The 57,671-nt window shown below is 56.9% G+C and carries 47 protein-coding genes (1 of these 47 running past the window's edge); 29 read left to right on the plus strand and 18 right to left on the minus strand.

Annotated elements, in window-relative coordinates; translation table 11 throughout:
- On the plus strand, positions 1–1,844 hold a 1,844-nt coding region (locus LIO64_RS06970), incomplete at its 5' end, for a tetratricopeptide repeat protein (RefSeq protein ID WP_290548721.1).
- On the opposite strand, the gene LIO64_RS06975 is transcribed toward LIO64_RS06970, so the two are convergent.
- Entirely contained in the window at positions 1,841–2,350 is a 510-nt protein-coding gene (locus LIO64_RS06975; RefSeq protein ID WP_290548722.1) for a hypothetical protein, read from the minus strand. The two genes, LIO64_RS06970 and LIO64_RS06975, sit on opposite strands and share 4 nt — an antisense overlap.
- Before the next feature lie 65 nt (positions 2,351–2,415).
- Positions 2,416–3,210: a metallophosphoesterase gene (locus tag LIO64_RS06980; RefSeq protein ID WP_290548723.1), complete on the minus strand. Its 795-nt coding sequence runs from the start codon at positions 3,208–3,210 to the stop codon at positions 2,416–2,418.
- A 219-nt stretch (positions 3,211–3,429) separates the two neighbouring features.
- On the opposite strand from LIO64_RS06980, the gene LIO64_RS06985 reads away from it, so the two are divergent.
- Positions 3,430–4,122, plus strand: a complete 693-nt coding sequence (locus LIO64_RS06985) for a hypothetical protein (protein ID WP_022398299.1) — start codon at positions 3,430–3,432, stop codon at positions 4,120–4,122.
- Between the two features lie 45 nt (positions 4,123–4,167).
- Positions 4,168–5,175 carry a GGGtGRT protein gene (locus LIO64_RS06990; protein ID WP_290528872.1) on the plus strand — a complete coding sequence of 336 codons (1,008 nt, stop codon included), beginning with the start codon at positions 4,168–4,170 and terminating at the stop codon, positions 5,173–5,175.
- A 124-nt stretch (positions 5,176–5,299) separates the two neighbouring features.
- Here LIO64_RS06990 and LIO64_RS06995 read toward each other — a convergent pair whose 3' ends face one another.
- Positions 5,300–5,887: a hypothetical protein gene (locus LIO64_RS06995; RefSeq protein ID WP_290548724.1), complete on the minus strand. Its 588-nt coding sequence runs from the start codon at positions 5,885–5,887 to the stop codon at positions 5,300–5,302.
- A gap of 227 nt (positions 5,888–6,114) precedes the next feature.
- Between LIO64_RS06995 and LIO64_RS07000 the strand changes: the two genes are divergently transcribed.
- From LIO64_RS07000 to LIO64_RS07020, 5 genes are all read left to right on the plus strand, one after another.
- Positions 6,115–7,248, plus strand: coding sequence for a DNA adenine methylase (locus tag LIO64_RS07000; RefSeq protein WP_290548725.1), 1,134 nt, complete (start codon positions 6,115–6,117; stop codon positions 7,246–7,248).
- 20 nt (positions 7,249–7,268) lie between these two features.
- Positions 7,269–8,156 (plus strand): tyrosine recombinase, encoded by an 888-nt coding sequence (locus LIO64_RS07005; protein WP_290548726.1) that lies wholly within the window; start codon positions 7,269–7,271, stop codon positions 8,154–8,156.
- Positions 8,157–8,782: 626 nt separating this feature from the next.
- On the plus strand, positions 8,783–9,355 hold the full coding sequence (locus LIO64_RS07010) for a DNA-3-methyladenine glycosylase I (RefSeq protein ID WP_290548727.1): 573 nt from the start codon (positions 8,783–8,785) through the stop codon (positions 9,353–9,355).
- Positions 9,356–9,651: 296 nt separating this feature from the next.
- On the plus strand, positions 9,652–10,941 hold the full coding sequence (locus LIO64_RS07015) for a hypothetical protein (protein WP_290548728.1): 1,290 nt from the start codon (positions 9,652–9,654) through the stop codon (positions 10,939–10,941).
- A 102-nt stretch (positions 10,942–11,043) separates the two neighbouring features.
- Positions 11,044–12,204: an iron-containing alcohol dehydrogenase gene (locus tag LIO64_RS07020; RefSeq protein ID WP_290548729.1), complete on the plus strand. Its 1,161-nt coding sequence runs from the start codon at positions 11,044–11,046 to the stop codon at positions 12,202–12,204.
- Between the two features lie 330 nt (positions 12,205–12,534).
- Here the strand turns inward: LIO64_RS07020 and crcB are convergent, their stop codons facing one another.
- Together crcB and LIO64_RS07030 are read right to left on the minus strand one after the other, a co-directional pair.
- The gene (crcB, locus tag LIO64_RS07025) at positions 12,535–12,903 is read right to left on the minus strand and encodes a fluoride efflux transporter CrcB (RefSeq protein WP_345779572.1); all 369 of its coding nucleotides are present in this window, start codon (positions 12,901–12,903) and stop codon (positions 12,535–12,537) included.
- Positions 12,903–13,076 (minus strand): hypothetical protein, encoded by a 174-nt coding sequence (locus LIO64_RS07030; protein WP_290548731.1) that lies wholly within the window; start codon positions 13,074–13,076, stop codon positions 12,903–12,905. The genes crcB and LIO64_RS07030 overlap by 1 nt, the downstream gene beginning before the upstream one ends.
- 188 nt (positions 13,077–13,264) lie before the next feature.
- Between LIO64_RS07030 and LIO64_RS07035 the strand changes: the two genes are divergently transcribed.
- Positions 13,265–14,227 (plus strand): PfkB family carbohydrate kinase, encoded by a 963-nt coding sequence (locus tag LIO64_RS07035; RefSeq protein WP_290548732.1) that lies wholly within the window; start codon positions 13,265–13,267, stop codon positions 14,225–14,227.
- A 211-nt stretch (positions 14,228–14,438) separates the two neighbouring features.
- On the opposite strand, the gene LIO64_RS07040 is transcribed toward LIO64_RS07035, so the two are convergent.
- On the minus strand, positions 14,439–15,755 hold the full coding sequence (locus tag LIO64_RS07040; RefSeq protein WP_290548733.1) for a bifunctional UDP-3-O-[3-hydroxymyristoyl] N-acetylglucosamine deacetylase/3-hydroxyacyl-ACP dehydratase: 1,317 nt from the start codon (positions 15,753–15,755) through the stop codon (positions 14,439–14,441).
- 155 nt (positions 15,756–15,910) lie between these two features.
- On the opposite strand from LIO64_RS07040, the gene LIO64_RS07045 reads away from it, so the two are divergent.
- Both LIO64_RS07045 and LIO64_RS07050 read left to right on the plus strand, forming a co-directional pair.
- Complete coding sequence (locus tag LIO64_RS07045) at positions 15,911–16,813, plus strand: sugar phosphate nucleotidyltransferase (RefSeq protein WP_290548734.1); 903 nt, start codon at positions 15,911–15,913, stop codon at positions 16,811–16,813.
- 5 nt (positions 16,814–16,818) lie between these two features.
- Entirely contained in the window at positions 16,819–17,568 is a 750-nt protein-coding gene (locus LIO64_RS07050) for a phosphodiester glycosidase family protein (RefSeq protein ID WP_290548735.1), read from the plus strand.
- Here LIO64_RS07050 and lnt read toward each other — a convergent pair.
- Positions 17,535–19,424, minus strand: coding sequence for an apolipoprotein N-acyltransferase (lnt, locus tag LIO64_RS07055; RefSeq protein ID WP_290548736.1), 1,890 nt, complete (start codon positions 19,422–19,424; stop codon positions 17,535–17,537). The two genes, LIO64_RS07050 and lnt, sit on opposite strands and share 34 nt — an antisense overlap.
- 135 nt (positions 19,425–19,559) lie before the next feature.
- On the opposite strand from lnt, the gene LIO64_RS07060 reads away from it, so the two are divergent.
- From LIO64_RS07060 to LIO64_RS07080, 5 genes are all read left to right on the plus strand, one after another.
- Positions 19,560–19,793: a ferredoxin gene (locus tag LIO64_RS07060; RefSeq protein WP_290548737.1), complete on the plus strand. Its 234-nt coding sequence runs from the start codon at positions 19,560–19,562 to the stop codon at positions 19,791–19,793.
- Between the two features lie 73 nt (positions 19,794–19,866).
- Positions 19,867–20,310: a DciA family protein gene (locus LIO64_RS07065; RefSeq protein WP_290548738.1), complete on the plus strand. Its 444-nt coding sequence runs from the start codon at positions 19,867–19,869 to the stop codon at positions 20,308–20,310.
- Positions 20,311–20,645: 335 nt separating this feature from the next.
- Entirely contained in the window at positions 20,646–21,422 is a 777-nt protein-coding gene (locus tag LIO64_RS07070) for a PEP-CTERM sorting domain-containing protein (RefSeq protein WP_290548739.1), read from the plus strand.
- Positions 21,423–21,527: 105 nt separating this feature from the next.
- Complete coding sequence (locus LIO64_RS07075) at positions 21,528–23,465, plus strand: family 20 glycosylhydrolase (RefSeq protein WP_290548740.1); 1,938 nt, start codon at positions 21,528–21,530, stop codon at positions 23,463–23,465.
- A 19-nt stretch (positions 23,466–23,484) separates the two neighbouring features.
- The gene (locus LIO64_RS07080; RefSeq protein ID WP_290548741.1) at positions 23,485–25,533 is read left to right on the plus strand and encodes a sulfatase-like hydrolase/transferase; all 2,049 of its coding nucleotides are present in this window, start codon (positions 23,485–23,487) and stop codon (positions 25,531–25,533) included.
- 58 nt (positions 25,534–25,591) lie between these two features.
- Here LIO64_RS07080 and LIO64_RS07085 read toward each other — a convergent pair whose 3' ends face one another.
- The 3 genes from LIO64_RS07085 to LIO64_RS07095 all read right to left on the minus strand — a co-directional run bounded on the left by LIO64_RS07085 (position 25,592) and on the right by LIO64_RS07095 (position 28,204).
- Positions 25,592–26,542, minus strand: coding sequence for an acyltransferase family protein (locus LIO64_RS07085; RefSeq protein WP_290548742.1), 951 nt, complete (start codon positions 26,540–26,542; stop codon positions 25,592–25,594).
- 592 nt (positions 26,543–27,134) lie between these two features.
- On the minus strand, positions 27,135–27,566 hold the full coding sequence (locus LIO64_RS07090; RefSeq protein WP_290548743.1) for a hypothetical protein: 432 nt from the start codon (positions 27,564–27,566) through the stop codon (positions 27,135–27,137).
- Positions 27,567–27,682: 116 nt separating this feature from the next.
- On the minus strand, positions 27,683–28,204 hold the full coding sequence (locus LIO64_RS07095) for a phosphoribosyltransferase family protein (protein WP_290548744.1): 522 nt from the start codon (positions 28,202–28,204) through the stop codon (positions 27,683–27,685).
- A 12-nt stretch (positions 28,205–28,216) separates the two neighbouring features.
- Between LIO64_RS07095 and LIO64_RS07100 the strand changes: the two genes are divergently transcribed.
- Positions 28,217–28,867 carry a hypothetical protein gene (locus tag LIO64_RS07100; protein ID WP_290548745.1) on the plus strand — a complete coding sequence of 217 codons (651 nt, stop codon included), beginning with the start codon at positions 28,217–28,219 and terminating at the stop codon, positions 28,865–28,867.
- Here the strand turns inward: LIO64_RS07100 and LIO64_RS07105 are convergent.
- Entirely contained in the window at positions 28,824–29,411 is a 588-nt protein-coding gene (locus LIO64_RS07105; protein WP_290548746.1) for a hypothetical protein, read from the minus strand. The genes LIO64_RS07100 and LIO64_RS07105 overlap by 44 nt on opposite strands.
- Positions 29,412–29,551: 140 nt before the next feature.
- On the opposite strand from LIO64_RS07105, the gene polA reads away from it, so the two are divergent.
- Together polA and LIO64_RS07115 are read left to right on the plus strand one after the other, a co-directional pair.
- The gene (gene polA / locus LIO64_RS07110; RefSeq protein ID WP_290548747.1) at positions 29,552–32,386 is read left to right on the plus strand and encodes a DNA polymerase I; all 2,835 of its coding nucleotides are present in this window, start codon (positions 29,552–29,554) and stop codon (positions 32,384–32,386) included.
- Between the two features lie 95 nt (positions 32,387–32,481).
- A complete protein-coding gene (locus LIO64_RS07115; protein WP_290548748.1) occupies positions 32,482–34,524 on the plus strand; it encodes an alpha-galactosidase in 2,043 nt (680 codons plus the stop codon).
- A gap of 169 nt (positions 34,525–34,693) precedes the next feature.
- Here the strand turns inward: LIO64_RS07115 and LIO64_RS07120 are convergent, their stop codons facing one another.
- From LIO64_RS07120 to pepT, 4 genes are all read right to left on the minus strand, one after another.
- Positions 34,694–35,806, minus strand: a complete 1,113-nt coding sequence (locus LIO64_RS07120) for an HlyD family efflux transporter periplasmic adaptor subunit (RefSeq protein WP_290548749.1) — start codon at positions 35,804–35,806, stop codon at positions 34,694–34,696.
- Positions 35,807–35,836: 30 nt separating this feature from the next.
- Entirely contained in the window at positions 35,837–36,292 is a 456-nt protein-coding gene (locus LIO64_RS07125; protein WP_290548750.1) for a YbjN domain-containing protein, read from the minus strand.
- 225 nt (positions 36,293–36,517) lie between these two features.
- Positions 36,518–37,942: an adenylosuccinate lyase gene (gene purB, locus LIO64_RS07130; protein ID WP_290548751.1), complete on the minus strand. Its 1,425-nt coding sequence runs from the start codon at positions 37,940–37,942 to the stop codon at positions 36,518–36,520.
- Positions 37,943–38,424: 482 nt separating this feature from the next.
- Positions 38,425–39,693: a peptidase T gene (gene pepT / locus LIO64_RS07135; RefSeq protein WP_290548752.1), complete on the minus strand. Its 1,269-nt coding sequence runs from the start codon at positions 39,691–39,693 to the stop codon at positions 38,425–38,427.
- 116 nt (positions 39,694–39,809) lie between these two features.
- Between pepT and LIO64_RS07140 the strand changes: the two genes are divergently transcribed.
- The 8 genes from LIO64_RS07140 to LIO64_RS07175 all read left to right on the plus strand — a co-directional run bounded on the left by LIO64_RS07140 (position 39,810) and on the right by LIO64_RS07175 (position 53,367).
- Positions 39,810–42,560 (plus strand): tetratricopeptide repeat protein, encoded by a 2,751-nt coding sequence (locus LIO64_RS07140; protein WP_290548753.1) that lies wholly within the window; start codon positions 39,810–39,812, stop codon positions 42,558–42,560.
- Positions 42,561–42,591: 31 nt separating this feature from the next.
- The gene (locus tag LIO64_RS07145) at positions 42,592–43,425 is read left to right on the plus strand and encodes an NAD(P)-dependent oxidoreductase (protein ID WP_290548754.1); all 834 of its coding nucleotides are present in this window, start codon (positions 42,592–42,594) and stop codon (positions 43,423–43,425) included.
- A gap of 12 nt (positions 43,426–43,437) precedes the next feature.
- Positions 43,438–45,000, plus strand: coding sequence for a hypothetical protein (locus LIO64_RS07150; RefSeq protein WP_290548755.1), 1,563 nt, complete (start codon positions 43,438–43,440; stop codon positions 44,998–45,000).
- Positions 45,001–45,376: 376 nt separating this feature from the next.
- Positions 45,377–46,165: a PEP-CTERM sorting domain-containing protein gene (locus LIO64_RS07155; RefSeq protein WP_290548756.1), complete on the plus strand. Its 789-nt coding sequence runs from the start codon at positions 45,377–45,379 to the stop codon at positions 46,163–46,165.
- A gap of 93 nt (positions 46,166–46,258) precedes the next feature.
- Complete coding sequence (locus LIO64_RS07160; RefSeq protein WP_290548757.1) at positions 46,259–49,630, plus strand: autotransporter-associated beta strand repeat-containing protein; 3,372 nt, start codon at positions 46,259–46,261, stop codon at positions 49,628–49,630.
- Between the two features lie 23 nt (positions 49,631–49,653).
- On the plus strand, positions 49,654–51,096 hold the full coding sequence (locus LIO64_RS07165) for a glycosyl hydrolase family 18 protein (RefSeq protein ID WP_290548758.1): 1,443 nt from the start codon (positions 49,654–49,656) through the stop codon (positions 51,094–51,096).
- 154 nt (positions 51,097–51,250) lie between these two features.
- Entirely contained in the window at positions 51,251–52,168 is a 918-nt protein-coding gene (locus LIO64_RS07170) for a dihydrodipicolinate synthase family protein (RefSeq protein WP_290548759.1), read from the plus strand.
- Positions 52,169–52,185: 17 nt separating this feature from the next.
- Positions 52,186–53,367 carry an AGE family epimerase/isomerase gene (locus LIO64_RS07175; protein WP_290548760.1) on the plus strand — a complete coding sequence of 394 codons (1,182 nt, stop codon included), beginning with the start codon at positions 52,186–52,188 and terminating at the stop codon, positions 53,365–53,367.
- 561 nt (positions 53,368–53,928) lie between these two features.
- On the opposite strand, the gene LIO64_RS07180 is transcribed toward LIO64_RS07175, so the two are convergent.
- Positions 53,929–54,540, minus strand: a complete 612-nt coding sequence (locus LIO64_RS07180; protein ID WP_290548761.1) for an aminotransferase class IV — start codon at positions 54,538–54,540, stop codon at positions 53,929–53,931.
- On the minus strand, positions 54,521–55,537 hold the full coding sequence (locus LIO64_RS07185) for an aminodeoxychorismate synthase component I (protein WP_290548762.1): 1,017 nt from the start codon (positions 55,535–55,537) through the stop codon (positions 54,521–54,523). The genes LIO64_RS07180 and LIO64_RS07185 overlap by 20 nt, the downstream gene beginning before the upstream one ends.
- A 30-nt stretch (positions 55,538–55,567) precedes the next feature.
- On the opposite strand from LIO64_RS07185, the gene LIO64_RS07190 reads away from it, so the two are divergent.
- Together LIO64_RS07190 and LIO64_RS07195 are read left to right on the plus strand one after the other, a co-directional pair.
- Positions 55,568–56,188: an aminodeoxychorismate/anthranilate synthase component II gene (locus tag LIO64_RS07190; protein WP_290548763.1), complete on the plus strand. Its 621-nt coding sequence runs from the start codon at positions 55,568–55,570 to the stop codon at positions 56,186–56,188.
- Positions 56,189–56,299: 111 nt separating this feature from the next.
- Entirely contained in the window at positions 56,300–57,436 is a 1,137-nt protein-coding gene (locus tag LIO64_RS07195; RefSeq protein ID WP_290548764.1) for an NADH:flavin oxidoreductase, read from the plus strand.
- On the opposite strand, the gene LIO64_RS07200 is transcribed toward LIO64_RS07195, so the two are convergent.
- Positions 57,433–57,671, minus strand: partial view of a hypothetical protein gene (locus tag LIO64_RS07200; RefSeq protein ID WP_290548765.1) — the final stretch only. 694 nt of this gene lie beyond the right edge of the window; the window shows 239 of its 933 coding nt (coding positions 695–933); its start codon lies beyond the right edge, outside the window — the gene reads right to left on this strand; it ends in the stop codon at positions 57,433–57,435. The two genes, LIO64_RS07195 and LIO64_RS07200, sit on opposite strands and share 4 nt — an antisense overlap.

Genomic DNA, 57,671 nt, shown 5'->3' on the forward strand with positions numbered 1-57,671 from the left:
TTGCCTATTATAATAGGGGCATTGTTTTGGAGGATTTAGGGAGAAAAGAAGAAGCTCTGCTCAACTACGACAAGGCTTTAGAAATCAATCCGAATATGGAGGGATATCATGGAAACAGAGGGAATATTTTGCAAGAATTGGGACGTTTCGAAGAAGCTCTGGACAGCTACGACAAAGTCTTGAAGCTCAATCCGAAATCTGACGCTGCCTATTACAATAGGGGCATTGTTTTGGAGGATTTAGGGAGAAAAGAAGAAGCGCTAGCGAGTTATAATAAAGCTTTGAAAATCAATTCAAATATGGAGAGAGCTTATTACAACCAAGGAAATATTCTCTACAGGTTAGGACGTTTCGAAGAAGCCTTGAGCAGCTATGACAAAGCTGTGACGATCAATCCGAAATTTGACACTGCCTATTACAATCGAGGAATTGTTTTGGATAATTTAGGAAAGAAGAAAGAATCATTAGAAAGTTACAATAAAACATTAGAACTCAATCCAAATAAAGAAGAAGCTTATTATAACCGGGGGATCGTTCTCAAAGAACTGGGACGTTTGAAAGAAGCTTTAATCAATTACGACAAGGCTCTAGAAATCAATCTGGATAATGATGTATTTTGGAACAATAAAGGAGCTTTATTAGATGAGGTTGGAAAAAAAGAAGAAGCATTATATCATTATATTCAATCTATTAAAAAGAACGCTAATAATGAAACAGCAAAACGAAATCTAAGGAGGTTAGTAGGCAGTCAAGAATTTGGAGATAGTTTGACAGAGAATTATCAAGTAGATTTATGCAATATAGACGATGATTTCAATACTTTGTTGAGCAGGGAAAAATTAAAAGACTGCTCAGGGAAGGATTTACAATGTATTCGTCGTCTGTGGGTGGAACAATACCGGTTATTGCACCTGCTGAGTGCTGATCTTGAGCAGGTGGGACATTATACTTCCTCTACCGTCTTTGAAACGTTGTTGCAAGAACAGGAGGGAACGAAGGGAAAAGCAAATCCATTGTTACTATGCAGTTTGGCGGCAGCCAATGACCCTACGGAGGGAACGGTGTTTCAAACTTTGCTGGGAGAAAGCTGCATGTCTTTCCAAAAAATCCGTAGTAATCTTGCCGTACTGCAAACCTCCTTTTCCTCCACTATTGATTCCTTGAACCAGTTCCGTCTTTATGGGAAGAATAACGGAGAGGAGGGGACCGGGCTTTGCCTTGTGTTCAGCCAGTCTTTTTTTGCCGGGCCCGGAGAAACATCCATGATTGCCGTGAAAAGGGATCAAGAACAATCCTCCAAAGAAGAGGCAGTAGTATGCCGCAAGTTGCCGCTTTATTGGGTGCTGTATTATGATCGCGATTCCGGCCAAGTCTACTATACTCCCGCATGTACCGAACACAGTCTGAATAAAGATTTTGAGATGGGGGAAACTTCTCTGAAAGAAGATGATAGAAAAAAAGTTCAGGACATTGGAAGATCGTTGAAGAGGATTCAGGATATTTTTAAGGCGATTGATAAGAAATATCAGCAGACTGCCTTGGAAATGCTTATTTACCTGAGGCATCTGGTGAAGGATGCCGCCTTCAAGGATGAAAAGGAATTAAGGATTTTATCATTACATTCTTACAATGATCCTTCACTCAAGGTATTGCTGGGGAAAAACTGTCTGTCTGTCGATTACTTGCCAGTTATTCATGGTGGAGAAGAATATCTGGAGAAAGTCATTGCCGGACCCAAATTGAGGGAATTTGCCAATCTGGTGGATGTGGCCAGATTCAAGCTTCACCATTTGGGAGGAAAGAAGGAGGTAGAGTTTTGCCAGTCACAGGCTCCCTTGAATTAACTGTTCTTCTCAACAGTCAATGTCCGTGGGTGCTGGGGCACGGTGAAGCACCAGCCGAAGAGGCGCACAAAGCGGTAGTAAAACCCCTTGCGGCTGGCGTGCTGGGTGGTCATGAGGTCGTAGAAGGCCAGGTCAATCTGGCTTCTGGTGATGGGCGCGCCGTTCATTTTGGCGTGCAGCATGGCGTCGTGGAACAGGGAAGGGAGGAGCATGTCCGGAGGGGTGGTTCCCCAGGTGACGCCGTCCCAGCCGTAGCCGGGAGAGATGGTGAATGTACGGCCTTCCGCTTTCAGGCGGATGGCGGGGTCATACACGCTGACGGCGGTCCAGTGGCCAAAGTCCGCCTTTTTTCTTCCGCTGGTCCAGCTGATGGCGTTTTTAGTGACGTAAAAGGGTTTGTCTTCGTAGAGGGTTCCTTCATACCATCCGGCCACGGCTTCCGGGGCCTTGACGGGAGCGGAGCAGGATTCCAGCGCCACGGCCATGCACGCCGTTGTGAATAACATGAAAATATAATGTGAATAAAAGGGAAAGGGCATAGGTTGACAGGGAGTGTTCCAAACGGTTATTCTTATTGGATTTCCAGCACGATGATTTCCGGAGGGCAGCAGAAGCGCAGGGGAAGAACGCTGCATCCCAGCCCCCGGGTGATGAGGAACGGCGTTCCGTTGAGTTGGGACCAGGGATAGGTGAATTTGGCCTTTTCCCGGGAGATGTTCGCCAGGGGACGGCCTCCGGGCAGGCAGATCTGGCCGCCGTGGGTATGGGCGCTGATGACGGCGTCCACCGTGCCGGGAGCCAGCAGGGGAAAGATATCCGGCACATGGGAGAGCAGGATGTGGGGAATTTCCGGGGAGAAGCGCAGCGGCAGTTCCTCCGGCCTGATCCTGAGGTGGTAGTCATCCCGCACGGAAGAGAGCTGAAGATCCCGGCCGCCGGGAAGGTGCAGCAGCAGGGAATCGTTCCACATGGGCAGGATGCCCAGCTCGGAAAACATGTTCCGCCACAAATCCCAGCCGTAGTACTGGTCATGGTTGCCCTGGACGGCGAAGATTCCCAGCGGCGCTTTCAGCATCCCGAAGTAGTTTCTGGCTTCCTCCGTGCTCATGCTGCTTTCCCGGGTGTGGCCGTTGGCGTAATCCCCCAGCAGGAAGATCATGTCCGGCCGCGCTTCCATGATTTTTTGCATGTACCTGAGCGCCTGGTCGCCGCCGTTCGGGCGCAGATGGAAGTCTCCGGCAATCACAATCCGGATGGGAGGGCCGCCCTTTTCCTTCCATTGGGGCACTTCCATGGCGGTTGTGACGGTTTCCACACGCCTGGGTTCCACCTGCCACGCCCACATGAATAAGGAAAAGCCGATCATCACTATTGAGACAGAGATGATTGCAAGTTTGTTGAGAAGGGGATGACGCAGGAGTGACTTCATAGGGAGGGCAGGGCTCCGGATTGATGATGAGGCCTTTCAGCCCGGTTTTCAATCATTCGTGTTTGCCAATTGGAATTTTACTGGTATGATCCGTCCCGCTCAAGGTGGGGCTGTCTGATGACTGCGGGCCCATCTTAATATTAACATCCTAATACCATGCAGTTTACACACGAAATCGAACAAATGTGTTGCGTCAAGAAAGGCTGCAACCATGGTCCGGCCCCCATTCCGCAGGAAGGCAACTGGACTCAATCCAAGGAAATCACGGACATTTCCGGCCTGACGCACGGCGTGGGCTGGTGCGCTCCGCAGCAGGGCACCTGCAAGCTGACGCTGAACGTCAAGAACGGCATCGTTGAAGAAGCCCTGGTGGAAACCAGCGGCTGCTCCGGCATGACCCACTCCGCCGCCATGGCCGCGGAAATCCTGCCCGGCAAGACCGTTCTGGAAGCGATGAACACGGACCTCGTGTGCGACGCCATCAATACCGCCATGCGCGAACTGTTCCTTCAGATCGTGTACGGCCGCACCCAGAGCGCCTTTTCCGAAGGCGGCCTGCCCATCGGCGCCGGTCTTGAAGACCTCGGCAAGGGCCTCCGCTCCCAGATCGGCACCCTGTACGGCACCCGTGCCAAGGGCCCCCGCTACCTGGAAATGGCTGAAGGCTACATCACCAAGCTGGCCCTGGACGAAGACGGCGAAATCATCGGCTACGAATTCGTGCGCATGGGCCCGATGATGGAAATGATCAAGAAAGGCGTGGACGCCAATGAAGCCGTTGCCAAGTGCACGGGCAACTACGGTCGTTTCGACGAGGCCGCCAAGTACATCGATCCCCGTCACGAATGAGATTGAGTTAAAAGAAGAATATCAACTTCAAGCACTATTACCATTATGCCTCTTTTCGAATCATACGACCGCCGCATCAAGCAGATCAATGAAGCCCTGGCCAAATACGGCATCGGCTCCATTGAAGAAGCGGAACAACTCTGCCTTTCCAAGGGAATCAACGTTCGCGAAATCGTGAACGGCATCCAGCCCATCGCGTTTGAAAACGCCGGCTGGGCCTATGTGGTGGGCGCCGCCATCGCCATCAAGAAGGGCTGCACGAAGGCTGCCGACGCTGCTGAAGCCATCGGTGAAGGCCTCCAGTCCTTCTGCATCCCCGGTTCCGTTGCGGACGACCGCAAGGTGGGCCTGGGCCACGGCAACCTGGCCGCCATGCTTCTGCGTGACGAAACGGAATGCTTCTGCTTCCTGGCCGGGCACGAATCCTTTGCCGCCGCTGAAGGCGCCATCGGCATTGCCAAGTCCGCCAACCGCGTCCGCAAGCAGGACCTCCGCGTATGCCTGAACGGACTCGGCAAGGACGCCGCGTACATCATCTCCCGCATCAACGGCTTCACGTACGTGCAGACCAAGTTCGACTACGCCACGGGCAAGCTGAACATCATCCAGGAGAAGGCTTTCTCCAAGGGGCCGAAGGCCGCCGTGCGCGTGTACGGCTGTGACGACGTGCGCGAAGGCGTGGCCGTCATGTGGAATGAAGGCGTGGACGTATCCATCACCGGGAACTCCACCAACCCCACCCGCTTCCAGCACCCGGTGGCCGGCACCTACAAGAAGGAATGCAACGAGAAGGGCAAGAAGTACTTCTCCGTGGCTTCCGGCGGTGGTACGGGCCGTACCCTGCACCCGGACAACATGGCCGCCGGTCCCGCCTCCTACGGCATGACCGATACCATGGGCCGCATGCACTCCGACGCCCAGTTCGCCGGTTCCTCCTCCGTGCCCGCCCACGTGGAAATGATGGGCCTCATCGGCATGGGCAACAACCCGATGGTCGGCGCTTCCGTAGCGGTGGCCGTGGCTGTTGAAGAAGCCGCCAAGAAGAACGCCTGAGCGCGCTGTTAAAAATTCACAGAGCCGCTTCCCTGGATATGGGGAGGCGGCTCTTTTTATGGTTTTGCGGGGGAGGGAGGGGTAACAGCGGAATGGCGCCGTCACCGGACCACCATGCCGGATATCAGCTCCCGATGCGGAACCGTCCGTCCCGGTCCGTGCGGGGAGGCAGACCGCGTGAAGGCGCGGATCTGGAAACGACCGTCGGCCTGGCTGCGGCTGGCCGGACCACACGGATTTCCGTGCGCCCGGCGGGAGGGGAAGCAGCCGTTTTTCCCGGTTCTACCACACGGACAGGTGCAGGAGGTGGAACTGTTCCGGCAACCAGCTTCTGGTGTTCATGGGCCTTGTAGGCGCGTTGCAGCGTAAAATCCCTCTGTTCTCCGGGTTTCAGGGAATAATCCGCCTTGTTGGATTCTCCGGCTTTTTGTGCCAGGGGTTCCACGCGCTGCTGCAGCTGTGCGGCGGCATCCAGCTTTCCGGCCACCCATTCCGGATTCCATTCCGGCGTGGAACTTTTCAGGGATTGGAACAACTCCGCAGCTTTTTTGCCGCTTTCCAGGGCTGCCTTGTAATCGCCTTCCTTCTCCAGACGCGCGGCACGCGTCAGGGAAAGGTTGGCTTCGTAAAATGTGTCCTCGGGATCGCCAAGGGCCGTTGTGGCCGTCAGGATCATGCAGAGCAGGGTACAGGGTAGAAGATGCCTTTTCATGATTGTTGGAACGATAACATGATTTTTCCTTTTGGAAAGGCCTTTCTTCCGGCATGTCCCATGCGGAGCAAGGGAGAAGGCTGAATAGTAAGTCCGGATGTTTATTTCCCGTCTCCGGAACCCAGGCGGTATTTTCTTTGAGAAAAGGGGCTATGATCTTCCATTTCTATGCCCGGCACAACTTGACGGAAAGGCCGGAGTGCCGTATGCTGATCCGACCCTGTTATATGACCCGGAACGCGCCATCATCCACTCCCTCGGCAGAGATGGAGGAAGATCCCAGATACCTCACGGAACAGATTGTGACCTATCTGGGCAACAAGCGTTCCCTGCTGCATTTCCTGGGTACGGGGCTGGAACATGTGAAAAGCCGCCTGGGCAGGAATAAGCTGAAGGCTGGCGATCTTTTTTCCGGCAGCGGCGTGGTTGCCCGTTTTTTGAAGAAGCATTCGGAGGAATTGATTGTCAACGATCTGGAGGAATATAGCGGAATCGTTAACACTTGCTACCTAAGCAATCCGGAGGAAGTGGAGAATCTGGAGCTGGACAGGCATTACAGGCGCCTGCTGCGGTACATGGAGACGCACGAATCCCCTGGATTCATCACGGAATTGTACGCTCCTAAAAATCCGGACAACATTACCCCTGATGACCGTGTGTTTTATACGCGCCGCAATGCCCTGTACCTGGATACGGCCCGGCAGACCATCAATCTGCTTCCGGAAGAGGTAAGGCCGTATTTCATCGCCCCCCTCCTGGCGGAGGCTTCCGTCCATGCGAACACGTCCGGCGTATTCAAGGGATTTTACAAGGACAGGCAGGGAGTCGGCAAATTCGGCGGTACGGGCGGCAACGCCCTTTCCCGCATCCTGGGGGATATTTCACTTCCGTTTCCCGTGTTTTCCAGATTCGGCTGCCGGTATTCCATCCACTGCCGCGACGCCAATGAGCTGGCCGCGGAACTGCCGGAAATGGACGTAGTGTACCTGGACCCCCCTTATAACCAGCATCCGTACGGTTCCAACTATTTCATGCTGAACCTGCTGTCTTCCTATGAAAAGCCGGAGGAAATCAGCCGGGTGTCCGGCATCCCCACAGATTGGAAACGCTCCGCATACAATAGGCGCCAGCACGCACCCGCGGCCCTGTTCCGTCTGCTGGAAGATTGCCCGGCCAAATTCATTTTGCTTTCCTACAGCTCGGAGGGCTTCATCAGCTATGAGGAGATGACGGATTTCCTTGGGCGTCTGGGACGTATTGTCACGCTGGAAACGCCGTACGCCACCTTCCGCGGCAGCCGGAATTTGAAAAACCGCCCGCAGAACGTGACGGAATTCCTGTTCCTGGTGGAGCGTTCTTAACGGGAAGGAGGAATACGACCATGCAAGCCCATTTGGAACGCTTTATCCGTTTTCTGGCCGCAGAGAAGGGCTTGAGCGCCGCCTACCAGCTTTCCGTGCGGCAGACGCTGGAGGAATTTGCCCGGTTCCTGGGAGCGGAAGAAGCTGATCTTGCCCGGGTGGACATCGGAACGCTTACAGAATTTCTCCGTCATTTGCAGGCCCGCGGCATGGCCCGCAGTTCCATGCGGGTGGAAATGGTGCATCTGCGCATTTTCTTCCGCTGGCTGGCCGGAATGGGGATGCTGGAGAAAGACCCTTCCACCTTTCTGGAAATGCCCCGGCAGGGTCTGTCTCTTCCTCATGTGCTGGATCAGAATACCGTTTCAAGATTACTTGAAAGCGTTGACATTCAAAATATTCCACTCGGTTGCAGAGATAGGGCCCTTCTGGAAATGATTTACGCCTGCGGCATGCGAGTGAGTGAAATAATCAGTTGCAAATTAGAGAGTTTTGATGCAGATGAAGCTTTCGTCCGCGTCCTGGGGAAGGGGGACAAAACGCGTCTGGTACCCGTAGGACGGTCGGCTTTGGATGCTTTGAAGGCATATTTGGAAAAAGGAAGGCCCAGGCTGGTGAAACCAGGGACGAAGAGCCATATTTTCCTGACGGTGCGCGGACGGCCGCTGACCAGGGAACGGGTGCGCCAGATTCTTCAGGAACGCGCCAGGGCTGCGGGAATAGAGCAGCATGTTTTTCCGCATATTCTGCGGCATTCCTTCGCCACACATCTCCTGGAAAATGGCGCGGATCTGCGCATCATTCAGGAGATGCTGGGCCATGCCGATATTTCCACCACTCAGATTTACACGCATCTGGAACAGCAGCGGCTGAACGCTATCCATCATCGGTTTCATCCCAGAGGATAGATGTAAAGGCATCTCAACCATTCCCGGCGGGAGAATGTTTCCCATATAGTGCATTATGTGGAAGGGTTGTGAGGAAGAACGTGATGTAATCTATCTCCCTTAAAACCAATATCCAGCAGTCCTATCTCCCTAGTTCTATATTTTGCATTACATATATTATGCGAAGTATTAAAGATGGGTAAATCCCAGCCTGTTTTCTTTCAGGGACAAGCCAGCTTTCGGAATCCTCCCTTTTCTTTTGCCTGTCCCCTTCTTTGAGATATTCCGATGCTTCAAAAAAGGAAGTTCCACTCTCATGGAGAACAACAGGAACCCCAGATAAGATCTTGCTGCGATCGATTGGAAAATCACCTCATCCGCCGGCCATGATAAAAAGAGTGTAGTTTTCTCTGAGGCCTCGTGTGTTTCCGGAAAAGATGCGCAGAGGCCGACGGCACTCCCCTGGACCGTTTTTACTTCTTCCCCCTCCTTTTGTGATTCCGTTCCGGCTCTGAACACTTCTACGGTTCCTTCTTCTTGTTAATATCTAGAAATGCCCGGACTCCTTATGAATACTTGACCTATATCCATCCCATTAAGTATGGTGGCTGCTTCAGGAAAACAGACGGACTTGAAAGGATTGCTTCATGTGTGAAAAAATAAGATGCTCTTGGGCTGGTGATCTCCCCATATACGTTGATTATCATGACAATGAGTGGGGGCGGCCCGTTCATGACGACAACAAGCTGTTTGAAATGCTGATTTTAGAGGGGATGCAGGCCGGGCTTAACTGGATTACCGTGCTCAAGAAGAGAGAGGCGTTCCGGGAATCCTTTGACGGATTTGACCCGGGCAAGGTGGCTCTTTACGGTGAGGCAAAAGTACAGGAACTGCTGGCAAACGAAGGAATCATCAGAAACCGCCTCAAAGTGAATGCCGCTGTGATGAATGCCAAGGCATTTCTGGAAGTACAGGAAAAACACGGAAGCTTTGATCAATTCATATGGGCTTATGTGGATCATACTCCAATTAGAAACCACTGGGAGAAGATAGAGCAGATACCGGCCACCACACCGCTTTCGGATCAGATCAGCAAGGATTTGAAAAAGATGGGATTTAAATTTGTTGGCTCGACGATCATCTATGCATTCATGCAAGCTACAGGCATGGTGAATGACCATGTGAAAAATTGCTTTGTTTATCAGCAGGTGAAGGCGTAGCTTCATTCGCCATTTCTGGTAGAAGACGTTCTTCCTCTTCCGTGCTTTTAATAATTCCTTCCCTTCAATTTTATCATCACGAGCATATCCGCCCGGTTAACCGGGAAAACGCATCCCTGCACTGTCATTTTCCCTAAGTTGCGGGGGCTGGCTTGGTAAACATCGCCAGGCCATTTTCCCGGAAGCGGCAATAATGGAAATATTTCTATTCTTTCCTTAAAAATTCCATTTAAACATCCCTTCTCTGCGCTTCTCTCTTGCCAGACCGTCATTCATCCGTCATAATAAAAAAAGCAATGAATACTTTCATCTCTCTCTGTCTTATGGGCGGCCTCAGCCTGGGGACCCTCTGCTATGCCCAGCACATGGACAACGATGCCAAGAAGAAGGTGATCAAGGATTTGGATAACCTTCTCGCCCTGAACAGGTCTGCGGAAACCAAAGTGATCAATGCCGCCATCAGCAAGCTGAATTCCGCCGGCAAGGATCCCAGTGCCGCCTACGACCTGCTGATCCAGTCCAAGAAGTTCCTGATGGAAGCGGAAAAGGAGAAGGACAAGAGCCAGGGCAAAAGCGCCAAGATTGCGTCCAATTCCCTGAAAGACTGGATGGACCGCGAGGCCAAGAAGTATCAGGATAAGAACGCCCGCAAAGGCTTGATGCTTCAGTACCAGTGGGGAGTGCTGGTTCTCAAGGCCCGCCTCAAGGAAAACATGCTGAAGGCCACGTCAAGCGCCACCGACGGAGTGGAAGAGGAGACTCTGGACGTGACGGAGTTCCAAAAGCCTGCCATGGATTTGCTGAACGCCTATCTGTCCGCCTGTGCCGACCCCGATTTCGTTGATCCCTCTTCCACTTCTTCCAAGAACAATAACGGAGGAGTCGGAAAAGCCGGAGCCCGCATTGCGGAACAGTCCGTTCTGAATACGGAAGTCGGGGAAGCCCTGGGCATTGGAAGCATGTCCTCCAAGGCCTTTCCGGATTCCATGAAGAACCGCGATGAGATTTTTGATAAGCTCTTCTTTGCGGGATACCGGAAGACGCGCAACCTTCCCGCTCTCAGGCAGGCATGGAGCAAGAGAATCTCCATGGAAGTGGCTTTGGGCAAGGTCAGCCATGCCATTTCCACCGGCAAGAAGTCTGGCATGCAGGGCCGCATCGCCAATGCTTCCGAAAACGAATTCGACGAACAGGATTCCTCCATTCTGGACCGGCTGCGCTGGCGCTGCGAACTGGACTGCTTTGATCTGGGGGACCAGGCGAACGCCACACGGAACATGATGACGCTGATCCGGACGACGGTGGATCCCGTGCGCCGGGAACAGGGCATCCGGACACTCCGGGACAAGCTGGTTCAGAGCATGAAGAGCATGCTCACCTCCTCGGAAGACGGAACCATGGCGGACAGCCCGTCTTCCTCTTCCGCCGCACCCCGCCCCGTCGTCCGCCCTCCCAGGAAAAAGACTCCTTCCACCACGATCACGACCAGCCGTGAAATGGACGATCCCGGAGCCATTGGCACGGATGCGCCTAAGCCGCCCAAGCCGGATCCCACCCGGAGTGACGATTTTTTTGAAGACGCATAACGTTCTTTCACCAAAGGCTGTTGCCTGAACGGCGGCTCCGGCGCAATATGAATGCACAGAGCATTCTTGACGTCCGGAGCCGTCCGTTTATACAGTAGGGGCATGTATCAGCCATTTCAGTTTTTCATGCCGGCCCAGATTTTTTTCGGTGCGGGATCTTTGGACAATCTGGGTTCCGCCCCCCTGCCCGGCGCCAAGGCGTTGATCGTCATCGGCGGCACGTCCGTCAGGCGTCTCGGGTATCTGGACCGCGTACAGGCCCTGTTGAAGAAACAGGGCGTGGACAGCGTTGTTTTTGACAAGGTGCAGCCCAATCCCGTGGTGGAGCATGTGATGGAAGCCGCCGCACTTGCGAAGGAAACGGGCTGTGATTTCGTCATCGGCCTGGGCGGAGGCAGCAGCATGGATTCTGCCAAAAGCGTCGCCGTGATGGCGGCCAACCCGGGCACTTACTGGGATTACATCCAGGGAGGCTCCGGCAAGGGGCTGCCCATTCCCAACAAGCCGCTGCCCATCGTCTGCATTACCACCACGGCAGGAACCGGAACGGAAGCGGACCCCTGGACCGTCATCACGAAGGAGGATACACAGGAAAAGATAGGCTTCGGCTATAAGGGCACCTTCCCCACCATGTCCATTGTGGATCCGGAACTGATGCTGTCCGTCCCGCCCAAATTGACGGCCTACCAGGGCTTTGACGCCTTGTTCCACGCCGTTGAGGGATACATGGCCACGATCGCCTCCCCCATGGGGGACATGTTCGCGCTGCAGGCCATTGAGTACATTGCCAAATACCTTCCCCGCGCCGTGAATAACGGGGATGACCTGGAAGCGCGGGCCTACGTGGCGCTGGCCAATACTTATTCCGGCTTTGTGGAAACCATTTCCTGCTGTACCTCGGAACACTCCATTGAACATGCTCTCAGCGCCTTCCACCCCTCCCTTCCCCATGGTGCGGGCCTGATCATGATTTCCTGGGCCTATCATGAAGCTTACGCGCCTTCCTGCCCGGAACGCTATGCCAGAGTAGCGGCCGCCATGGGTCAGGAAGCTTCCGTGGACGGCTTCCTGAACGGCCTGAACAAGCTAAAGGAGGCCTGCGGCGTGGACAAGCTGAAGATGTCCGAGTTCGGCATTACCCCGGATTTGTTTGACGAATACGCCAGAACAGCCTTTTCCACCATGGGAGGCCTGTTTGAGCTGGACCGCTGCAAGTTCACTCCGGCAGACGTCGTCAGCATCCTGGAAAAATCCTATTCCTAGGAACGGGAACCTCCTCCGGGATGGATCAGGGGGACGGGTAGCGTCAAACCAGACAAGGCTGTCTCACGGCTGCCTTGTCTGGACGGTCGGAGATTTTTACTGGAGAACCTTCCCCACGCGTTGAATGCGCCTGTATTCCCAGCGATGCGACAGGCATCTTTACGGCGAAATTCCTCTATTCAGGGCTTCATCCGGCCGCATGGCTTCTGTTCCTGTGCAGCTAGTGCAGAGAATAGCCTTGTGAACATGGCATGGGGAGATGAACCCGAGGCTGTTGTACGCGGAGGCGCAACAAGAGATGGGTCCTCACGGCATGTTTGCCGGTGTTTCCTATCTGGCGGCCAGGTACCCCAGACCAATGGCGACAAGCCCTCCCGCGAAGCTGAGGAGAGTATAAGCAAAGAAGGAGGGAAAGTTCCCTTCTTTCAGCAGAAGGAAGGATTCACTCATCAGTGTGGAAAAGGTGGTGAACCCGCCGCACAGCCCCACAGTGAGAAAAAGCCTGGTTTCCGTATTCAGCAGAAACCCCCGGTTGAACAGTCCGTAGAGAACTCCCAGGACAAGGCATCCCAGCAGATTGACCGCCGTCGTCCCCCACGGAAACGAACCCAGCGTGTTGATCTGGACAAAACGGGTCAGCAGAAAGCGCAGTATGCCGCCCGCAAAACTTCCCAGTCCGACCATCAGCAGCATTTTGATCATAGCGGTTTTTCTTCGGATGAACAGGAATAAAGCGTCAGGCATGATGCCGAAAAATCTATTGGCAGCCGCTCCCAGAAAAGAGGGCCTTCCCCGGCAGGAGACGGACGATGTTCTTCAACGGAATGAAAGATATGGCCGTTTTCGGAAATGGTTTTAAAGTCCTTCATCATTCGTGCGGGATGGTCCTTCCCCGGTTGCAAATCTTATGCATCCGGCATGGTACGGAAACCTTCATGGCCGGCTCCCAGGGAAAAGCTTCCTTTCCTTGAAGCGCGTGCAGATAAAATACCCCCTTTTTTCCTATATCTAGCCTTTTTATCCTTGATAAAGATGTTTGAATCCGTATTTCCTTTTTTTCATGTCCCTGCCCCTCCTTGTCACCGGAACCATTGGAATTGACAATATTATCACTCCACACGGCCGTGCGGAGGGCGTTTTGGGCGGTTCCGTCTCCTTTGCGGCTGTGGCCGCCCTGCTGTTTGCGGAACGGGTGGACGCCGTCAGCATCATCGGGGAGGATTTTCCAGCCCATTATGAAGCCGCCCTGGCGGCCAAGGGGCTGTGCATGGACGGAGTGGAACGCAAAAAGGGGCCTTCCTTCTGCTGGACCGGAGAATATTTTGACAATATGAACAAACGCAGGACCGTCTGCGCCAATGATTCCGTGATGCTGGAATGGAACGTGCACGTTCCGGAACCCCTGCGGAAACATCCCGTGCTGGTGTGCTGCTGCATGGTCCCGGGCCAGCAGCTCAAATGCATGGAGCAGTGTCCGGACGCGGCGCTGGTGCTCTCCGATTCCATGGACAAGTGGCTGCGCCGCCAGCCGGAATTGCTGGACGCCGTCATTTCCCGTTCCCATATCACCATGATGAACGAGGATGAGGCCAAGGAGTACGCCCACGCGTCCACCGTTCTGGAAGCCGGGGAATTCCTTCTTTCCAAGGGAGCCGCGTATGCCGTGGTGAAACAGGGGGAATACGGAGCCACCCTCCTGGGCCGTGGAACGGACGGTAAAATCAACATCTTCCGCTGTCCGGCCTATCCCCTGAAAACATTGGTGGACCCTACCGGAGCGGGAGATACGTTCCTGGGAGCGCTGGCCGGCTACCTTTCCACCCTTCCTCCAGGGCTTCCTTCCTTTGACGAGGTGAAGAGGGGCATCATCCATGGAACAGTGGCGGCCTCCTTTACCTGTGAGTCTTTTTCCGCGGATGCCCTTCTTTCCATGACGGCGGAGACCTTCCGGAAGCGTCTTGAAGAGTATGCGGAGATGTGCCGCCTGCCTGATGTCCGCTTTTCTTCTACGGAGGACCGTTGATAGGAGCACGGAAAATGCGCCTCCGGCGTCTCTGGGAATGAGGGGCTCCCGCCCCTCATAGACAGGATTTATGGTTCTCTTTCCCTGTTACAGGCAACAATTTTATAAGGGCCGGGAGGCCCTTATTCCCAGGGGGAGGCAGACCATGAAAAACCCCGGCGGGGACATGCACGCCGGGGTTTCTTTAAAGTCGGGCCTGCGTTCAGGCGGGTCAGACGTCCTGGAGGCCGAATTTGAGTTCCGCTTCCGAGACCACCTGGCCGTTCACCAGGCACCGGCCGAGGGCCTGGCCGATGTTGCCGCGCATCTTGGTCAGCTCCGCTTCAATGATGAGCGTATCGCCGGGAACCACGGGACGGCGGAATTTAATCTTGTCCGCGCTCATGAAGTAGCCGATTTTGGTGGCATTGCCCGGCTGGCGCAGCATGACAATGGAGGCCACCTGGGCCATGGCTTCCAGCTGAAGGACGCCCGGCATGACCGGATGCCCCGGGAAGTGCCCCTGGAAGAAGAGTTCGTTCATCGTCAGGTTCTTGAGACCGCGGCACCTGGTTTCCCCTTCAAAGCCTATGATGCGGTCCACCATCAGGAAGGGATAGCGGTGGGGCAGCAGGTTCATCACTTCATTGATGTCCAGCACGGCGTCTCCGTACGGCACATTGACGGGATTGGGGGCCATTTGCTGGTTGCGGCGGTGTTCCTTCTTCAGCTTGGCGGTAAGTTCCGTGTTCGGGCCGTGGCCGGGCTTGATGGCAATCACATGGCCCAGAATGGGCTTGCCGCACAGGCTCAGGTCGCCAATGAGGTCCATGGCCTTGTGACGGGCGAATTCGTTGATGAAGCGCATGGGCTCCTTGCTCATGAGCTCATCTCCGCGGATGACCACGGCGTTTTCCAGGCTGCCGCCCTTGATCAGGCCTTTTTCCAGCAGGGGCTTGATGTCCTCGTAAAACGTGAAGGTTCGGGCCGGGGCCAGTTCCTTTTCATAGGTTTCAGGCGTAATGACCGCGTCAAAGTACTGGGTGATGCGGTTTTCCGGCCCCACGCAGGTGACGGAAACGCGGAATTGCTTGGAGGGGAGGATGGTCAGGATGGAGCCGCCCTTGGTTTCAATGGTGACGGCTTCCCGCACTTCCAGGTAGCGGCGCGGCACTTCCAGTTCCGTAATGCCGGCCTTCTTGATCAATTCCACATAGGGAGCGGAGGAGCCGTCCCCGATGGGGGGTTCGTTGGCGTCCATTTCAATCACGGCATTGTCAATGCCCATGCCGGTCAGGGCGGAAAGAATGTGTTCCACCGTGTGCACCTTGACGGAACCTTCCGCCAGGCTGGTGGCGCGTTCCACGGTCTGGACCTTTTCCACGTCCGCATTGATGAAGGGCTGGTCCGGAAGATCCACCCGGCGGAATTTAATGCCAAAGTCGGCGGGGGCCGGCTTCAGGGTCAGGGTCACGGCCTGCCCCGTATGCAAAGATGTTCCAGCCAGGGAGGCTGGAGATCCAACAGTTCTTTGGTTTCCACATGCCATGCGGGAATGCTAGTGAAAGAGGTCCCGTTTGAAAAGCACGAAATCACCGATTTCCCTGTAAATTTCGGGAAAAGACGGCCTTCTCCCGTGTCATCCGGAGAAGGGGCGGAGAAAGGGCGCTTGAAAAAGCGCCTCTCTCCCGTTAGTCATGTTCCATGCACATTACAGAAGGTCCCGGCATCTTCCGCGCATTCATTCTCGGCGCCGGGCTGGGCACCCGCCTGCGGCCTCTCACCAGCGTTCTCCCCAAGCCGCTGATTCCCTTTTTCCATGAGCCTCTTGTGCTGCATTCCATGCGCCGCTGCCATGAGTGCGGCATCCGGGAGTTCATTATTAACACCCACCACTTGGCGGAAGCCTGGGACCAGGTATTCCCCGGCCGCGTCTGGAACGGCTGCCCCGTCCATTTCAGCCATGAACCCGTCCTGCTGGATTCCGGCGGAGGCGTCAAAAAGATCGAACCATGGGCCTCCCCGGAGGAACCCCTGCTGGTGGTCAACGGAGACATGGCGGCCACTTTTGACCTCCACCGTCTGCTGGAAGACCATGCCAGGAACCGCCCCGCCGTGACGCTGGCGCTCCGGACCTCCGGAGACAAGAGGAACGTAGGCTTCAACCCTTCCTCCGGCCTGGTGACGGACATGAGGCACGCCCTGGGACGCGATCCGGGATCCTGCCAGTTTACCGGAGCCTATTGCATGGAACCGGAGGTTTTCAGCCATATTCCCTCTCATGAAGCTGTTTCCATCATTCCCGTATTTCTGGACTACATCCGGCAGGGCCGCCTGCGCGGAGTGCTGGCGGACGACGGCCTGTGGATGGATATGGGCACGCCGGAGGCCTATATCCAGGCCCATCTGGATTTTCCCTCCCCTGCTCCGCGCATCCATCCCGACGCCAACGTATCTCCCCACGCTTCCGTGGATGCAGCCAGCGTGATCGGCCCCCGCGCCGTTGTGGAAGAAGGCTGCCGCCTGCGGGAGTGCATCGTCTGGCCAGGCGTCCGGGTGCCGGCCGGCACATGCGCGGAACGGCGCATCTTTCACCTATCCCTTTGACCACCATGACTTTTCTGCGTTTTTTTCTTCTCCTTTTGTTCTTCTGCGGCGCGGCTCAGGCAGAGCACCGCGTTTTCACCAGAAAAGACGGGTTCCTATCCATGAGGGACAAGTTGAATGTCTATTTTTTCCAGTCTGACACGCACCGTCTCCTGGTGCGGGATGAAGGCAGTTTGAAAACACCCCGCTACGGCTCTCTGGACAAGGCCATGCGCAAAAGCCCCTGTGCGGCGGGAATCAACGGAGGATTCTTCGGAGCGGATGAGGCGGGCACGCCCCTGGGGCTTGTCGTCCAGGACGGAAAGCGGCTTTTTCCGCTGGCTTCCGGCTCCTTCGCCGTATCCGGCGTGGTGTATGACAACGGGAAAAACGGCCTGTTCCTGGTACGCAGTTCCGCGCTGAAGCGCCTGAAAAACCCGCCCGCCATGCAGGCGGCCATCCAGGGAGGCCCTTTTCTGGTGGAAAACGGAACGGCCGTCAAAGGCCTCAACGCGCAGAAATCCACCTACCGCACGTTCATCGCCACGGACGGCGGCAAGCGGTGGTGCATCGGCATATCCTCCTCCGTCACCCTGAAGGATCTGGCGGAATGGCTGGCGTCTCCCGGAGCGCTGGGGGATTTCCGGGTGAAGACGGCCCTGAACCTGGACGGAGGCTCTTCCTCCGCCTTCTGGTGCCATGAATCAGGCATTTCCTACCCCTCCTTCAAGCAGGTCAGGAATTATTTGGGCGTAGTGCCGGTGGCGCGCCGGTAAACGCCGTCCTTCACAGGTCCGGCGCTCCGCTTTCCCGCCCTGATCCTGTGCAGCAGCAAGGCCATGAACAGCAGGAAGGAAGCGAGAACGGCCCAGTCTCCCAGCATGGCGTACAGGGTTATTTCCGTACAGCCCACCGGCAGTGTGGCGGTCATCACCCCCCTGGTAAACGGAGAACCGGAGGAATCCCGCAAATCCGCAATAACTGCACCATTGGGCGCCAGAGCCACGCTGACGCCCGTATTGGCGGCCCGGACCATGGAACGGCGCAGTTCAATGCACCGGAAGGCCGCATTGCGCCAATGCTGTTCATTGGCGCAGGAACGGTTGAACCAGCCGTCGTTGGTGACGTTCACCATCAGCTGTGGCTCCTGCCGCACGAAGCGGCGCACCCAGCTTCCCACCACGTCTTCAAAACAGACCAGCGGGATGACTCCCACGGTGACGGAACTCCCCGGACGGATGGGAACGGGTACGGGATCAGAGGAGGTTCCGGGCGTGTAGTTCATCCCCATCGCCGTTCCGGCGGAGGCTTCAAAGGCCTTTTCCAGGAACGGGAAGGTTTCCCGCATGGGAATGTATTCCCCGAAGGGAACCAGCATGGCCTTGGCATGCGGCCTGGCGGTGGAATAGTCTCCCTCAAATACGGTGAGACAATTATAGGCCCGCGCCACGCGGCCTTCATCGGAAAGGTAAATGTCGTCCGTGCCCGTCAGCAGGATGAAATTGAAGATCTTGTTCCGGATGGCCTGGACGTAGTCTTCTTCCACACTCAGGAAATTGACGTTGTCCTGGCCCGGAAAGCGTTCCCCCGTGGAATCACGGTAAAACGTGGAAATGGGGAAGGAGCTTTCCGGCCAGATTACCCAGGAAGGCATGTCCAGAGAGGCCTCCGTTCCGTTTCTGGCGGCCTGTTCCAGGGTCCGGTTTTGAAGGTCCAACAACCCCTGTTCCGTGGTGTCCAGCAGGGCCCGGTAAATGCCTCCCCGGTTGGCCACGCTCCATTTCTCCTTCTGGCTCAGGTTCAGCTGTACGGTCATGACGGGAACGGTCAACCGTCCGTTCCCCGTGGCCGCCGCAGACTGCGGAGAGTAATGAGCCGTCCAAAACACGCCGAGGACAAACATGATTAAAAGGACCGTCACCAGAGTAAAAAAATCCCACGGAACGGTGCGCCTGCCTTCATGGACAACCATGGTTCCGGCCCTGCGGCAGACCCGCCAGAGCCAGATGGAAAAGACGGCCGGAATGAAGGCCAACGCCGTTACCCCGGTATATTCCGCCCACTGGGCCAGCGGGTTGCCGTAAAGGGCCACGCCCAGGTTGTTCCAGCCAAAGCCCGGTATCAGCCACCCCCGCACCCATTCCAAGCACACCCACAGGGCTGCGCCTCCCAGGGCAGCGGACGCGCTGGGCAGCATGTCCCGCATGGCCCATGATTTCCAGGCAGCCCTGCGTTCCGGCGCCGTTTGCCGCGCATCGGGCAGAGGCTGTGCGTCCGGCCGGAAGAACACCCCCATCACCACAGCCCAGATGCCGGGAAACAGGCCGCCGTAAAAAATCATCAGGGGAATGTAGCCCAGCGTGCTGACTTCATTGACCCACCAGAAGGAGATGCCGTAATACACCACGCCGAACAGCCAGCCGTACAGCGCATACGCCAGGATTCCCTTTTTCCCCTCCCGGCGGCGGCCATACCACAGGGCCGTAAGCAGCGGCAGAAACCCTACCCATACGCAGCCGCCCCAATCCACCGGAATAAAGGCGCAGGCCATCAGCGCGCCGGAACATGCGGCCAGCAGCAGTCCGGCCCAGAGGGGCAGCAAACGGGGGATGGAAGGGGAAACGGTATTCATGTGAAAAGCCTTTTATTCCGAAAACGGGAACGCCGGCATTGTTCCCCATGCTGACTCATTCCTGCAACAAAAAAGATTGCAAAATTTGATCAAATGCGGAAATAGTGGACGCAGTTCATACAACCCATCACATATATGGCAGATATCGACGAAAAAACACCTCTAAACGTCCCCGGCAAGTTTTACGTGGACAGCTCCTGCATTGACTGCGACCTTTGCCGCGAAACGGCTCCGGAAAACTTTGGCAGGGATGATGACGAAGGCGTCTCCTACGTCAAGAAGCAGCCAAGCAACGAAGAAGAACAGGCCGCCTGCGTGGAAGCCATGGAAGGCTGCCCCGTGGAAGCCATTGGCGACGACGGCGAATAATATTATTCCATATTATTTTTCAAACCGCCCGGGGCCGTTGACATTCAGCGCTCCGGGCTTTTATTTTCCATTCATGCCCTCTCCCTGGTCTCCCTACATGCCGGACAGGGACCGTCCGGATCCCCACGCCTCTCCGTTGCGGTATGAATACCTTTCCCGTGATGAACAGGAGGTGAGGCAAGCGCTGGCGGACTGGTTCCAGGTAGCCCCCCATGCCAGTGAAACGCGGAACCTCCATACGGCGGAATCCCTGCTGGGGGACATTCTCGCCAAGCTCCCCCTGGATGGAGAAGGCATGGATCCCGAATTGCTCCGGGAAGGCTGGCTGAAAGCGGCGGGACCGTTCCTGGGCCAGCAGTCCAACCTGCTCTCCATCGTCAAGGGAGTGGCCACCATCCAGGTGCTCCAGCCGGCCATGCGCTACCATCTCCAGCAGTGGCAGGGAGCCCTGCTGGGAAAATTGAAGGACCAGTTCGGCAAGGACGCCGTTCATTCCATTAAAATACGGATAGGATAATTTTCCGGACGTACGGTTCCTTTATGAATCCAATCGCCTGTTTTTCACTGCATAACAGATATTGGAATGCGGTTCAAGAATTTGTAATCCGCTGTCAACCGCATTTTCCCCTTTCCTGATTTATCGTCAGTATCTTTCCTGCATCTTCTTCCGTTGTTTCCATATAGGGAAACAACGAAAAAGAAAATGTTGGCTATCCCCTTCATCATCTCATAATCAGGAGATTGAACGGTTCCTTCCGTTTCCGTTTCTTCAGCGGATTACAAATTCTGTAGCTTCATCACGAATAAAGCAAAATTAGGCCTTTTTGCTTTCCAACAGCAATTTATATACAAATGAAAACGTCCTTTTTCCTGGCATTATCCACAGCGGCGGTCCTATCGGCACACGGAGCGGAAATCTGGAGTTCCCTTGACGGAACCATTCCGGAGCTGAAGATGGGTACAACCACCATCTCCCGCATTGCTTATTCCTCCGGCGGAGCCCTGATTGCGAACGGAGGGCCTTCCGCAAGCGCTGTTCAATCCGTCCTTGGCTCCCTGGATGCCGGGTGGTATTCCGGCAACAAAAATAACAATAACGGTACGCTTGCCTCCGTGACGGAAGATGGCGCCACCAAGCTGATTTCCGCTTCCGGCGCAGGGGGAGGCTTTACGGCCGTCAAATTTAATGAACTGTCCGCCAATACCCTGTCCGGTTATGAGGCCCTGAGGATTTCCTTTGATACGGGGGGGCTTTCCAACACCGGCAAAACCGGCCAGCCACAGAATTTCAGCTTGTGGTACAGCCTGGGGGGAGAGGGAGATTCCCTTCTCCAGGCCGGTTCCACAATTTCCGGACTGGCGGGCAGCGTTGCTAACAAACCCTACAGCTGGACGATTTCCAAAGAGGAGTACAGCTCCCTGTTCGACCAGGGAGCCACCTTTTACCTGGTGCTGAATACCGGAGTTCTTGATACCTCTTACACTTACCAGGAGCTTGCCGTAAACAATTTCAGCGTGGAGGGCCTTGCAGTGCCGGAACCTTCCTCCTCCATGGCGGCCTTGTTCGGGATAGGAGCCTGCTGCCTGAGGAGAAAGAGAAGCTCATGCGGCAAAAACGCAGCATCCTGAAATCCGGAACTTGACGTTCTTTCATGTTTAATGAAAGATGGTTTATTATTTAAGTGTAATAACATGATGCAGCTAACTCCCTCCCTCCTTTTACTGGCATCAGGTATGATGCTTTGTTCCCCCAGTTCCTACGCAGACTGGATTTCCCCGCACCCTCTCCAGCAGGAAGAAGCCGCTCCGGTAGCCCTCATCCCCTTCCCGTCCCAGGTAGAATGGAAAACGGGGAAATGCCCTAAAAAAGCCCCTGTTTCCGTTAAAAAGAACGCGGCTCTGGCCAAGACGCTTGGCAAGGAAGGCTATGAACTCCAGGTCCGCCCCAACGGCATTCTCATCAAGGCCGCCACGGACACCGGCGTTTTCTATGCCCGCAGGACGCTGGACCAGCTGGGAGCGAAGGGGGATTACCCATGCTGCGACATCAAGGACAGTCCGGCTTTCCCCATCCGCTGCTTCATGCATGATACGGGACGCAATTTCCGGACGATTGAGACCCTCAAGGCGGACATTGATGAACTGGCGCGTCTGAAGATGAATGCCTTCCACTGGCACCTGACGGACCATCCCGCATGGCGCATCCAGTGCAAAAAATATCCCGTGCTGAACGATCCTTCCAAAAGGATCAAGAACCGGGACGTCAATGACACCTATACCTACGACCAGATCCGGGACCTGTTCCGCTACGCCAAGAAGCGCCACATTCAAATTATTCCGGAAATAGACATGCCGGGGCACAGCACCTATTTCAAGAATTGCTTCGGCTTCCCGATGCATGATCCCAGGGGTATCAAGATTCTGGAGGAGCTGCTGGAAGAATTCTGCAAGGAAATCCCGGTGGAAATGTCCCCCTACCTGCACATCGGAGCGGATGAAATCCACATCCCCAACGCCAAGCAGTTCGCGGACAGGATAGCGGGCAAGGTCAAATCCCTGGGGCGCCAGCCCATCCAGTGGGCCGGAGTGAACGACCTGCCCGTATCCGGGGACAGCTATGCCCAGTTATGGACGGACGAACGTACTACGGCGCTGCCGAATCCCGCCAGGCAGAAGAACCCCTACTTCGACTCCACGGCCGGGTACGTCAACTCCTTTGACCCCGGCATCATGGTGCGCAGGGCTTTCTTCCGCCAACCCTGCGGCGCGGTGAAGGGGGATGACCATTCCCTGGGCGTCATCCTGTGCCTGTGGCCGGATGCGCGGGTGGAGGACAAAAAGAACATTCCTATCCAGAGTCCCCAGTGGCCCGCTATCTTCTCCATCGCGGAACGGAGCTGGAAGGGCCTTCCGGAGGACGGGTCCCGCCTGGCCGGACAACTCCCGGAAAAAGACACGGAAGCCTTCAAAGCTTTCTCCCTGTTTGAAAAACGCATGGAAGAGCTGGTGGGAGACAAGCCCCTGCCCTTCCCCTATTGGAGGGATTCTTTCATGGAATGGAATGTCTTCGGCCCCGTTCCGAAGGACAGGCAGGAAGAGGTGAGAAACGCCCTGGTGGCCGGTAAAAAACCTGATGGAGTGGATCAGGCCCAGGCCCGCGGAGGAAATCTTTACTTCCATACCCGCGCCGGATTGGAAGGCATGTTCACCAAAACGAAACCGGGAAACACCGTCTGGGCGGAAACGACCCTCTATGCTCCCAAGGCGGGAACCATGTACGCCATGGTGGGATTTGACGCTCCGGCCCGTTCCACACGCCGCTGTTCCGGGGTGCCTGCCGCCGGGGAATGGTCCCAGTGCGAAACAAAAATCTGGTTGAACGGAAAGGAAGTGAAAAATCCCCAGACCTACAAGCTGGCGGGCCAAAGGCGTTATGAAAAACACACCTGGACTTCCCCCGCCAATGAAATTCCCTTTGACAATGAGGAATTCTGGTGGGCGCGTCCCCCCGTCCCCTTCCAGGTGAAGGCCGGAGAAAACAAAATCCTGATTGAGCAGCCGTACACGGGAGATTACCAGTCCTGGGGCATCAGTTTCATTCCGGTGAAAAAATCGGGCGACCGCTGGATTGCCGATCCCGGTTATTCCGTCAAGCCCGGTGGAGAAAAATGAGATTCCGTCTTTTGCTCCAATGAGAGGAAAAAAACTATTCTCCCTTCTGGCCGTCCTTCTGGCTATTCCCCTTGCCGCTGCCGCCCAGCGGCCCAACGTCATCCTGATCCTGATGGACGACATGGGCTGGGGGGACCTGCCCTCCTACCAGGACCAGCGGATGAAGCAGGGGCTTCCCGCCATGGACAATCCGGGCCTGAGGAGCCTGGCCCGGGAAGGAATGACGCTGACGCGCCACTATTCTTCCGCCCCTCTCTGCGCCCCTGCCCGCGGCTCCCTGTTCACAGGGGTGCACCAGGGTCACGCCAAGGTCATCCGGGACAGGTCCTTTGACCTTCCCATCGAACAGGCGCCTACGCTCGGCACCGTCATGCAGTCCGCCGGGTACAAGACGGCCCTCATCGGCAAATGGGGAATAGGCGGAGGCAGGCAACATGCGGGCACTCCGCAGGAATCCACCGCCTACCCCACCAAACGCGGCTTTGACTACTACTTCGGCTACCTGGACCACGTCAGCGGCCACCACCATTATCCCAAGGAAGACCCCAACCCCATCTCCCCCACCAAAAAAAGCGGCATCTGGGACGGGGACAAATGCATCACGGCGGACTGCGACAAGGCCTACTCCGTGGACCTGCTGACGGCCCGCGCCAAAAAATGGATTGTGGACACGCACCGCCAGAACCCCCGCCAGCCTTTCTTCCTCGCGCTGACCCACATCGCGCCCCACTCCCAGCTTCAAATACCCACCGGCCCCTACCCGGAAGGCCGGGGCGTGAAAGGCGGCGTGCAATGGCTGGGAACGCCCCACAAGCTGGTCAATACCGCGGAGGGCAAGATCAATTCCTACATCTATCCGCGCTATGCCGATAAAAAATGGCCCATGGCGCAAAAGCGGTACGCCACCATGATCGCGCGGCTGAGCGATTCCTTTGAAGACCTCATCCAGACCCTGAAGGACCTGAATATTGACAAGAATACCATCATCATCATGACGTCGGACAACGGCCCCCATGACGAAGGCGGCCAGAATCCGCAGTTCTTCCGCAATTACGGGCCTTTTGACGGCATCAAGCAGGACGCGTGGGAAGGCGGCTTCCGCGTTCCCACCATCGTCCGCTGGCCCGGCCATATTCCGGCAGGTTCCGTCAACGACCATCCTTCCCAGTTCCACGACTGGATGGCTACGCTGGCCGCAATCGGCGGCGTCAGGACTCCCTTCCGCAGTGACGGCGTTTCCCTGCTTCCCACCCTGCTGAACAAGGGAACCCAGCCGGACAGCCGCCTGTATATGGAATACAGCGCCAAAATGTCCCAGAGCAAGAAAACGACGCCCGGTTACCAGGACTTCCTTCCCTCCCGGAGAAATGCGGTCCGCGGCGACGAACAGATGGTCTACATCGGCAAATACAAGGGGGTGAGGACCAATATTCAGTCCCACGCGGACCCGTTTGAGATTTACGATACCGTCAGGGACCCGGCGGAGCGCCATGACCTGAAGGATACGGCGGAAGGGAGAAAGATGCAGTCCATCATGCATGACAAAGTTCTGAGAATGAGGCGCATTTACGACTATACCCACCCGGAGCGCGGCACCTTTGCCCAGAGGCCTTATGACGCAGAACCCGTTCCGGCCCTCAGGAAGGAGGAAATGCCCGGCAAACTGCTTCCTCTGACGGCGCAGTCCGCCCAGGGCATCCGCCAGAAGGACGGCAGCATGAAAAGGGTGCTTTACCTGGACGTTCCGGAAACCGGGAAATATTTCTTCTTCATGAAAACTCCTGCGAAAAAGGGAGCCAAGGCATTCGTCAGATTGCATGATGCCCATCTGCTGGATGCGGAATACGGTTACAAGCCCGGCACGGAAGTATCCTCTTCCATGGGGGAAGGCACTACGGAGGAAGATAAGGAAAGAACGGGCCTGAAACCCATCCCCCTGGAAAAAGGCTGGCATCCCCTGCTGGTGGAAACAGAAGGCTTCCCCGAGCTTCCCCAGCTCTTCTGGCAGAAGGAAGGCGGCAAAAAACAGCCCATTCCGTCCCAGGCTTTCCGCGTGGCGGCTCCCTGAACGGATCAAGACAAGGAAGACCGTCGCCCCCGGAGTTGGCTGACCTCCATCCCTGAGGTCATTTTCCCCCCGTCATCAGGACGAGGGCGCGCGGGAAATACCGTTTGATGAACAGGAAAACTCCCCGTGCCAGCATGTACACCACGGGCACCAGGCACCACCAGGCCCAGGCGGGCCACGGGGATGGGAAACACGCTTCCACCCCCGTCAGGGCAATCAGCACAAAAATGTGGGAGCAGTACACGAAGAAACTGCCGGACGACCACAGCGCCAGCCGCTCCGACAGCGCCGGGCTGATGGCCCTGGCCACCATTCCGAAGCTCAGGAAGGCCAGCACGGCCAGTCCTGAAAAAGCGGTGTCCGGAATCAGGAAGGTATCCGTGCAGCTTGTCCAGACAAGCGCCGCGCAGGCCAGGAGAATGGAGCCATGGACGGCCATGGGCAGTTTTTCCCAGCGGTCCAGGCAGCCCGGTATGGAAGACGCCAGCAGGATGCCCAGCACAAAATCCCCGAACATATAGGGGCTGGGCCATGCCAGGGAATCATCCCAGCGGTTCAGGAAAAGGCAGAAGAGGCCCGCTGCATAAAGCACCCAGCGGACTTTGGAAAGAAGAAATGCGGCCAGCGTGAACACCATCAGATCCCGCAAAAACCACATCGGCGTCAGCAAGGGGCACACGCCCAGGCCGAACACGGAAGCCAGAGCGCCCGGGGACACGGGCATTCCCGCCAGCAGCCAGTAGGCCGCACACCAGAACAAGTAGGGCCGCAGCAGGGACATCACGCGTCCCGCAGTCCATTTACCCGCGCCTTCCCCTTGCAGGCGGGAGGCGGAAAAATACCCCGCCAGCAGGAAAAACGTCGCCAGCGCCGGACCGATCAGCCATTGATTGGGAGGGAATCCCCCCGAAGGGACGTGCTGCATGATGACGGACAGCGTAGCCAGCAGACGGGCAGTCTCCACCCAGGGCAGGCGGCCGCGGAAAACGGAGGTGGAGGAGACTGTCATGATGCCGCTATTCTGGACGAACCATGCTCCAAAAGCACTATTTTTATTGCCCGGCCGGTATTTATTCTTTCTGCCGGAAGTCTTTTTCCGCAAGGGCCGGGAGGCCCCTGTTCCCGGTCCCGGCTTCATCAGGAAACACGGTGATCAGACGCCTTTCCGCGGATTACAGAAAAACGCCCTGCCGGGAATGAAGGTTTGATTCGTTCATCCTTCGGATTCACTCACCCTGCGGGCTTCCAGCCACGCTTCCGTCCAACCGGGCTTCATCATGGAAGTCAAGCCCGCGTGCAACGAAAGGAACCTATACCTTGACTGACCAGACTATTGTTTCGAGGTGAAAAGAAGGGAGTTTCCAGGATTTCTTCTCTACTTCCCGACCCCGGCACCTAATGGATTTTGTGTTGTTGGATTCGCTTTTGAAAAAATTAAAAAACGGCACATTTACTTTAATCTTGCATCAACTGTATTGTCTTGCTTCCGGAGCAGGAAAAACCTGCAAAGAGAAACTATTCCGGTTCCCACAAAAAACGGCCGGATTCCCGATGGAACCCGGCCATTGGAAAGGATGCCCGTTCAGGCAGGGAGACAATCGTCAGGAATAAAATCCCATGTCCTGCTCCCGTTCCTGTTCCTTGCGCTTGAAATAGGGGTTGCGGTAGCGGTGGATGCATTTGCTGGACGGCCCAGGAGTATAATGAAGCGGGTCCGCCTCCTTGGCGGCTTCCCTGCCCAGGATATCCAAAAAGTCCTTCAGGGGCATTTCCAGATCGGCATCGTGGCATGCCAGCGCAGCAGACAGCCGCACCCTGCCGTTGTCATAGTCCACGTACAAGGCAAACAGCGTGGTCTGGTACAGATGCCACGGTTCGCCTTCCATTTCTCCGGACTGGTGCTCTCTGACGGCTTCCAGCAGCCACGTCAGCGCATGTTCCAGTTCCAGATTGTCCAAAACATCCCGTAGAAGAGACGTTTCATGGCCAAAGACGGCCACGCTTTCCTGTTGTCTTGCCCTGTTGATTTTCATGTCTTGGTTTCTCCTTTCCGGTTTTCCCTTGTGAAGCTTGAAGGCGGCTGCCTCCATCGCTCCAATGTATTGGGACACTTTTTTTCAGCAGGTTGTTCAACTTAAAACAAAATATTTCATCCAAGCTCCACTTTCCCGATGTAGGGCAATTCCCGGTAACGCTCATCCAGATCCATGCCAAAGCCCACCAGAAAGTCATTTCCCTGGGTAAAAGCCACGTAATCAGCCTCAAAGGGAACCTTGCGGCAGCAGTGCTTGTCCACAGCCACGGCAGTCATCACACGCTGCACCCCCCTTTTTTTCAATTCCCGGCAGACTTCCGCCAGCGTGGCGCCCGTGTCCAGCACGTCATCCACCACCAGAACGGGCTGGTCCGGACGGAAGGAGCCGCAGTCCCCCTCCCACGTGAAGGAGCCGGAAGAGGACATTCCGGCATAACTGTTGACTTTCACGGCTTTCACTACGGGACGGGTTTTCAAATGGCCTGCCAGCATGGTGGCGAAAGGGAGGGCTCCCTTCAACAGGAGCAGCAGGACGTAGGGCCGCTCTCCCATGTCAGCATCAATGGAGGCGGCCAGTTCCCTGACGCGTTCGCGGATGGCGTCCTCTCCAATCAAGGGTGTAATGGTGTAAGTCATGCAAACAGAAGCATGATAGTAGTTTCCACGGGGAAATCAATCTTTAGCGAAGAACGGTTTGACGGCCGCAGCGGTTTCCGTTACTTTCCGGAAGACATGGTTGCTATTCCCAACCGCCGCACGTATCCCGGCTTTCTTCTGGCAATCCTTCCCCTGCTGTGGGCGGGCATTTGCGCCCTTACATGGGTTATACTCTCTCTTCCCCCTCAGACGGGAACCGTTGCAGAGAGCATCAGAACCATTTTCTGCATGTTGGGTCCGTTTCTGAGTCTGGGCATGCTGTTTGTACTGCTGGATTCATGGTTTGGCCGGACAATTTATGAGGCTCGTGACGGATGGCTGCACACGGAGAAAAACCTGTTCGGGTTCCGCCGGAACGCTTTTGATTACGATCTGGACCTGCTGACGGAATGCCAACTCTCCCATATCGGAAAGAATACTCCGGTGAACCATGAGGAATTGGAGCGGTTGAGGCATGCCGGAGCCGTCATCCGCCGCAAGGGAAGAACCGGGCCGGAATATCCGGCTCCATGCGACGTCTGCCGCATCATTTACGACGGCCAGCCCCTTGTCCTGCTGGCGGCTCCTTCACGGCACCCCGTGGAAAGACTGGCGGAGTTCATCGAAGCCGTGATGCGGCAACACCGGGAAAAACGCCCCTGATCCGCTCAATAACCCTTTCCGCATACGGCAGAGCCAGCCAGCCCTGCGGGACCGGTTTTTTGCCCGGAGGAAATTGATAGCGGAACACCAGGTCTCCCGTGCCGTCATGATGGGGCACCATACGAATTTTCCGCAGGGATGCCCCGTCAAATTGCTGGAAAAACGTTCCCCTGCCGTCCGCAGACGGTCCTATGGATAACAGGCGCCTGTCCGTCATGGCGTAAATAAAGGCATTAAGCTTTCGTGATTCCAGAATGGCGTTCAGCACCAGCGCGCCAGTGCTGCCCAGCGCAACAAGAGAACAAACGCCCATGATCGCCAGGGAAAAAACAACCTCTTCGTTCCATGAAGGATTACCCGCCGCCACTACGTAAAAACCACGGCCGAATGCCACGGCAAAAAACAGGAGAAAGAAGATCCCCTTCCATTCCTTCGCCACCCTGCTCTTCCATCCGGAGCAGGGCTTGCCCTGCCAGAGAATTCTTTCTCCCGGAAGTAGCCGTTCCCTCACTTTGTCCAGTTCTGCCTTTGTCAATTCCTGCATGTTCCCAAGGCTGTTTCCTTCTTCTGCATACCAGCCGGAAGACTGGAATGCACGCCTTTTGTTTCCGGAATTTCCGGGAATACGCGGGTGCGCATTTAACGGTAGCCTCCTGCCGGGGCACATGGTAAAGTGAGGCAGAAATGACTGATTCCCCTTCCAAACGCCTTTTTATCCTGGATGGCATGGCTCTGGCCTACAGGGCCCACTTTGCCTTTTTCTCCAATCCCATCCGCAATTCCAAGGGAGTCAACACGTCCGCCGTGTACGGTTTTGCCAATACGCTGCTGGGCATTCTGGAACATGAACAGCCCACGCACATCGCAGCCTGCTTTGACACCTCCGCTCCCACGGAGCGCCACCGGATTTACCCGGACTACAAGGCCAACCGGGAATCCATGCCGGAAGAGTTGAGTTACCAGATACCCCTGATTTTCAAACTTCTGGAGGCCATGAACATTCCCATCCTGCGCTATGACGGTTATGAGGCGGACGATACGATCGGCACGCTGGCCCGCCTGGCGGACGATACGAAGGAGTTCCAGACCTACATGGTTTCCCAGGACAAGGATCTGGGGCAGCTCATTTCCCCCACCTGCTATCTGTGGCGTCCCGGCAAGCGGGGAAACGATCATGAAGTGATTGACCTGGAGAAGCTCAAGGAGCACTGGGGCATTGAGCGTGCGGACCAGGTGATTGACATCCTGGCCCTGATGGGCGACAGCTCCGATAATATTCCGGGACTCCCCGGCGTAGGGGAAAAGACGGCCAAGGTGCTGATTGAGGAGTTCGGCTCCGTGGAAAACCTGCTGGCCAACACAGATAAACTGAAAGGAAAGCGCAAGCAGATTGTGGAGGAAAACGGCTCCCTGGCTACCCTTTCCAAACAGCTGGCCACCATTGACCGGGATGTGCCCCTCACCGTCACCCTGCCCGAGCTGGTCAAAAAGGATCCGAACCCGGAAGAACTTCTGGCCCTTCTTCAGGAGCTGGAATTCCGTTCCATGCAGGCCAAACTGTTCGGTAAAAAAGCGCCGGAGGCCAGAAAAGCGCCCCTCCTTGCGGACGATTTGTTCGCTCCGGCCCAGGCGGCGCAGTCTCCGGAGGAAACGCCCTCCGTTCCCGCTGCGCCTGTGCAGCAGAACGGGTCCGGCCAGATGGACCTGTTTGAAGAACGCCATTTGAAAACGGTGGACGATTTCAAGCATGAATACATCATTGCGGATACGGAGGAAGCCCGCGCCGCCATGATTGCCGAACTGGAAAAGCATGATTCCTGGTGTTTTGATACGGAGACGACGGGCCTGAATCCCCTCACGGACGAATTGCTGGGCATCTCCTTCTGTGCGGAGCCGCACAAGGCATGGTACATGCCCGTTTCCGGCCCGGACGACCTGGAAACGGTCAGGACGCTTTTGGAAGGTTCCGCGGAAAAGATCGGGCATAACCTGAAGTTTGACCTGAAGGTTCTGCGGGCTAACGGCATCCGGGTGAAAGGCCCCTTTTTCGATACAATGCTGGCCCACGCCCTGATCTCCCCGGGCATGAAGCACGGCATGGACGCTCTGGCGGAAAGTTTTCTGCAATATTCCACGATCAAGCTGAAGGACATCGCCGCGCCGGGCGCCAAAAAGCGTGAACTGGATACCAGCGGGATTCCCGTGGAAGTCATGGGCAAGTATTCGGCGGAAGACGCGGACATTACCCTTCAGCTTTCCGCCATCCTCAAAAAGCAGGTGAAAGAGAGTGGCATGGAGGAACTCTTCCGTACGGTGGAACTCCCCCTGCTGCCTGTGCTGGCAGACATGGAATTTAGCGGCATACGCGTGCTCCCGGAATCGCTGGAGAAAGCTTCTGTCAAGGTGGGGGCCATCATTGACGGCCTGCGGGAGAGGATTGAAGAAGCCGCGGGCCACCCCCTCAACCTGAATTCACCCAAGCAGCTCGGCGACTTCCTGTTCGGAGAACTGGAGCTGGTGAAGAAGCCCAAGAAGACGAAGACGGGCCAGTTTGTGACGGATGAAGACACCCTCTCCGCCCTGGCTCCCCTCCACCCCATCGTGGCGGACATCCTGGCCTACCGGGAAAACATGAAGCTGAAAAGTACGTACCTGGACGCCCTGCCCAAGTACATCTGCCCCCGGGACGGCCGCATCCACACCCAGTTCCACCAGATGCTGACGGCCACCGGACGCCTGGCCTCCCAGGACCCCAACCTGCAGAATATTCCGGTAAGGACGGAACAGGGGCGCCTGATCCGCACAGCCTTCGTTCCAGCCTCCGGAGAGTATACCATGCTTTCCGCAGACTATTCCCAGATTGAACTGCGCATCATGGCGGCGCTCTCAGGGGATCCCGCCATGTGCGAGGCCTTCAAGGAAGGCCGGGACATCCATACGGAAACGGCGGCCAAGGTGTACGGCATTCCCCGCGAGCAGGTGGACGCCACCATGCGCCGGGCGGCGAAGATGGTGAACTTCGGCATCATTTACGGTATTTCCGCCTTCGGCCTTTCCCAGCGCCTGGGCTGCCCCCGCAGTGAAGCCGCTACCTTGATTGAAAATTACTTTATCCAGTTTCCCGTGGTAAAATCCTTCATGGAGGACCTGGTGCACAAGGCGGAACGGGCAGGTTACGCGGAAACGCTGCTGGGCCGCAGGAGAATGATCCCGGAAATCAACTCCGCCAACAAGACCATCAAGTCCGCAGCGGAGCGCACCGCCATCAACACCCCCATCCAGGGTACCGCCGCGGATATGATCAAGATCGCCATGATCCATGCGGCCAAATTGCTGGAAGGCACCAAATCCCGGCTTATCCTCCAAATTCACGATGAATTGCTGGTGGACCTGCACAAGGAGGAGACGGACCTCATCCCGAAGATTGAAGAAATCATGATCAGCGCCCTGCCCCTTCCCAACGGCGTTCCCATCCTGGTGGAAGCCAGAACGGGGAGCAACTGGCTGGAAGCCCACTAAAAATTTCACGGCGGAACAAAGAGACCAGAGTTCTCCCCTCCCTCCGGATTTTTGAATTGACGAAGGCCTCCGGATTTCAGAACCTTCCGAACCATATGCACGCATTATCTCTGCCAACGATTGCCCTGACGGCCTGTACCTGCGTTTGCTTCCAGACCGCCGCAGCATCCGTAACCTATCCGGGAACATCTCCGGGATCCCCTGCCGCCAATCGGGAGGGGGATGTCTATACTTTGAGCAACAATCTTCTGAGCGCCTCCTGGAAGGTCTCCGGCAACAAGCTGATTCCCCTGGGAATCGTGAACAGGGAACGCCCCTCCAGGGAAGAGAATGCCGTCTCCGGCAAACAGGAACCGGAATTGTTCCGCCTTTCCACGGAAAAGGAAGACTACAACCTCCCATCCTCCCGGTTTGTGATGGAAGGCGCTCCTTCCATCACTGTCCAGAAGGGCAACCCTTCAAGCCCACGCCTGGGAGAACGTTCCGAAGGGGCGGCGATCTCCGCCACCTTCAAGGACAAAAAGAGCGGGCTGACCGTCCAATGGAGGGCGGAATTGAGGGAAGGTTCCTCCTACGTCAAGGAGACCTACAAGATTGAAGCGTCCAAGGAAGTGGATTTGAAGAAAATCCAGCTGATTGACTTGCAGGACCCCTCCCTTGCCGTCAAGGGAACCGTACCGGGAAGCCCCCTGGTCAGCGAACGGGAAGGAACGTTTGCCGGCATTGAACTTCCTGTCGCCAAGGCCCAATCCAGCGGAGGAACGGGAACCGTCGGGTTTGACTGCAACCTTCCCATGGGAAGCGGGAGCGTCCAGACATTCACCACCGTGCTGGGAGTATGGCCGGAGAACCAGCTGCGCCGGGGATTCCTTTATTATCTGGAACGGGAACGCGCTACGCCCTACCACCAGTTCCTGCATTACAACGGCTGGTATGACGATGGGCTGGACCCCACGGAGAAAACCCTCGTCAAGACAGCCGGGGAATACAAGAAGGAACTGGGCTCCCGCCATGTAAGGCTGGATGGCTTTGTGCTGGATGACGGTTGGGATGACGTGAACGAAGACCTTTGGCAGCCATCCACCAAAAAATTCCCGCACGGATTTGAACCCGTCGTCAAGGCGGTAGGAAAAATTCCCTCCGGCTTCGGTATCTGGATTTCTCCGCTGGGAGGGTATTTTGGCCCGGAAAAGAGGGTGCAGCTAGCCAAGGACAAGGGCATCCTGCCGGCCGATGCAACGGGGTTCGACCTTTCCTACCCCCAGTATTACCAGTGGTTCAAGAAACGCTGTTCCGACCTGATGAAGAAGGACAAGGTAACCTACTTCAAATGGGACAAAGCCGGGGACGGAATCAGCCCCCACTTCATGGCCCTTCTTTCCATTGCCAATGATCTTCGCCGGGAGAATCCCCGCCTGTTCATCAATACGACGGTAGGCACCTGGCCCTCCCCCTTCTGGCTCAACCATGTGGATTCCACGTGGCGCAACGGCACGGCGGACGTAGGCTGGACAGGCAAGGGAGACGACCGCGAGCAATGGATCACGTTCCGGGACGGCTCCTGCTACAACGTCATCGTCAAGCCGGGACCACTTTATCCGCTGAATTCCATCATGCACCATGGCATGGTGCTGGGCACCAAGTTCCAGGCCGCACGCGTCAGCAAGGGTGAGGACGGAAAGCAGGATAACAAAAACCTGAAAAACGACTCCCGCATTTATTTCGGCTCCGGAGCCAATCTTCAGGAACTTTACCTCACTCCGTCCATGATGGATAAAAAGGCCTGGGACGATGTGGCGGCCGGAGCACGCTGGGCGCAGCGCTTCCAGGATGTACTGGCTGACGTGCACTGGGTGGGCGGTGACCCGAATAAACTGGAACCCTACGGCTATGCGGCCTGGAGCCCCCGCGGATGCACGCTGGCGCTCCGCAATCCGGACGATCGTCCGCAGTCGATTGAACTGGATGCGGGAACCGTCTTTGAACCCGTAAAGGGAACGCCGGCCGTCTTCTCCCTGAAAGCCTCCTACCCGGACCAGCGCGTGAAAACGCTGAAGCTGGAACAGGGCAAGCCGGTTAGCCTGGAACTTCAACCCTTTGAAGTGCTGGTATTTGACATGAGAGCGGACAAACGCTGACGCAGGGCCCGCACATCATAAGAATATACACCATGCCTCCCTCCCGGGCGGCATGGTTTTTTTATGGTCTCCATAAGTCTGATTCCTATTCCGGAAAGCCTTTTGAAAAGAACGCGTTCCCGGACAAAAAAGGAAAAAAGAGGGAGAAAAAATTCTCTGGGAGGGAATGTTAAAGAACCAGAGCGTCCCCCTCCTGGAATTCAGGAATGATCACCAGGGATTGCCCGTCTTTCAAGGCGACGACGTGCACCTTCCGCTCCTGCATTCCCGCCGGGGTTTTTACCTGGATGGAGCTTCCATCCCTGACGGCGGTGGAGGGAATCCACACGGAGGCGGGAACCTGCACCTGGATGTTGACCTGAAGGGCCATGTTGACGGGAGCCACCTGCCATTCGGAAACATGGGAGGCATTCGGTTCTAGGGAGGCGATCAGCACGGCGGAACGGTGCTCGGAGTCCAGCGCGGCGTCCACGGCCGTAACGCGGCCCACCCATTGAAGCCGTTTCCCATTGTTCAACACGCAGGAGGCGGTCAGGGCCGTACTGACCCTGCCCCGTTCATCCCTGGGCAATGCGGAAAATTCTTCCAGTGGCACGGGAATGCGTATCATCCGCTCCTGCAGGGGAATCACCTTCCCCACCGGCTGGCCGGCAACCACCCGGGCCCCGGCTCCCACGGAACATTCCACCACCTGGCAGGTGTAGGGAGCTTCCAGCACCGTATCCCGGAGGGCCTGTTCCGCCTCCGCCACATACGCCTCCGCGGCGTTCAGGCGCGCGTTCACGGCCCGGCGCTGCGGCACCCGGAGCACCAGATCCGAGTCCTTTCCGCTTTTGGAGACGGAACTGTAAGTCTTTTTAATGGCTTTCAGGGCTTCCGCCTGTTCCGTGGAAACGTCCAGGCGCGCCTGTTCCAGCTCCGCCTGCGCATTCGCCAGACGGGCGCGGTATTCAAATTTTTCCAGTTCCAGCAGGGGCGTTCCCTTCAGGATGATTTCCCCCGCGTTAAAGAGGGGATGCACCTTGTCCACCTTCCCGGAAACGCCGGGAGAAAGCATCGTCAGGTGGGAGGCTTTCACCATGCCGGGCGCGGAAATGGTCAGGGTGTTTGCCTGCAAATGCAGGGGCACCACCGTTCCTGCGACCGCGTGGTCCTTTTCCCCGGAGGAGGAGGACGGGAAAGACGGGTCCGTTAAAATGGCTGTCCCTATCATCAGAGCGACAATCCCCAGGCCAATGCCTATGGACCAGGAAGTTCCCTTTTTGTGAGGGTCCTCGCTCATGAACAGCTCCGGGGGTGGAAACGCATCCCGTTATTTGGGATATTCCGTCTCCATGATGTGAGAGTAGGCTTCCGCCGTTTCCACAGCCACGGTTTCAATATTCTTCATCAGCTGGGCAAACTGGGCTTCCGTAAGGTCCATGCCTTCCAGAACGAAGGACTGGCGGTAATAGACATACCCGCTGTTGGGGTCCAGCTGGAAGGCGCCGGCCGTCTGGTCCGCATTCAGTTCACTGAGGATGATACTGACTTCCACGCGACGGTTTTCAGGCACCTTGGCGGCAAAAAGCACGTCAATGACCAGCGTCTCCGGATGATCCATCATCGTGTACAGGAGGCTCACGGGCGTGAACGTATCACAGGGGACGAACGCGATGCCCGTTCTGAGATTGTGGTCGTCCGCGGAAGTGATCCATTCCGTTTCTTCCCCTCTCTTTCTGAGAACGGTGTATACACGGTCCAAAAGGCTGAGCTGCTGGTTTTCCATATTGAAAATTGTTTAACAGGAGGGTTGCTTGCGAAGGCGCATGCAACGTACGCGCCCGTTTACTGGATTCGAGCTTACTGGCATCCTTCTGATTCGTCAAGCTCTCCTGACGCAAAGAAATTGAAAAAACACGTACGCATCCGGCATAAAAACAGGCGCCGTCCGGATGGATGGCGCCTGGAAGGAAAATGCGCGCCGGAGCGCACGGCCTCTTACAAGGGTCTTTTAAAGGATGTCTCCGGGCTGGTAGCCGGCGCCGTTCGGGAATCTGTCCGTCAGGTCCTTCACCATGGACTGGAACGCCTCCACCTGGGCGTCAGCCATGCCCGTGGCGGAAGAATTGGAGTCAAAAATGCTTTGGAGGGCGGCCCTGTCAATGCCGAGACGGCCATCTTCCGCCAGGCGGTCCAGCAGGTTGTTCTCCATGATTTTTCCGGCCCGCAGGTCATTGGAGACGGCCACGGCATGCTCCTTGATCACCTCATGGGCGGTTTCCCGGCCAATGCCGCGCTTGACGGCTTCCATCAGGATGGTGGTGGTCATCAGGAAAGGCAGGTAGCGGCGCAATTCCGCGGCTACCACGGCTTCATACACGCCCATCTGGTTCAGAACGGTCAGGAAAGTTTCAAACAGGCCGTCCGCGGCATAAAAGGAATCCGGCATAACCACGCGGCGCACCACGGAGCAGGACACGTCCCCTTCATTCCACTGGTCCCCGGCTAGGCCGGAAATCATCATCAGGAAGCCTTTCAGAATGACATGGAAGCCGTTGACGCGTTCGCATGAGCGGGCGTTCATCTTGTGGGGCATGGCGCTGGAGCCGGTCTGCCCCTTGGCAAAGCCTTCCGTAGCCAGTTCATGGCCGGCCATCAGGCGCAGGGTCTTGGCAAAGGAGGAACAGCCGGAGGTCAGCTCCACCAGGCCGGAAACCACGGAAAAGTCCAGCGAACGGGGGTACACCTGCCCCACATTCATCCACTTGGCGGGAATGCCCAGGTGGGCGCATACGCGGTCTTCCAGTTCCAGCACGCGGCCGGCGTCCTTCCCGAAGAGGGAAAGCTGGTCAAGCTGGGTGCCCACGGCGCCCTTCAGCCCGCGGACGCTGTAACGGTCCATCAGGGAAATCCATGATCCCAGGCCGTGCACGATGTCCTCCCCGAACATGGCGACGCGCTTGCCCATGGTGGTGGTCTGCGCGGCCACGTTGTGCGTGCGGCCGGCGATGGTCACGTGCTTCCACTGTTCAGACAGGACGCTCATGCGGTTCAGCACCGCCACGGCCTTGTCCCGGATGATCTGCATGGACTTCCATATCTGGAGCTGTTCCACGTTTTCCGTCAGGTCGCGGGAGGTCATGCCCTTGTGGATGTGCTCGCATCCGGCCAGTTCGCAGAATTCTTCAATGCGCGCCTTCACGTCATGACGCGTGACGCGTTCGCGGGCGTCAATGGAGGCGAGGTTCACCTGGTCCTTCACCCGTTCATAAGCTTCAATCACGCCGTCCGGAATATCCAGCCCCAAATCCTTCTGGGCCTTCATCACGGCAATCCAGAACTCGCGTTCCAGCACGATGCGGCCCTCTGCGGACCAGATGGATTTCATGGCGGCGGAGGCGTACCTTTCAGCCAGGACATTGGGAATCACGCTCATATCAAAATGTGTGTATGCAGGAGTTATAAAAAACGGTGGACAGCCATGATCATGACGGGAGGGAAAAAAGCAAGCACTTTCCCCTTGCTTCAGGGATTGGGAATCCGGAGGAGATTCCACAGTGCCGGAAAGCTGTTTTCCGCGATGCTCCACGATTATTGGCGGGAACCGTCAATTTATAGGCAGCCCCTCCGGATCCTCCACCTCTTTTTCACAGACGCGTATCGCCTGGGAATTAGGGCCTCCCGGCCCTAATAACTATTCCCAGGGAACGAAGTGACGGAGTATTAGACGAAAGCTTCCGCTACGCTCCAGAAGAGTTTTCAGCAACGAAAGGCGGGAGCCTTCCGCTCCCAGACGCCGGAGCCGCAACGCCACGGTCAACCCAGCATTTCCACCCTCTCCTTTTCACAGACGCGTATCCCCCGGGAGTTAGGGCCTCCCGGCCCTAATGGCTATCCCACCGGAACCACCAATCCCCATCAATCACCATTCCGCTGGTTTCCGGCGGGAGGTTCCAGACCATACCGGGCGTAGCCGGAAACGATTTCCTGAAGAATGGCGGAAATTTTTTCCAGAGACTGGACCGGAACATATTCATACCTGCCATGGAAATTGTGGCCTCCGGCGCACAGGTTGGGACACGGCAGCCCCATGAAGGAAAGATGCGCTCCATCCGTGCCGCCGCGCACCGGAATGATTTCCGGCTGCACGCCTACGGCTTCCATCGCCCTGCGGGCATGTTCCACCAGGTGCATGTGCGGTAGAATTTTTTCCTTCATGTTGTAATAGGAATCCTTCACTTCCACCTGCACGGTACCCTCCCCGTACTTCCGGTTCAGCAGGGCGGCGCATTCCTGCATGAATTCCTTTTTGCGCTCAAATTCCGCCGTGTCGTGGTCCCTGATGAGGTATTCCCCAACAGCTTGTTCCACATCTCCACGGAACGAGTCCAGATGGTAAAAACCCTCATACCCTTCCGTAAAAGCGGGATTCTGGAACACGGGAAGCATCTCCTGGAATTCCATGAGGACGAGGCACGCGTTCAGCATCCTGCCCTTCGCGCTGCCGGGGTGAATGCTGACGCCCTGCACCGTCACCACGGCGGAGGCCGCATTGAAATTCTCATATTCAATTTCCCCCAGCGCACCCCCGTCCACGGTATAGGCGAAATCGGCGCCGAAGCGGGCCACGTCAAAGGCGTCCGTTCCCCGGCCTATTTCCTCGTCCGGCGTGAAGGCAATCCGTATTTCGCCATGGGGCCGTTCGGGATGCAGCAGGAAGGAGGCGGCCATGTCCATGATTTCCGCCACCCCGGCCTTGTCGTCCGCGCCCAGCAGGGTGGTTCCGTCCGTCACGACCAGGTCCTGGCCTGCATACCTGCCCAATTCCGGAAAAACGGCGGGAGAAAGCACGATTCCCTGCTCCGGGTTGAGCATGATGTCCCCGCCGTCATAGGAGCGCACGATACGGGGCTTCACGCCGCTGCCGGAAACGCCCGGAGCCGTGTCCACATGGGCCACCCAGCCGATCACGGGAACCTTCCCGTCCACGTTGGACGGAATGGAGGCGTACACGATGCCGGAAGCTTCATCCAGTTCCGCCTGGGCTCCCATCTCCCGCAGTTCTCCGGCCAGCATCCGGGCCAGATCCGTCTGGCCCGGAGAAGAAGGCACGGCGGAGGAACCCGCATCAGCCTGGGAATCCACGGAAACATATTTCAAAAAACGGTCTAAAACGGAGATATTCATCAGGAAAATCAAGGATTGGCGGAAGTTTAGCACCCGTCCCTGCGAACACAAGCACAAGACACGGTTTATCCTTGCGATTCTGGACGGGTTACAGTATGTAAACAAGGCTTCTCCTCATGATGACTCCTCTCCCTCTTGGCATTACCCTTGCTTTGTCCCTGACCTGCGGAGCCCTGCCCCTCCTGGCCCAGGTCTCGTATGTGCCGGGACCCATGCCCGTCTCTCCCGGAGCGAGTCAGGATCCCACAGACATGTACCTGGAAGCGTTAAAGCTGGTCACCCAGGCTGCCGGACTGGTGGAAAAACATGACTATATAGGAGCTATCCGTCTTACGCAGCAGGCGGAGGACAAATTTGGACGCTTGGTGAAGGCTTATCCCCAGTGGCGGCCCAACCTGCTTCAAACGCGCCGCCAGCTCAACAGGGAGAATCTGGACAAATGGCAGAAACTGGCCCAGCAGCAGGCCGTCGCCCCCTCAGGCCCCGGCCTGGAGCTGGAACGCCCGGCCGCCGTGCAGCGCCCCAGGCCCAAGCCCAACATCGCCCTTCCACCCGGCTACAAGGGAGTGGAATTCCCTTCCCGGCCCGGAGAATCCCTCGTCAACGCCATTCCGTCCCCGTCCGTTTCCCCCGGAGCGGCTCCGGAAGTGGTGGAAAGCAATTACGAACGCATCCGCAGGCTGCTGGACAAAACCACCATTGAGAACAAGGCCCTGGTGCAGGCTCTCAAGCGCACCCGCAAGGAGCAGGAGGACATTCTGGCGAAACTGGCCGTGGCGTCCGCCGGAGAATCCGTTTACCGGGATGAACTGCTCAAGGTCAAAAAGCAGATGGAGGAGGAGAGAAGCACCAGCAACAAGCTTCTCCAGACCCTCACCAGGCGGGTGGAGGAGCTGGAACAGAACGTAGCCACTCTCAGGCAGGAAAAAGCCCAGTATCTGGCGCAAATCGCCGACCTTCAATTGCAGCTCAAGGAGCACCGGGAACAGCTGGCCAAGGTCACGGACGAGAAAAACGCCCTTCAGAAGGACCGTGACCAGTTGGCGGCCCTGGTGGAACTCAACAGTCCGGACAAAACCAAAAACCTGCTGGACCGCAACCTGACGCTGGCGGCCCAGCTCAAGGACGCGCAGGATAAAATAAGCGCCCTGGAAACAGCCAACTCCAATTCCGAAGAACAACGGAAGGCCAACCTGAAAGCCCTGGAAGAGGCGCGGAACGAATCGGCGGACCTGAAGCAGAAACTGATCGCCATCCGGGATGAAAACATCGGCTACCGCAAGCGCATCACGGAACTGAACACCAAGCTGATCAATGCGGACGTGGAACTGTCCAAACTGGAAGCCAATCCAGAAAAAAGCCCCTTGTTGGTGGAGGAAAACCAGCTGCTGCGCTCCACGATAGCCAAGCAGCTCCGCATTCTTTCCGTGCAGGACCAGAGCCGCTCCCTTCTCATCAGCACTTACAAGCGCCTGCACCAGCAAAACCCGGAAACGGCGGAAATTGCCGCCCTGATGGACAATGAAGAAGCCATCAAGCTCACGCCGGCGGAAAAGCAGATCGTCAACGCCATCGCCAGTGACAACAAGATAGACGTTCCGCTGACAGACCAGCAGAAGGAAAAGATCAACAAGCTGGCCATGGCCCTGTCCGCGGAACGCGACAAGGCCGCCCAACTGGCGAAGGATCTGGAACTGGCGCGCAGCCAGACGCAGGCAAAAACGGCCAAGTCCGCCAAGAATGACAAGGAGCATGCGAACGCCCTGGCCCAGGCGCAAAAGGCGCTGGAACAGAAAAACCTTCAAGTGGAGGAACTCAGCCGGCAGATGGACGAACTGAAAACCCGGTTTGCCGAACAGGCGCGCCTGGCCGCCATCTCCACAGGGTCCATCACCCCGGATCAGGAAAAAATGCTGAACCGGAGCTTGGAAGCCACGGTGCGCAGGAAGCTGGAAACGGAGGCTCTGGGACAGGGAGCGGCAGAAGCCTTTGCCAAAAAACGCTACGCCGCCGCCGAACAACTGTACCGCACCCTGCTGGACTTACAGCCGTCCCACGTTCCGGCCCTGGTGAACCTGGGCACCATCCTGCTCCAGCGCAACAAGGCGGACGAAGCCATTGAATACCTGAAAAAGGCTACGAAACTTGACGCCGCTTCCTCCCCGGCATGGTTCATGATGGGCGTGGCCCAATACCGCGCCGGCCAGGACCAGCAGGCCATCGCCTCCCTGACGGAAACCATCAGGCTGGATCCGGCCAATGCCCCGGCCCTCCTTTACCTGGGTAATCTGGAAACCAGCGCGGGCAATTATGAACAAGCGGTGGGCCACTTTGAAAACGCCCTGAAAATCCAGCCTGAATCGCCGGATGCCCACTTCAACCTGGCCTGGACTTATTCCCGTCTGGGACGCACGTCCCAGGCCCGTAAAAGTTATGATGCCGCCATCCGCTGCGGCGGCCTGCCGGACTCCGACCTGGAACTGGCCATCAACGGCACCACCACCCTTCCCCGCAGAAAGCAGGAAGCGGAAAAGGCCGCCACGCCTTCCGCCAGCGGGGACGACATGCACCTGGCCGCAGCGGTAAGCGATCCGGCGGCCATTCCCCATGACGCCTATGAAGTTCCCGCCCATGTGGCGGAGGATCCCAATGCCGTGGAAAAACCCTCTCCGGGCCCCAAGCAGATCGTCGTCAACCACCGTCCGGAATCTGAACCCGTCTCCCTGGCCTCCCAGGTAAGGGAAACGGCCTCTGTGGCAGCCCCCGCACCGGGGAAGCCGGAGACCACGGCCGCCGCTGTGGAACAGCCGAAGCCGGAGAAACAGGAAGCCCCGCGCAGGAGAGGCCGCTTCCGCATAGGCTCCTGATGATTTCATCCTCCCCTGCTGAAAAACCGCCATGTATCAAGTTTCCATTTTAGGCCTGGGCCTCATCGGCTCAAGAATTGCACGCCACATGACCGGCCTGGGCGACCAGGTTACCGTCTGGAACCGGACTCCCCGGGAGGACTTTCCGGAAGCAGTCCCCACGCCGGCGGATGCGGTACGCGCCTCCAAAATCATCCAGCTCTATTTAAAGGACAGGAACGCCTGCCTGGAAGTTTTTGAACAAATGAGAGGAGCGCTGACCCCGGAACACATCGTCCTGAACCACTCCACGATTGATCTGTCCACTGTCGGAAAGCTCTCCCTGATGTGTTCAGCCATCGGCTGCACGTATGTGGACTGCCCGTTCACCGGATCCCGCCTGCCTGCGGAAAAAGGGGAGCTGGTCTATTATGTGGGAACGGATTCTTCCACCCTGGACCGCGTGCGCCCCTTCCTCCAGCACAGTTCCCGGGACATCCTGCACCTGGGCGGCGTGGGAGCCGGCACCGTGGTCAAGCTGGTCACCAACATGGTCTCCGCCACCATGGTGCAAAGCCTGAGCGAAGCCCTGGCTATCACCCAGGCATACGGCATTTCTCCGGAACTCCTGGGACAGGCCATCTCACGGAACGTCATCGCCTCCCCGCTGGCGGCCTTCAAGCTGCCCCTGATGGCAGAGCGTGACTTTTCCACCCATTTCTCCCTGGACAACATGCGGAAAGACAGCATCTACGTCCAGGAACTGGCCGCAGAAAAGGGAATCCACCCGCCCGCAGCGGCCCTGGTTTCCTCCATCATGGGGAAACTGTGCCGTGAAGGGCATGCGGAAGAAGATTTCGGCTGCCTGGCGGAGCAATTTGATTAACCTTTCCAGTTGATGAAATTCAGAGGAACATGCGTTATCCTGCTGCTGTCCCTTCTCCTGCCTCCCTGTTCCTACGGGCAGGAAAAGGAGGGAAGCAAAACCGCCACGGAAGCGGCAGAACAGCCGAAGGAGGAAACGCCCACCGTTCCCGTACCGGATGCGCGGCCGATAGATGACGCCTCAGACCGTCCGGTTTTGCAGGGCAGTTCCAATGCCAACCCCGTACCCAATGGGCCGCAAAATTCAGCCGGCCTCCCCGCGGCAATGGAAGAACAGCCCATCAAAAAACAGCCGTTCACCAGCGTGTCCTCTTCCAAGCAATTTCACGTCATCGGACTGGATTCCCTGCTGGCCGGGGCCATTGCCACGCGGGCGGATGCCATACGCGCCGCCCTGGTGAAAATCCTCAAGCAGCCGGACGAATGGAAAAATAAAATCATCATCCGCCTGGTAGGAGAACCGGGGAGCCCGGTTCCGGCCAATCCCATCCGCACGCAAACCCTGATTGTAGGCAATAACCTCTCCTACAACATTTTTATTCATCTGGGCCGCGGCATTAACCAGGACAGGCTGCGCCATGCCGTCGTTTCCACCTTGCTGTATGAAATGATGCTGCGCACCGTGGACCCGGAAGGGCTGCCGGACAAGGTTGCACTGCCCCCCTGGCTTATTGCCGGGCTGGAACAGGCCGTCCTCTGGCATCAGAATGAAGCTGACCGGGCGATGTATTCCACCCTGTTCCAGCAGTCGGGCATCATGACCCCGGAAGAGATCGTGAACTGCCGGGAACCGGAAAAGGAACTGGATGCCACGTCCTACGCCGCCTATCAAACTTCCTGCGGGGCCCTGGTGCTCTGCCTCCTCAACCAGAAAAACGGCCCGGAAGGGATGAAACAGCTTCTGGATCAGGCCATTCTGGGCAATGATGATCCCAAAAACCTCATCAAACGCCATTTTCCGCAGCTCAGTCTGACCCCCTCCTCCCTTCATAAATGGTGGACGCTCCAGCTTTCCCGCATGGCGACGCCCCCCGTGACGGAAACCCTCACGATCACGGAAACGGAACGGCACCTTCAGGAAGCCCTCACCCTGGTCAAATATGATCCGGACACCCGGACCACCACCACCTTTCCCCTGGACGACCTGGAACAGGCGAATGCCCTGACTGACCTGAACAGGCAGCTTGCCAACGTATCCAGCAGCCTGCTCAACCTCAGCCGGTGTTCCTTCCCCGCCTACCGTCCCGTCATTGTGGAATACGCAAAACTCGTCGCCCTGATGCAAACCGGGAAAATCAACGGCCGGAAAGCCGCTCCCAAAATAGGGCAGCTGCGGGAAATCAGGGAACTTTCCATGAAAACCGCCCGGCGCGTCCGGGACTACATGGATTGGTATGAAATCAATACGCGGTCCGGAACCGGCAAGGCGTTCGCCTCCTATGCGGCAGCAGTCAAACTGCTCCGTGAACAGGACCAGCCGGCCAATACCCCCATTTCCCGGTATCTGGACGATATTGAAAAGTTGTACACTCTTCCGGCGAAGGCTCCCGTTCCTTCCCTGCATGTAAAGGATTGAACCGCCGCATGGAACGGCCATTCCTTTCCAGATGAAGCTCCTTTCCTCCGGGAAAAGCGGCATTCATGCATTTCCATTAAAAGACGGGTTGAGTTTCCCCTATTTTGATCTATCCCTGATTAACCAGATTACTTTATTTTTCATAATCTGATCAGGCAGAGCGGGATACTTCCGCTGCGGATTTACAATCCGGAAGTCAACTTATTTTTTTAAGTTCAAGAAAGTAACAACAAATATTCCTACATATAAAGTAGGAATAAAGAACACCGCCTAATACGGAAACCTTATTTATTTATAAGAAGTTATTGAATTTGAGGCAGTCTTCCGGATTGTAAATCCGATACTGGTTTCGTTCAGTAATTATTTTAATAAATTCATGAAATCCTCTCTGTATCTTGCGATGTTCCTGCTTTGTTCGGGATTGGGGGCTCAAGCTGCCACATTGAAATATTTTTATGATTTCAACAAACTTAACGGAAGCCTGTCTTCTTTAAACGACAATAATCTGGCCGGGCCGAATGCGGGCAGCGCCACGTTCAGCGGATCAGGCTGGATGAATTATACCAATGGTTATGAAGGCCTGGGCTATGACAGCCGCACGAACGGCGGGCAATTGACGCTGGGCTCCTCCAGTACGGGGCTGGGGCTGAATGCTACGGAAGGGTTCAGCCTTTCCATTGCCGTCAAGGACTACTCCCCCGGCAATACCGCGTCCACGGCTCTATGGAAAAGCATCCTGACCTTCACGTCCGGCAACAGCCAGAACATGTACCTCCAGAAGGATTCCGGTGACGCCTCCGCCGCCGGGGCATGGGCGGCGTATTGCGGCGGAAACGTGGGCAACTGGGCCAACCTGGCGATTTCCAAGGATTCCTTTGCCAATATCATCATCACCTTCCAGAACGGGGACTTGAACATTTATCTGGATGGCCAGCGTAGAATCACCGCTTCCGGCGTCAATTTCACCGGAGACGTGCAGTCCCTCAAGCTGGCGTCCACCGCCAATACGACCATGGATGACCTCCAATTATACTCCGGCGTCCTGAACAGCTCGGAAATTGCGGCCCTGGCCGCCAACCCCGCCCTTCCCGTTCCGGAACCCGCCACGGCCACATTGAGCCTGCTGGGCCTGGCCTCCCTGGGCATGATGCGTCGCAGAAGCTAACCTGAAATTAATTCATGATTTTTTAAAAGGGAAAGCAAGTTAGTTCTTGTTTTCCCTTTTTTATTCAATAATACCCTATTTATCAGAAACTGCATGAAAATTACCGCACTATTCTTCGGCGTGTTTGCCGGCTGCCTCTCTTGCATCCCGGCCCATGGCTCCAATTACATCTGGAATGGAGGAAACGGAACCTGGACGGATTCCGGAGCGTGGGAATTGGACGGCTCCGCCGCCGACTGGAACAATGGAAACACCGCCCAGTTCCAGACGGAATCCACCATTACGGTCGAAAACGGGATCATTGCCTCCGGACTGCTTTACGACGGAGCGGCCCTCACCTTCAACGGAGGCTCCCTTACCCTGACGGGCGCGGCTGCCGGAAGCAATGGAGGTTCCGCCGCCTTTTCCGGCACCGGCCTGATTCTGGACGCCCCCGCTGCGGAGGATTCCTATGAAGTCCGGGATACCAGCCTGACCGGCTCCTCCACGCTTACCAAGACAGGCGCGGGAACAGTCACCCTGGCGGGAACGCATACGGCCAGCGGCACGTGGAACATCAATGCGGGCACGCTGGTCTTCACCGGGGAAAGAAACATCACGGCTACTGACAACAACCGGATTGACGGAAAAATCAACATCGCTTCCGGGGCCGTGCTGGACGCCAGCAACGGCCGTCTGTTCCATAACGGTGTCTATACCGCCAATTACCAGTCCCCCACCATCACGCTCAGCGGCGGAACGCTTAAACTGAATCAATTCGGATATGACTCCGCCTCACTGGGCAAGCTGCACAATAATTTTTACGCTCTTAAATTCGCTTCCGGCACTTCCAGCTGCATCGTCATTTCCCAAGGCTATGAATCCGGAGGAACGGCCAGCCGCGGCATTTACATTTCCGGCTGGGGAACCACGGCCGTCATTGAACTGGGAGCCAACCAGAGCCTTACATGGAATTCCTCCAGTGCCCAGGACGTCATCGTCTGTGAAACCGGAGCCGGCAGCGCCCTGGAACTGGCCATTGGAGAAAATTCCGTACTCTACTTCAACCAGGTCTTTGCCAATAAAAACACGTCCAACGAATACGGTGACCCGACCACCGGCAATTTTTCCGGCCTGAGCCTGATCAAATCCGGAGCCGGGGAGCTGGTCATCAAAAGGGCCAACACGATTTCCTCCGGGCGCACGGTTCGCGTGGACGCAGGCAAGTTGACGCTGGACGTGGACAACGCCTTTGGCAACGGCGGCAATCTGGGCAATGTAAGCATTGCTTCCGGAGCCCTGTTCTCCATGAACGGCCATACTCTTTCCAACGTCATCGACGTCCAAAACGGAGCTACGCTGGACATGGGCGGCAGCGCCTATGCCAGCATGGTCAACTGGCATGAAGGCGGCATCCTCCTGAATACGGAGAACAACAAGGGCACGCTCAACATCATGACCCGCGCAGCCCTGGAACTTGGCTCCAAGGCATGGGCCGGGAGCGTGCTGACGGATACGGATACCGTCTTCACCCTCACGGCGGACCAGAATCTGGGCGCGCTGGGGGCAAACGTCAACTGCTGGGTAGGGGGACGGGGGTATAATAACGCCCTCCAAAGCATCACCTTCACGGGGGACCATGAAATCAACATGGACAACTATGGAGCCAAGTGGGCCGTCATCCTCTCGGAAAACGTCACCTTCCAGGACATCGGGAACCTGACCTTCTCCAACAATGCCTCCAACATGGCCGACACGGACGCCCTTTACGGCGCGGGAGCCATTGCCGCCAACGATACGGTCAGCTTCAGCAGCACGGGGGCCCTTACGTTCAACAACAACAGCGTGAGCGCCGATGGCGGCGCTTCCGGTGGCGCCATTTACGCCTCCGGTGGAGCCTCCTTTATCAACACGGGAGCCATCAGCTTTTCCGGCAACTCCGCCATGACGCATGGAGGGGCCATTTACACGGGAGGCACCACGGGCAGCCTGATTTTCTCCGACATTGCGGAAAACATCTCCTTCACCGGAAACACGGCCGGAGAAAACGGCGGAGCCATCAATAACGACTATGAAACCGTGGAATGGTCCAACGTGGGCCATGTCACCTTCTCCGAAAACATCGCGGAGGCAGGTGCGGGCGGCGCCATCTGGTCGGGAGGCGACGTAACGGTAAACACGGCCGCCTCCTTCAGCATGGCGGGCAACGAGGCGCGGGACGGAAGCGGTGGTGCCATTTATTCAGACGGCAACGTCTCCTTCTCCGGAGTGGATTCCCTGACCTTTTCCGGCAATCATGCGTACACCTCCGGAGGCGCGATCGGAGCTTATGGAGACATCACCGTCTCCGATTCCGGAACTGCCTCCTTCTCCGGCAATACGGCTTATGAAGGGGGTGCCCTGGACGCCTATAACGTCGTCATTTCCGGCAATACCGGAACGGTGCTGTTTGAAAACAACAGCGCGGAAAACGCAGGAGGAGCCATCAACGTGCAAGGTGGCGGTTCCGTTGCCCTGACGGCAGACCAGGCGGACATCATTTTCCGCGGAAACACTGCCGTGAACGGGGACATTTACAACGCCATCCATTTCAACGACGGTTCCATGGCTTCCTTCAACGCGGCGGACAACCGCCGGGTCCTGTTTGAAGACGGCCTCAGCTCCCAGGATGAATCCGTCGTGGACATCAGCATCAATGACGCTGCCGGATCCGGCGGTACGGTCGCCATGTCCGGAGCAAACAGCCAGTCCGACATCCGGGCCAATACGACCGTGTACGGCGGCACGTTCTCCGTTACCAACGGAGCAAGCTATGGCTACCGCTCCGCAGACTGGAGCACGGAAGAGGCGCGCACGTCCTTCACGGTCAACGGCGGAACGCTCCACATCGGGGAACAGTCCACCCTGAACGCGGCGGACGTGAGTCTGGAAGACGGCACGCAACTGTCCGTCATGGGCACCGGCAGCTTGAACGCAGACACGGTGACGCTGGGGAACAATGTCTCCATCCTTGGAACGGGTGAAGGCATCTTCTCCATGGCGGCCAACGCCATTGACATGTCCAACGGAATCACCATTGACCTTTCACGGGGCTCCATGGTAGGCTTGGAACTGCATGCAGACACCCTGGCTCTGGGGGGCACGCTGACGCTGGGCGACGACCAGGTGGATTACACCGCCGCCATCTGGCAGAGCGACCAGTCCTACCTCGTCATGGATGCCTCCGGCGTTACCAGCATGGACGGAACCTTCTCTGAAATCCTTTCATCCCTCTCCAATTCCAGCACCATCACGGTGGGGAACCTGGGGCTGGAAGGCTATGACCCAGACCTGGAACTTGGCCGTTGGGAACTGCGCTGGGATGACGGCAACGCCCTGCATCTGGACTGGATTTCCAACGGCCTGGTAGTCCCCGAACCCTCCACTTCGCTTCTGCTCCTTCTGGCGGCCGGCGGCCTGCTTGCCGTCAGGAAGCGCACCATCTGAAAAACACTCACCTTTAATCAAACATGAATCCTATTCTTAAAACCGGCATGTGCGTCCTGGCCCTTGGCCTGTCCGGCGCAGCTCCGCTGCACGCAGCTTCCGCCACGGCGGCCTGTGAACAAACGCACTCCATCCTGTATGCGGGGGCGGCCAACCAGGCTATCATGAAAATCAAGGTGACCGTCACGGAAACCAACCAGATCCTGAAGGGAATGACCTTCTCCATGGCTGGCACCTCCTCCATCTCCGACATCGCGAAAGCCCAGATTTTCTACTCCGGTTCCACTCCCTACTTCTCCCCGAACGCGGAGCAGATCAACCGCCGTGCCGTGCCCGTCCTCAATGCCATCTCCAAAGGGGCCAAAACCTTCCAATTCGAGGGGAGCCAGGCTCTTTCCGCAGGAGACAACTACTTCTGGCTGTGCGTGGACCTCATCCCCCGCGCACGCGGCTTGAACAAGGTGGACGCCTCCTGCACGGGCGTCGCCCTGCTGGAAGATTCTAATGTAGCGGTCGCCAACCCTTCCCCGGAAGGCTGCGCGGAGGTATACCCCTACCAGTTCCGTGTGGTGCCCTACTACCGCAACACCAACCTGATGCAGTGGAATCCCAACCAACTGACCGCCCAGCATTTCAAATCATTCACGGACCTCATTTACTTCAATGTAGGCTGTGATGCGGACGGGAACCTGACGGGACAAAACAACACCCAGTTCCTGAACGGCCTGGACAAGCTCAAGAACCTGCGCGGAACGGCGGGCAGCAAAATCATTCTGGGCGTGGCCCATTGCGATGCCGGATTGACGGCTTTTACGGGGAATGCGGAAAAGAGGAGCCAATTCGCCCGGCAGCTCGTTTCCTTCGCCAAGGAAAAGGGCTTCGACGGCATAGACATTGACTGGGAATACCCGGACAATAACACCGAATGGTACAACTTCTGCCTGCTGCTGGGGGAAGTGCGCTCCGCCATGGGAGCCAGCGGCATGTCCCTGAGCGCGGCGATCAATCCGTATTACCTGGCTCCCACCAGGGAAATGATGGACCTGCTGGACTTCGTCAACGTCATGAGCTATGACCGCGGCGGCCAGCACTCCACGTATCCGGACATGCTCACGGACATCCAGTCCATGCGGGGGAAAAATGTTCCCGACTGTAAAATCGTCGTCGGCCTGCCGTTTTATACGAACGAAACCCGCTCCAACCGCAACTGGGATGCCCAGAAAGGCTACTCCAACGTTATTCAGCTCTATCCCAACATTGCCCCCGGTACGGACCTCTGCACCATTGACGGCCAGCAGCACTACTTTAACGGCATCACCACCATTAAGAAAAAATGCCAGTACGTGAAAACCCAGAAGCTGGGCGGCGTGATGATCTGGTGCTATGATGGCGATTTACTGCTGACGCATGCGAAATCCCTGGCTAAAGCCATGTACACGGTCATCAAGCAACAACCTGTCCGCTAACGCCTTGAAGCGGTCTTTCCTCCGGCGCGCATTTCCTTCTGGGAAATGCGCGTTTTTTTATGTGGTCTTTTTTGATTCAGAGGGATTCAGGGGTTGTCTTTCACAGCATGATTTGCAATCATTTCCCCGAATCATTTTCATATCACTTTACAATATGAACACCTCATTGAAACTCCACGGCCTGGTGGCCGCCGTACACACTCCGTTCAAGGCGGACGGTTCCCTGAATCCTTCTAGCGTTGACGCCCAGGCCAAACTGCTTGCCTCCCAGGGCATCAAGCTCGCTTTCATTACCGGCAGCACCGGGGAATCCTCTTCCATGCAGCTTGCGGAACGCAAGGAAATCTACTCTGCCTGGAAGGAAGCCTCCGCCAAGTACGGCGTGGACGTCATCGCCCACACCGGTTCCAACAGCGTCTGGGACGCCCGTGAACTGGCCGCCTTTGCCCAGGAGTGCGGCTTTGTGGCTACCAGTTCCCTTGCCCCCTCCTATTACAAGCCCGGCACCGTCCAGCGCCTGGTGGAATGCTGTGCCTTTGCCGCTTCCGGAGCTCCCGACCTGCCCTATTATTATTACGACATCCCCGTACTGACGGGCGTGCGTTTCAATCCGGTGGATTTCATCAAGCTGGCGAAAGAACAGATCCCGAACTTTGCGGGCATCAAATTCACCAATCCCGACCTGGCCCTGTACCAGACCACGCTGAATTACGACAAGAACGTGGATATTCCCTGGGGCGTGGATGAATGGTTCACGGGGGCCCTTTCCGTGGGCGCCAGGGGAGCCGTGGGAAGCTCCTTCAACTTCGCCCCGGCCCTGTACCAGAAGCTGATCAAATCCTTTGAAGAAGGCGACGTGGAAACGGCTCGCGACTGCCAGTGGAAATCCGTGCAGATGATCAACATCCTGGCCTCCAAGGGCTACATGGGCTGCGCCAAGGCCCTGATGGGCTGGCTGGGCGTCGACCTGGGGCCGGCCCGTCTGCCGCAGGGCAATCCTACCGCGGAGCAGCTCAAGGAACTCCGGTCCGAGCTGGAAGCCATCGGCTTCTTCCAGTGGTCCATGAACTAAATAGCTTTCCCCCTTTTATGGCTGCAACACTTGATCTGCCCTCCCTGGGCGCATTCTACCGCCGCCAGCTTCTGGAAGACGTTCTGCCGTTCTGGTTCCCCCGTGCTTACGATGAAAAGAACGGGGGGCTTTACCACTGCTTTGATGCGGACGGCACGCTGGTGGATACGGATAAATCCGTCTGGGCCCAAGGCCGCATGGCCTGGATGCTGCTGACCCTGTACAACAGCATTGAAAAGAATCCGGACTGGCTCAAATGGGCGGAGAGCGCCCTGAACTTCCTGGCGATCAAATGCGTGGACCCTGCCGACGGACGCATGTATTTCCATGTGGAGGCGGACGGCACCCCCATTCGCAAGCGCCGCTATGCCTACAGTGAATCCTTCGCCGCCATCGCTTTTGCCGCTCATGCAAAAGCCGTTGGCAGCGAAGAATCAGCAAAGGCCGCGCGCCATTGGTTTGACATTTTCACGGACATCTGCTTCACGCCCGGCAAGATGGTTCCCAAATTCACCGGAAACCGCCCCACGACGGGACTGGGAACGCGCATGATCACCCTGGCCACCGCCCAGGAACTGCGCAAGTACCTGGGTGACGAGGACGGCTTCTACACCGGATGGATCGACCGCTGCATCAGCGACCTGCGCACCCTGTTCATGAAACCGGAGATCAAGGCCGTGATGGAAGTGGTGAGCCCTGACGGCGCCATCATCGACCACTTTGACGAACGCACGCTCAATCCCGGCCACACCATTGAGGGCGGCTGGTTCGTGCTGGAGGAAGCCCGCTACCGCGGCAATGATCCGGAACTCATCAAGGTGGGCTGCGACATGATTGACTGGGCTTTCGCCCGAGGCTGGGACAAGGAAAACGGCGGCCTGCTCTACTTCACGGACGTGTACGGCAAGCCCGTTCAGGAATACTGGCACAACATGAAATTCTGGTGGCCGCACGACGAAGCGCTCATCGCCATGACGCTCGCCTACAAGCTCACTGGGGAAGAACGCTATGCCATCCGCCATGACATGGTGCACAACTGGGCGTTCTCCCACTTCCAGGACGCGCAGCACGGCGACTGGTTCGGCTACCTGAACAAGGACGGCTCCAAGGCCAACACCCTCAAGGGCAGCCTGTGGAAGTCCTTCTTCCACCACCCCCGCGCCATGTGGTTCTGCGCCCATTACTGCGGAGCCATTTAAGGAAAAATAAAACAGCTTCCTTTCCATCGGCCGTCCCGTGCTTGCGGGACGGCCGCTTTTTTATTCCGGTCTAACCAAATCCTGTGGCAGTTATGCAGGAAAACCTTCTAAAAAGCCGCAGGCCTCCTGTGTGGCGGCCAAGTCAATCATGGACGAAGTGCATGCTTTCTCTTTTTTCTTTTTATAATCCTTCGCTAACGCTCAAAATTTTTATTTAATTGCCGCAAAGGCTTGCGGCTTTACCTTTTGACAAGGAACTGGGAAACGGGTTGATACAGATGGACGGGAGAAAGTTTTTCAAGAAAGCTTTTTTTACAAGGGCCGGGAGGCCCTTGTTCCCAGTGCAGACACTGGAAAACGCAGTGGAAGAACATATTCCCCACAGCTTGAAAAACGGCCACCTGGGAACGAAGGCCTCCCGGCCTTCGTACATGAAATTCCTCTGAATCAAGCGAAGGACTTTTCCTGAAAGAACCGGGAAACCGTGGAAGGACATGTCTTCACAGCTTGGACAAAAAGGACTGAAGCCCTTCCCCCTTCATAGTCAGCCTTTTTCCGCAGTTACAGCAAAATATCCTCCGTCCGCACCACCACATCGCCGGGGTCCAGCATGGCGTTGATCAGAGAACAGAAACGGAATTGTTTGATATCCTCCGCTTTCAAGGGGCGTTCTGCAATGGCCCCCTCTGCCAGCAGGAATGCGCGCTTGGTGCCCGGAAGCAGGAAAGTTTCCGGCGTCACCCAGGAAGAACCGTCCCCGAACACGACGTTGCTGTACCGCGTATCCGTCACCAGGCCATGCTGAAGAATCAGCGCCTCTTCATCCGCTCCCAGCCCCTTCCCGGCAGCTTGCAATTCCTTCCGGTCCTCCCATTTGCAGGAATAGTCCAACCGGGGAATTTCCACGCACGCCAGCCTTTTCACAGGCCTGGGACGGTAAGGCTCAAAAGAAGGCCGCCGCACCCTGCCCCGCGTATCATACGTGATATGGCATTTGTAAATGCCGCGCCCTTCCGGACCGGGACAGGCCGTCAGTACGGAAGCCAGATCCGGAACGGTGCCGCCTTCCTCTCCATAACGGTTCATGGCAGCTTCCATTCTCCATTGGTGCCAGGGCAGCAGCTCGGGGCGCCCATCCTTCCACTTGATGGTTTCAAAAATCAAACGGCACATAAACTTTGGCAATGGTTTCCCGGTATTCATCCTCCATGCGGCTCATGACGGTGATGCCGCCGCCGCTTTTATACAGCAACCCTTTCCCATTCTCTTCCATGAAGCGGATGGCGACGGCGGAATCCAGATCCCGCCCGTTGAAAAAGCCGAACACGCCCGTATAAAATCCCCGTTCCATCTCTTCCGCCTCCGCAATGGCACGGCAGGTAGCCTCCTTGGGCGCCCCGGTCACGCTTCCGGCGGGCAGCAGTTTCATCATGACATCTCCCAGCCGGGAACGCCAGTCTTCCGGGAGAATGCCTGAAATCTCGGAGCTGCATTGCAGAATGGTCCTTCCGCGCGTTTCCACGGGGCTGATGTAGCGGTAGCGCTTCACCTGGACGTCAGCCGCCACCATGGAAAGATCATTGCGCATCAGGTCCACAATGGTGGCTGATTCCCGGTTCTCCTTCTCATCCGTCTCCAGCCAGAAATGGGCTTCCGGCGTGGAGGCGTCCGCCGTTCCCTTCATCGGAAATGTGGAAACGGACCGCCCGCGTACCGTGACAAACGGTTCCGGGGAAAAACAGACGCATCCGCGGCCATGCACGCCGGGAATGCGGGCGTCCGCCCCCAGAAGCATCCGGTAGGGAGCGCGGGCAAACCGGAACAGGTGGCGCAACGTCAGGTTGGTTTCCACAGGAGTGGCCACGCACAGGTTCAGCAGGTAGGAATCCCCCCTCAGCAAATGATTCCGGACAGAGGCGAAGGATGCCGCATACCGGGACAGGGAACAAGGGCAAGGAGTAAAGCATATCCTTTCCGGAAGCGGAGGGCTGTCATTCTGGCTTCCCATATTCCCCAGAGGAAGCGAAAAGGACGCACGCCGCTCTTCCCCGCCCGCTGCGGGGTCAAACAGCAGGTTGTGCTCCAGGTCATGGGATATTACGAAAAAGAACGGGCGTTCCGCACTACCCAGGGCATTCATGCGGCGGATGGTCTCTTCCCGTGTGTACATTGGCGGAAATTACTTTATCATGCACGCGCCATGAGTCAACCGAACGTCTGGATCATCGACCACAGGGATTCATTTACATGGAACCTCGCGGAACTGGTCAGGGTGACGGGCATGGCCGTGCCGCGCGTGGTTCCCAATGACGCCCCGGAACTGGAACAGGCAGTCCGGACCGGGGAAAAACTCATCCTCTCCCCCGGTCCCGGCATGGTGGGGGACGCGTGCCACCGGGCAACCCTCCGCCTTCTGCACCGGCTGCCGCCCGCCACTCCAGTGCTGGGCGTGTGCCTGGGACATCAACTCCTGGGCGTCCGCTTCGGGGCGCAACTGGAACACCTTCCCCACCCCCTTCACGGAGCCAGGGAATCCATCCGCCGGGTGGAACCCTGCCCCGTTCTGGGCGGACTGCCGGAAGAATTCCCCGCGGGGCTATACCATTCCTGGCGCCTTGCCGCCGCCCCCTGGCCGGAGGAGCTGGCCGTCACGGCAAGGGATTCCCGTGGTAATGTGCAAGCCATCCGCCACAGGTCACGCCCCCTTTACGGCATTCAGTTTCATCCGGAATCCATCCTGACGCCGGACGGGATCACCCTGCTCCGGAACTTCCTGTCCCTTCCGGGAAATGATGGAAAGCCACCTGAACCAAAGGATTAAATTCACGGAAAGCAGCCCCAGGGATGAACGGGAGGGAACCGTAAAGTGTCTCATTCCTGTACCATCCCGACGTCTTTCCGGGATGTCTCAGACATAACGCTCTTTATCCTCATGAACGCACAGGACGAACTCAAGATCAGGGACGTGGAAATCCTGTTCCAGCCTTTTCATTCACGCAAGCTCAGCACTCCCACCCGCATCGTCCTTCCGGCCATGACCCGGGGATTTTCCCCCGGCGGGGTTCCCTCGGACCAGGTAGCCGCCTATTATAAAAGCCGTGCCAAACATGAAGTGGGGCTTATCATCACGGAGGGAACCTTCATTGACGAGCCCAGCGCCTCCCCTTCCTCCAATTATCCCAACTTCTTCGGCGGCGCCTCCCTGCGGGGATGGAAAAAGGTGGTGGAAGCCGTTCACGCCACGGACTGCAAAATAGCCCCCCAGCTATGGCACGTGGGCATGGCGCGCCCCTTCAAGGGAGAAAACCTTCCCAATCCGGAATTGCCGCCCATCGGACCTTCCGGCATTGACGTGAACACGCTGGAACAAACGGCGGAACCCATGAGCATCGCCAAAATCGAGGAAGTCATCGACGCTTTTGCCCGGGCGGCGGCGGACGCCAAACGGCTAGGGTTTGACGGCGTGGAGATTCACGGAGCCCACGGCTACCTGATCGACCAGTTTTTCTGGAAGGAAACCAATAGGAGAACGGACGAATACGGAGGGGACCTGGTGGGACGCACCCGTTTTGCCAGCCGCATCATTCATGCCGTGCGCAAGGCGGTAGGCAGCCAATTCCCCATCATCTTCCGCTTCTCCCAATGGAAAACAGGCCATTACGACACCAAGCTGGCGGACTCCCCCGTGGAACTGGAAGATTTTCTGACTCCCCTGACGGAAGCGGGCGTGGATATCTTTGACTGCTCCACGCGCCGGTTCTGGGAACCGGAATTTGAAGGATCCCGCCTCAATCTGGCAGGCTGGACCAAAAAGCTTACGGGCAAACCCACCATTTCCGTCGGCTCCGTGGGACTCAACCGGGAGTTTACGAATGTTTTCGACGGGGGTCCGGAAGCGGAAGCCGCCAGCATCGAGCCGCTTGTAGAACGGATGCAGGCAGGCGAGTTCGACCTTATCGCCGTCGGCCGCGCCCTGCTGGCGGATGCGGAATGGGCGGAAAAAATACACCGCTCCCGGGAAAAGGACATCCACCTGTTCACGAAGGAAGACCTGAAAACGCTGAACTAAGGACGTTCAATCAACCGGAGGATGACGCGCTTCCATGCTCCGGTACAGGAGAGCCCATACAGCATGCCGCTCCTTCCCAGCAGGCAGCGCACCCAGGTGGTCCAGTCCTGGGGATCGGTCGCATCCCGGCACACCATCTTTTTCCGCCCTGTATCATAAATGCACCAGCATTTGCTGACCAGCGTTAGAGGCCTATTCGTCACAACCAGTATTTTCCGGTCCGCCAGCCACCGGA

Origin of the sequence: Akkermansia sp., assembly GCF_020860705.1 — a bacterium.
In the GTDB taxonomy this organism is placed as follows: domain Bacteria; phylum Verrucomicrobiota; class Verrucomicrobiia; order Verrucomicrobiales; family Akkermansiaceae; genus Akkermansia.

What these genes read in the sequence shown, in the direction of transcription:
- LIO64_RS06975 (WP_290548722.1), bottom strand. Translation starts at nt 2,350, where the DNA reads ATGTTATTCACAACGGCGTGCATGGCCGTGGCGCTGGAATCCTGCTCC.
- LIO64_RS06980 (WP_290548723.1), bottom strand. Translation starts at nt 3,210, where the DNA reads ATGATCGGCTTTTCCTTATTCATGTGGGCGTGGCAGGTGGAACCCAGG.
- LIO64_RS06985 (WP_022398299.1), top strand. Translation starts at nt 3,430, where the DNA reads ATGCAGTTTACACACGAAATCGAACAAATGTGTTGCGTCAAGAAAGGC.
- LIO64_RS06990 (WP_290528872.1), top strand. Translation starts at nt 4,168, where the DNA reads ATGCCTCTTTTCGAATCATACGACCGCCGCATCAAGCAGATCAATGAA.
- LIO64_RS06995 (WP_290548724.1), bottom strand. Translation starts at nt 5,887, where the DNA reads ATGAAAAGGCATCTTCTACCCTGTACCCTGCTCTGCATGATCCTGACG.
- LIO64_RS07000 (WP_290548725.1), top strand. Translation starts at nt 6,115, where the DNA reads ATGACCCGGAACGCGCCATCATCCACTCCCTCGGCAGAGATGGAGGAA.
- LIO64_RS07005 (WP_290548726.1), top strand. Translation starts at nt 7,269, where the DNA reads ATGCAAGCCCATTTGGAACGCTTTATCCGTTTTCTGGCCGCAGAGAAG.
- LIO64_RS07010 (WP_290548727.1), top strand. Translation starts at nt 8,783, where the DNA reads ATGTGTGAAAAAATAAGATGCTCTTGGGCTGGTGATCTCCCCATATAC.
- LIO64_RS07015 (WP_290548728.1), top strand. Translation starts at nt 9,652, where the DNA reads ATGAATACTTTCATCTCTCTCTGTCTTATGGGCGGCCTCAGCCTGGGG.
- LIO64_RS07020 (WP_290548729.1), top strand. Translation starts at nt 11,044, where the DNA reads ATGTATCAGCCATTTCAGTTTTTCATGCCGGCCCAGATTTTTTTCGGT.
- LIO64_RS07030 (WP_290548731.1), bottom strand. Translation starts at nt 13,076, where the DNA reads ATGATGAAGGACTTTAAAACCATTTCCGAAAACGGCCATATCTTTCAT.
- LIO64_RS07035 (WP_290548732.1), top strand. Translation starts at nt 13,265, where the DNA reads ATGTCCCTGCCCCTCCTTGTCACCGGAACCATTGGAATTGACAATATT.
- LIO64_RS07040 (WP_290548733.1), bottom strand. Translation starts at nt 15,755, where the DNA reads ATGGCATGTGGAAACCAAAGAACTGTTGGATCTCCAGCCTCCCTGGCT.
- LIO64_RS07045 (WP_290548734.1), top strand. Translation starts at nt 15,911, where the DNA reads ATGCACATTACAGAAGGTCCCGGCATCTTCCGCGCATTCATTCTCGGC.
- LIO64_RS07050 (WP_290548735.1), top strand. Translation starts at nt 16,819, where the DNA reads ATGACTTTTCTGCGTTTTTTTCTTCTCCTTTTGTTCTTCTGCGGCGCG.
- lnt (WP_290548736.1), bottom strand. Translation starts at nt 19,424, where the DNA reads ATGAATACCGTTTCCCCTTCCATCCCCCGTTTGCTGCCCCTCTGGGCC.
- LIO64_RS07060 (WP_290548737.1), top strand. Translation starts at nt 19,560, where the DNA reads ATGGCAGATATCGACGAAAAAACACCTCTAAACGTCCCCGGCAAGTTT.
- LIO64_RS07065 (WP_290548738.1), top strand. Translation starts at nt 19,867, where the DNA reads ATGCCCTCTCCCTGGTCTCCCTACATGCCGGACAGGGACCGTCCGGAT.
- LIO64_RS07070 (WP_290548739.1), top strand. Translation starts at nt 20,646, where the DNA reads ATGAAAACGTCCTTTTTCCTGGCATTATCCACAGCGGCGGTCCTATCG.
- LIO64_RS07075 (WP_290548740.1), top strand. Translation starts at nt 21,528, where the DNA reads ATGATGCTTTGTTCCCCCAGTTCCTACGCAGACTGGATTTCCCCGCAC.
- LIO64_RS07080 (WP_290548741.1), top strand. Translation starts at nt 23,485, where the DNA reads ATGAGAGGAAAAAAACTATTCTCCCTTCTGGCCGTCCTTCTGGCTATT.
- LIO64_RS07085 (WP_290548742.1), bottom strand. Translation starts at nt 26,542, where the DNA reads ATGACAGTCTCCTCCACCTCCGTTTTCCGCGGCCGCCTGCCCTGGGTG.
- LIO64_RS07090 (WP_290548743.1), bottom strand. Translation starts at nt 27,566, where the DNA reads ATGAAAATCAACAGGGCAAGACAACAGGAAAGCGTGGCCGTCTTTGGC.
- LIO64_RS07095 (WP_290548744.1), bottom strand. Translation starts at nt 28,204, where the DNA reads ATGACTTACACCATTACACCCTTGATTGGAGAGGACGCCATCCGCGAA.
- LIO64_RS07100 (WP_290548745.1), top strand. Translation starts at nt 28,217, where the DNA reads ATGATAGTAGTTTCCACGGGGAAATCAATCTTTAGCGAAGAACGGTTT.
- LIO64_RS07105 (WP_290548746.1), bottom strand. Translation starts at nt 29,411, where the DNA reads ATGCAGGAATTGACAAAGGCAGAACTGGACAAAGTGAGGGAACGGCTA.
- polA (WP_290548747.1), top strand. Translation starts at nt 29,552, where the DNA reads ATGACTGATTCCCCTTCCAAACGCCTTTTTATCCTGGATGGCATGGCT.
- LIO64_RS07115 (WP_290548748.1), top strand. Translation starts at nt 32,482, where the DNA reads ATGCACGCATTATCTCTGCCAACGATTGCCCTGACGGCCTGTACCTGC.
- LIO64_RS07120 (WP_290548749.1), bottom strand. Translation starts at nt 35,806, where the DNA reads ATGAGCGAGGACCCTCACAAAAAGGGAACTTCCTGGTCCATAGGCATT.
- LIO64_RS07125 (WP_290548750.1), bottom strand. Translation starts at nt 36,292, where the DNA reads ATGGAAAACCAGCAGCTCAGCCTTTTGGACCGTGTATACACCGTTCTC.
- purB (WP_290548751.1), bottom strand. Translation starts at nt 37,942, where the DNA reads ATGAGCGTGATTCCCAATGTCCTGGCTGAAAGGTACGCCTCCGCCGCC.
- pepT (WP_290548752.1), bottom strand. Translation starts at nt 39,693, where the DNA reads ATGAATATCTCCGTTTTAGACCGTTTTTTGAAATATGTTTCCGTGGAT.
- LIO64_RS07140 (WP_290548753.1), top strand. Translation starts at nt 39,810, where the DNA reads ATGATGACTCCTCTCCCTCTTGGCATTACCCTTGCTTTGTCCCTGACC.
- LIO64_RS07145 (WP_290548754.1), top strand. Translation starts at nt 42,592, where the DNA reads ATGTATCAAGTTTCCATTTTAGGCCTGGGCCTCATCGGCTCAAGAATT.
- LIO64_RS07150 (WP_290548755.1), top strand. Translation starts at nt 43,438, where the DNA reads ATGAAATTCAGAGGAACATGCGTTATCCTGCTGCTGTCCCTTCTCCTG.
- LIO64_RS07155 (WP_290548756.1), top strand. Translation starts at nt 45,377, where the DNA reads ATGAAATCCTCTCTGTATCTTGCGATGTTCCTGCTTTGTTCGGGATTG.
- LIO64_RS07160 (WP_290548757.1), top strand. Translation starts at nt 46,259, where the DNA reads ATGAAAATTACCGCACTATTCTTCGGCGTGTTTGCCGGCTGCCTCTCT.
- LIO64_RS07165 (WP_290548758.1), top strand. Translation starts at nt 49,654, where the DNA reads ATGAATCCTATTCTTAAAACCGGCATGTGCGTCCTGGCCCTTGGCCTG.
- LIO64_RS07170 (WP_290548759.1), top strand. Translation starts at nt 51,251, where the DNA reads ATGAACACCTCATTGAAACTCCACGGCCTGGTGGCCGCCGTACACACT.
- LIO64_RS07175 (WP_290548760.1), top strand. Translation starts at nt 52,186, where the DNA reads ATGGCTGCAACACTTGATCTGCCCTCCCTGGGCGCATTCTACCGCCGC.
- LIO64_RS07180 (WP_290548761.1), bottom strand. Translation starts at nt 54,540, where the DNA reads ATGTGCCGTTTGATTTTTGAAACCATCAAGTGGAAGGATGGGCGCCCC.
- LIO64_RS07185 (WP_290548762.1), bottom strand. Translation starts at nt 55,537, where the DNA reads ATGTACACACGGGAAGAGACCATCCGCCGCATGAATGCCCTGGGTAGT.
- LIO64_RS07190 (WP_290548763.1), top strand. Translation starts at nt 55,568, where the DNA reads ATGAGTCAACCGAACGTCTGGATCATCGACCACAGGGATTCATTTACA.
- LIO64_RS07195 (WP_290548764.1), top strand. Translation starts at nt 56,300, where the DNA reads ATGAACGCACAGGACGAACTCAAGATCAGGGACGTGGAAATCCTGTTC.